Consider the following 41,364-nt stretch of genomic DNA (forward strand, 5'->3'; position numbering starts at 1 on the left):
AAGGACGCCGCCGACCCCGCCCGGTGACCCGGCCCGCGGCACAGGGCGCCCGGAGACGCGGAAACGCCCGCCCCCGGAAAGGGGCGGGCCGGTGAAGGGTGCTGACGGTGCGCGGGCGGGGCCCGGGCGGCCTCTCGGAGCTTGTGGCACGCCGCAGGGCCGCGACCGCGCCGAGCTCAGACCTTGCCGATGACCTCGGCGGCGCCGGGCACCTCGTTGATGGAGCGCTGCTTCGGGCCCACGTAGTTGGCGCTGGGGCGGACCAGCCTGCCCGTGCGCTTCTGCTCCAGGATGTGGGCGGCCCAGCCGGCGGTCCGGGCGCAGGTGAACATCGAGGTGAACATGTTCGACGGCACCTCGGCGAAGTCGAGGACCACCGCGGCCCAGTACTCCACGTTGGTCGCGAGGACCCGGTCCGGCTTGCGGGCGTGCAGCTCCTCGAGCGCGGCGGTCTCCAGCGCGGCGGCGACCTCGTAGCGCGGCGCGCCCAGCTCCTTGGCCGTACGGCGCAGCACGCGGGCGCGCGGGTCCTCGGCCCGGTAGACCCGGTGGCCGAAGCCCATGAGCCGCTGGCCCTTGTCCAGCTCGCTCTGGACGTACTTGCGGGCGTCACCCATCTTCTCGACGCCCTCGATCATGTGCAGCACCCGCGCGGGCGCGCCGCCGTGCAGCGGGCCGGACATCGCGCCGACCGCGCCCGACAGGGCGGCCGCCACGTCGGCGCCGGTGGAGGCGATCACGCGGGCGGTGAACGTCGAGGCGTTCATGCCGTGCTCCGCGGCCGACGTCCAGTAGGCGTCGATGGCCTTCACGTGCTTGGGGTCGGGCTCACCGCGCCAGCGGACCATGAAGCGCTCGACGATGCTCTCGGCCTCGTCGACGCGCTTCTGCGGGACCATGGGCAGGCCCAGGCCGCGGGCCGACTGCGCGACGAACGACAGAGCCGTCACCGAGGCGCGTGCGAGATCGTCGCGGGCCTGGTCGTCGTCGATGTCGAGCAGCGGGCGGAAGCCGTACGACGGCGCCAGCATGGCCAGCGCGCTCTGTACGTCTACTCGGATGTCGCCGGAATGGACGGGAAGTGGGTACGGCTCCGCCGGGGGCAGGCCCGGCTGGAACGTGTTGTCGACGAGCAGGCCCCAGACGTGTCCATAGGAGACGTTGCCCACGAGCTCTTCGATGTCGACGCCCCGGTATCGCAGGGCGCCCCCTTCTTTGTCCGGTTCCGCGATCTCGGTCTCGAACGCCACCACGCCTTCGAGCCCGGGTTTGAAGTCGGACATTCTCGGCCGCCTCCCTCTCTTGTGAAGTCCAGAGCCTTGATGTCGAGATACCGGCGGGTCAATTTAACCCGCAGCGCCCGACTGTCGCGCCCCCGGCCCTACCCAACGGGGTTCTCCCAGGTAGGGGCCACCGAGCGAGACGTACGCCGAGCACGCGAGAATACCTTTCCGTGGACAGCGCTTCGCACCTCCCCGGGCTCCGGCACAGTTACGAAGGTGAGCCCCTCCTCGAATCCGGCATGGCCGCCGACCCGGTGACACAGTTCGCGCTGTGGTTCGCGGACGCCGTCGCCGCGGGCCTGCCCGAACCGAACGCCATGGTCGTCGCCACCAGCTCCGCCGGAGGCCGTCCCTCCGCCCGCACCGTCCTCCTCAAGGGCTTCGACGAGCGCGGGTTCGTCTTCTTCACCAACTACGAGTCTCGCAAGGGCCGCGACCTCGGTGAGAACCCGCGGGCCTGCCTGCTGTTCCCCTGGCATCCCATCAGGCGGCAGGTCCGTGTGGAGGGCTCGGTCGTACGGCTCCCGCGCGAGGACAGCGCCGCCTACTTCCACTCTCGTCCGTACGGCTCCCGCATCGGCGCGTGGGCCTCCCGTCAGTCGGCCGTCGTGGAGTCGAGGGAGCAGCTCGACGCCAGGTTCCGGGAGCTGGCCGCGCGCTGGCCGGAGGACCCGCCGCTGCCGGACTTCTGGGGCGGCTTCCGGGTGGTGCCCGCGGAGGTCGAGTTCTGGCAGGGCCAGACCGACCGCATGCACGACCGGCTCCGCTACCGGCGCAGCGGCGGCTCCTGGACGCTGGAGCGCCTCGCCCCCTGAGGTCCCGCCCCCGACGCCGATCAGAGCAGCCCGGCCGCTCAGGGCAGCCCGGCCGCTCAGAGCAGCCCGGACGCTCAGGGCAGCCCGGACGCTCAGGGCAGCCCGGCCGCGACCTTGAGGTCGGCGAGGAAGCCGGCGTACGCCTCGTCCCGGTCGGGCGCGCGCAGGATCGCCGAGGGGTGGATCGTCGCGACGTAGTACGCCCCTCGCGCCGGGGGACCGGCTCCCCCCGATGCCTGGTGACGCGGAAGTCCGGGCCCAGCAGGGCCCGGGCGGCGGTGGCCCCCAGCACCACGGTCACCTCCGGGTCCACCAGGTGCATCTCGGCCTCGAGCCAGGGCCGGCAGGCGTTGATCTCTCCCACGGTGGGCTTCTGGTGGATTCTGCGCTTGCCGCGGGGCTCGTACTTGAAGTGCTTGACCGCGTTGGTCACGTACACCGCCTCGCGCTCGATGCCCGCCTCTTCGAGCGCCTTGTCGAGCATGTGCCCGGCGGGCCCGACGAACGGCGCGCCCTCGCGGTCCTCCTGGTCGCCCGGCTGCTCGCCGACCAGCATGAACCGTGCGTCGGGAACGCCCTCGCCGAAGACCGTCTGCGTGGCGGCGCGGTAGAGGTCGCAGCCCTCGCAGTGCCGTGCGGCCTCCCTGAGCGCGGGCAGGCTGATCTCCGCCGGAAGGAATCGCTGGGCTCCGATGTTTCCCATCCTGGGTCGCTTCCCCAATAAGGTCGGCTGCGAACACGGGGGAGGTCGTAGCATCGATTTACAAGGACTGGAGGAGCCTTGACCGCACACGGCCTGATCGACACGACGGAGATGTACCTCCGGACGATCTTCGAACTCGAAGAGGAGGGCATCGTCCCGCTCCGCGCCCGGATCGCCGAGCGACTGCAGCAGAGCGGTCCGACCGTCAGCCAGACGGTGGCGCGCATGGAGCGCGACGGCCTGGTCAAGGTCGAGGGGGACAGGCACCTCAGCATGACCGCGCTGGGCCGCACGCTGGCCATCCGCGTCATGCGCAAGCACCGCCTCGCGGAATGCCTGTTGACGCAGGTGATCGGCATGCCGTGGGAAGAGGTCCACATCGAGGCGTGCCGCTGGGAGCACGTGATGTCGGAGTCGGTGGAGACCCGGCTCGTGAACCTTCTCAAGAACCCCCGGGTGTGCCCGCACGGCAACCCGATCCCGGGTCTGGACGAGCTGGGGGTGCCGCAGTCCGGTTCGGCCGGAGATGAGATGGTGTCTCCCATGGTGACCCTCGCGGGACATGCCCCCGTGCCCGTTGTAGTGCGCCGAATCAGCGAACAAGTGCAAAGCGATCCCGCCGTGATGCTTAAACTCAAGCAAGTTGGGATACAACCGGGACGCGAGGTGACGCTCGCGGCGAGTGACAACGGTGTAACGGTGACTGGTGATGGTGAGGTGGGAACCACGACCGCGGACCTTCCGAGGGACGTCGCCTCACACGTTTTTGTCACCAGACGATGACGGAATGAGTTGTGCCTGGTTGAATCCCCTAGGGAGTCCTTTCATTTCTCGCGACCCAGCCTTCGCAGGAGCGCCCGTGCCCGGCATAGCGAACCCACCTCGTCAAGGGACGGTCGTGGCATGAGGCGATGGGGAGATCTGTCACAGGACGCCGACGACCACCTTTCCGCCGGTTCGGTTCTCGACCACGCGGAGATGGCCGTGGTCGTGACCGACCGCTTCAGCAACGTCCTGTACTGGAACCCCTTCGCCGAGCAGTTGTTCGGCCGCGTGGGCGCGTCTCCGGGCAAGGAGTCGCTGCACACCCTGGGGATTTCGGAGAAGGACCATCCGCTCACGGCCGAACTGGCCAAGCACGTGCTGCGCGGCGGCGTGTGGGAGGGCACGTTCGACGTGGCCCGAGGCGACGGCACGACGATCTACGTGCGCGCGCAGGCCGTGCCGCTGCGGCACCCCTCCGGCTCCGTGAGCGGCATCGTGATCACCGCGCGCGAGGCGATGCGCAGCAACGAGCGTGAGAAGGACCGCTTCGGCCTGCTCGAGCGGATCGGCGAGCGGCTCGCCGGCTCCCTGTACGTCGAGGAGACGCTCAACCGGGTCGCGGAGATGCTCGTCCCGCAGTTCGCCGACCACTGCTTCATCGAACTGGTCGAGGGCGACCGCCTGGTGCGCAAGGTCTCCACGCACGTGAACGGCTGGACGCCGCCGCCGGACACCTGGCGGCCGGTCGGCGCGGAGATCAGATACCCCCTCGGGCACTACGCCGAGACCGCCCTGCGCCGCCAGGAGACGATCCTCGTCGAGGACTTCTCCCAGGTCAGCTACCCGGCGACGAGCGAGGGTGCGGCCCGGCTGTGCGGCGAGATCGGAGTGACCTCGGCCATCGCCGCCCCGCTGTGCGTGCGCGGCGAGACGTTGGGCCTGATGTACCTGGGCCTGTCCAACCTCTCGAACCGCCGTTCGCCCCACTACGACACCTTCGACCGCGACTTCGTGGGCGCCATCGCCACCCGCGTCGCGCTCGCCGTCGACAACGCGCTGCTGTTCGAGGAGGAGCGGCACACCGCCGAGTCGTTCCAGAAGCACCTGCTCCCGCGTCAGCCGCTGCCCTCGCTCGACGGCCTGGAGATCGCGGTCCGCTACTACCCGGCCGCCCCGCTCGCCTCGCACGGCCAGGGCATCCAGACCCAGGTGGGCGGCGACTGGTACGACGTGATCCCGCTGTCGGCCGGCCGCGTCGGCATCGTGATCGGCGACGTCGAGGGCCGGGGGGCCAAGGCGGCGGCCGTCATGGGCCAGCTCAGGGCCGCGTTGCGGGCCTTCGCCCAGGACGACAAACCGCCCGCCGACATCCTCGCCCGCCTCGACGAGTGGACCAGGATCGTCGCCGCGCCCGAACACGACGACTTCGGCGCCGACATCACCAACCCGCCGATCGTCACCTGCCAGTACATGGTGTACGACGCGTGGTCGAGGCAGCTGTCGTTCGCCAACGCCGGGCACGCCCCGCCGCTGCTGATCGTGGACGGCGAGGTCAGGGACCTGGACATCACCGAGGTCGGCCAGCCGCTGGGGGTGCGGGCCAAGGGCATGCACGCCGACCTGGTCTACAAGGAGGAGACGAGGGAGCTGCCGCCCGGCGCGACCCTGCTCCTCTACACCGACGGCCTGGTCGACCGCAGGCCGCCGCGCGACTCCGCCACGGGCGTCCCCGATGACGACGAGGCGCTCGACGTCCTGCGTGAGAAGCTGGCCAAGGCGTCGGGGGAGTCCGTCGAGCGCATCGCCGACCTGGCCACGGTGGCCGTCCCCGGCGAGATCGACGACGACATGGCCATCCTCGTCGTCCGCTCGGCGGGCACGGAGCTGCAGTCCCAGGAGCGTACGTTCCCGGCCCAGCCGATCATGGTGAGCGAGGCGCGGCGGATGGCGTCCGAGGCGTTCGCCGGATGGCAGGTGCCCGAGGAACGCGCGGAGCTGGCCTGCCTGCTCGTCTCCGAGGTCGTGACCAACGTGGTCCTGCACGCCGCCAGCGCCAGCGTGCCGCGCCGCGAGCTCGTGCTCGACGGTCCGCCGCTGCCGTTCGACGAGTCGTGGGACGTGCCGGGCTTCGAAGAGGAGATCGCGGGCGACAAGGAGTTCACCCTGCGGCTGCGCAGGGGCGCGGAGTCCGTCTGGGTCGAGGTCTTCGACCAGGACCTCCGCCTGCCCCGCATCCGCAGCGCGGGGGAGAACGACGAGGGCGGCCGTGGCCTCTACCTCGTCGACCAGCTCGCGCGACGCTGGGGCTCCCGCCCGACCCGCGAGGGCAAGGCGGTCTGGTTCGAGATCCCCATCGGCGGTCGTTAGGTCGTGACGCGCCCCCGGCGCGGGGGCGCGTCACGGTCAGTTCTTCTGCTTCAAACAGCTGTAGCCGCTCGGCCGGTCGGGTTCGAGCGTCACCTGCCGCAGCACGGTCGCTTCCATGGAGATGCGGAAGGTCTCCTGGTGCGCGCAGTCGTACAACGCGTACGCGCCCTCGCGTTCGCCGAGCAGCAGCACCTGCACGCCGCCGCGCAGCACCTTGCCGCTTTCGCGGTCGTTGAGCACCACCCACTGGTCCTGGAAGCCCACCATCGACAGGAGCATGCTGGCGGGCCTGCCCTTCTCGGCGACGGCGAGCGCGTCGCTCTCCATCTGCCCCATCAGCGCGAAGCCCAGCCCGATGCCGGTGAACGCGGCCACCACGATCTTCATGCCGGCGCGGCCGGTCGGCCGCCGCCGCAGCAGCCGGAACGGCACGAGGAAGGCCAGGGCGCCGATCACCACCGCGGTGATCACGATGCCGGCCAGCGACGCGCCCTCGCCCAGCCCGAGGTAGCCGAGGAAGCCCCAGTAGCTCGCCCCGCACCACAGCGCACCGGCGGTCGCGGCGGCCCACGGGCGCACACGTACGGCCTGGGCCAGGCGGAACAGATGGCCGAGGGTGGCCTTGTCGAGCAGCCAGACGGCCGCCACGACGATGCCCGCGACCAGCGCGCCGCCGATGATGAGCAGGATCAGCGTTCCCACCAGGCGGCCGAACATGGTGGCCTGGTCGATGCCCGCCTGCTCCGGACTGATGTTGAAGATGCCGTACACCTGCTGGATGCCGAGATAGAGCAGCGCGTACAGGGCTATGCCGATGGGCACCACGACTGATCCGCTGCGTTCCAGCAGGTCGACGACGCCGGCTTTCATGTCCGGCTCCGGCGGGTCGGCGAGGCCGGTGTGCTCCTCCGGCTTGGTGATGGTCATTTATCGGTTCATTTCGTCTTCGGTCGTTGCGACGGAACATGATTGCAGCCCGCGCGGACGAGCACGCACCGGATCCGCCTCGACGGTCGGGGAGCGGACACCACGCGCTGCGCGCTTCTTTCCGGCCGTCCCGGGTGCTTGACTCGGACGCATGGAGCTCGCCCACGACCGCCGCGGCAGCGGCCCGCCGCTGGTCCTCCTCCACGGCATCGGTCACCACCGGCACGGCTGGCTGCCGGTCCTCGACCTGCTCGCCGAGCGGCACGACGTCATCGCGGTGGACCTGCCCGGCTTCGGCGAGTCCCCGCCGCTGCCGTACGGCACGCCGTACAACGTGGAGACGCTGGGGCGGGCGGTGCGGGAGTTCTGGACCGGGCTCGGCCTGAGCCGGCCGCACGTCGCGGGCAACTCGCTGGGCGGCTACATCGCGCTCGACCTGGCGTCCTCCGCCGACGTCCGCACGGCCGTCGCGCTGTCTCCCGCCGGGTTCTGGTCCCGGCTCGAGTACGCGTACGCGCGGGCCGTGCTGCGCCTGCTGCGGCTGGCGGTGCGGGCGGACGGGCTGCCCACGCTCGCGGCCGGAACGGACGAGGGGAAGGCGCTGGCCTTGGGGCTGTTCGTGGCCCGTCCGGAGCGGCTGTCCCGCGAGGCCGTGCTGGCGGCGGCCGTGGCGATGCGCGAGTGCGTGGGGTTCGAGGAGACGCTGGACTCGCTGGCGTGGGTCGCGCCGCCCGCGCCGCCCCAGGTGCCGGTCACCATCGCCTGGGGCGACCGCGACCGGCTGCTGCCGCGCCGGCAGGCCGTACGGGCGGCGCGGTGGGCGGGGCAGCGGGCGCTGCTGCTGCGGGGCTGCGGCCACGTGCCGATGAGCGACGACCCGGAACTGGTCGCGCGGGTGATTCTCGAAGGCAGCGTCCGCGAAGGCGGCGAAGACCCGCGCTGAGTCTCTCTGTGCCGCTTGTGCCGACGGGCGCGCGGGGGCGGGGAAACCCACGCATACTGATCCGTGTGGACACCGGACTCATCCTTCTGGTCTTCCTGGCGTTCCTGTTCGCGTGGCTGCTGAACAAGGTGCGCCGGTTCTTCCGGCTGAGCCCGGTGGCCTACGGAGGCGTGATGGTCGTGTTCGTGGTGGCCATGCTGCTGATCTGGGGGCAGCAGCACAGCTGATTTGTTGCTTCAGAAGCCGAAGGACCGGCCGATGATCTCCTTCATGATCTCGGTCGTGCCGCCGTAGATCGTCTGTACACGGCTGTCCAGCCAGGCCTTGGCCACCGGATACTCCAGCATGTAGCCGTAGCCGCCGTGAAGCTGGACGCACCGGTCGATGACCTTGTTCTGCAGCTCGGTGGTCCACCACTTGGCCTTGGCCGCGTCCACCGCCGTGAGCTCCTTGGCGTTGAGCGCTCGCACGCACTTGTCCACGTAGTGGCGGGCGATCTCCACCTCCGTGGCCAGTTCGGCCAGCAGGAACCGGGTGTTCTGGAACTTGCCGATGCTGCGGCCGAAGGCCGTACGGTTGCGGCAGTACTCGATCGTCTCCTCCAGCACCGTCTCCGCCGCGGCCACGGCCGCCACCGCGATCGACAGCCGCTCCTGCGGCAGGTTGTTCATGAGCTGGAAGAAGCCCTGGCCCTCCTCGCCGCCCAGCAGGTTGGCCACCGGCACCCGGACGTTCTCGAAGAACAGCTCGGCGGTGTCCTGCGCGTGCATGCCGACCTTCTCCAGGTTCCGGCCGCGGGTGAAGCCCTCCATACCGCGCTCCACCACCAGCAGCGAGGTGCCGCGCGCGCCCGCCGAGGGGTCGGTCTTGGTCACGACCACGACGAGGTCGGAGTTGATGCCGTTGGTGATGAAGGTCTTCTGGCCGTTCACCACGTAGTGGTCGCCCTCGCGGACGGCGGTGGTGCGGATGCCCTGCAGGTCGCTGCCGGCCCCCGGCTCGGTCATCCCGATGGCCGTGATCAACTCACCGGACGCGAAGCTGGGCAGCCAGCGCTGCTTCTGCTCGTCGTTGGTCAGATCGACCATGTACGGCGCCATGATGTCGTTGTGCAGGCCGAATCCCAGGCCGGTGGCGCCGACGCGGATGATCTCCTCGACGATCACCATGTTGTAACGGAAGTCGGTGATCCCCGAGCCGCCGTACTCCTCCGGCACGGAGAAGCCGAACATGCCCAGCTCGCCCGCCTTCTTCCACACGTCGCGGGGGACGATGCCGTCCTTCTCCCACTGCGCGTGGTGGGGGACGACCTCACGGGCCATGAACTCACGGACGGTCTCGCGGAAGAGGTCGTGCTCCTCGTCGAAGAGGTCTCGCCGCATCGGGTACGCCTTCCGGCTCAGGGTCTGTTGGCCGCACCAGAATACGATTCTGGTCGTTCCCTGGTCGATCGGCTTCAAGTCGTACGGAGGGTCACAACTCCGAAACCATCGCGATAACGGCCCCTTTGACCGCTTCGGTTACCCCTAAGATCTACCTTCGGTTTGCTATAGGCCCGCCAGGGCGGACCTGTGATCGGAGTATGCGGTGATTCGGTGGAAAGCTGGTCTTCCTAGGACCATGGCCGCCTTGGCCCTCGGCCTGGCCGGTACGGCAATCGTCGTCGTGCCCTCGATGACGGCACAGGCCAATACCGCCGACCTCGTCGTCGATTACGCCTGCCAACAGGGCATCGCCACCTCGGGTTCGGGCACCGTCTATCTTCGGACGAAGCTCACCGTTCCCACCACGCTGAACGTCGGCGATCCGCTCAACGTGGCGTGGAAGCTGAACTACAAGGACGCGACGCGCTTCGGAGCGCCCGCGCGGCTGCCCAACGGTGGCCGGATCGAGGTGACCGGGCGGGTCAACCTCACCGGCAGCTGGATCGGGCAGCTTCAGCCCAAGGGGTCCGTGGACCAGCCGGGCGCGATGATCAAGGGCACGCCGCTCAATCTTCCCGACGGCATCGCCGACTTCGCGTACACCGATCGAGAGGGAACCCTCACGGTCAAGCCCGGCAAGCTGTTCGTCGACTTCCGTCCCCCCGCCTCCGAGGTCATGGTCAACGACGACGACCCGGCGATCACCTACAGCGGCGGCTGGGAGAACCTCGAAGGGCAGCCGAGCGGGGACAACGACTACCACCTGGACCTGCACCGGACGACGGTGGCCGGCGCCTGGGCGTCCTTGACCTTCACCGGCACCGGAGTGGACTACGTCGCGCAGCGAGACCGGCGTGCGGGACCGATCGACATCGCCATCGACGGTCAGCCCGGTACTCCGCCGCGGATCGATCCCTCGACGAACGACGACGGCACCCCGGTGAACGACGCCAACAAGGGCGGGCAGACCCTGTGGAAGTTCCGCGGTCTTAAGTACGGCGAGCACACGATCACGATCAAGAACGTCGAGGACGCCAAGTGGGGCCAGCTCGACGCGTTCCGCGTGGTCACTCGGGAGCTGGTCAACCCGCCGCAGGAGTACCGCGCCGAGTGCACGCTCATCAGCGCACCGGTCGGTATTGAGGTGACGATCGGCGGTGGCGACAACCCGGCCAGCCCGTCGCCGGACAGCTCGCCGGACAACTCGCCTTCTCCGGACAGTTCGGCCAGCCCTTCGGGAAGCGTCTCGCCGAGCGTGTCCCCCACTCCCACCCCCACGCCTTCCCAGTCGCCGAGCGGCGGTCAGTCGCCCTCGCCGTCGCCGTCGCCTTCGGCGAGCAGGAGCCCGAACCTGGCGCCGACGCAGAACTACGTGGTGGCGGTGGTCACGCAGGGCAGTCCTTCGCCGACGGCGACGAAGACGGTGACGCTGACCGCGACGCCGACCGTGGCGCAGGTGGCGATCACGCCACAGGGCGGCGCGCAGACCGGTGAGGCTCCGGAGCGTGTGTCGTCCTCGGGCATGCTGCTGATCGGCTCGGGTGGCGCGCTGTTGATGATCGGAATGCTCAGCGGTGTGGCAATGCTCCGGCGCAGGGCGGCGCACTCGGGCGAGCGGAGCTGAGAAGGATGACGATGAACGACACTCCTGACGGTGGCGCTCCCGAGCAGGGCGGCGCGGGCACCGACGCCAAGAAGACGCGTAAGCCGCTGCCCCAGCCGGTCCTCGCGACCCTGCTCGTGGCCGGGTCGTTCGGCGGCATCGCGGCCGTGATGGCCGGGATGCTCGCCGTGCTGAGCCCCTCGGACCCGCAGGAGAGCGGGCCGGTCCCGGGCGCGGTGAACGTCCAGGACGCGGGCAACGTGGCCTTCCTGCCGCCCACCGTGGGGCCGGGCGGGCCGGGTGTGCCGCTCACGGCGGCGGACCCGACCGCGCCGCCGCCGCTTCCCGCGATCAAGCCGATCGCCCCGCTGACCCTCACGAGCGCGGCATCGTCATCCCAGACGCCGCTTTCGTCGTCCTCGTCCTCGTCGTCGACCGCCAAGAAGACGACGACCAAGAAGGTCACCGGCAGGCCGCTCAAGATCAGCATTCCGGCGATCGGGGTGAAGGCCACGGTGGGCTCGGTGGGCGTGGACAAGACCGGCGCCATTCAGACGCCCCCGCTGAGCAAGCCGAACCTCACCGGCTGGTACCGCTTCGGACCGGCCCCCGGCGACCAGGGGCCGGCGATCATTCTCGGGCACGTGAACACCCGCAAGGGCGCCGCCGTCTTCAGCCGCCTGCGCGAGCTGAAGCGCGGCAACAAGATCGCCGTTCTCCGCGCGGACGGCAAGATGGCGATCTTCACGGTGGACGGGATCGAGCAGGTCAGCAAGTCGACGTTCCCGACGAAGCGGGTCTACAGCAACACGATCACGTCCTCGCTGCGGCTGATCACCTGTGGTGGGGTCTACAACGCCAAGCAGCACCACTACACCGACAACATCATCGTCTACGCGACGCTGACGGAGACCAAGGGCAAGTGATCGCGAGGTGATCAGCCCCTGCTGATCACCTCTTCGCCCTCCCGCGCCTCACGCTCGGGCGGATCGTGCGGCCTGCGCCGTACGGCCGTCCGGGCCGCGCGCTGGACCAGGAGTGTGCCCGCCACCGCCGCTACCGCGACGGCCACCAGCGCGTACGGCTGACGCCACGGCGAGGAGTCACCGCCGGCCGCAGAGACCTTGGCCGGTTGGGTGGCGCGGTCCGGCTTGGTGGTCCGGGCCGGCTGCGCGGACGCGGCGGGCGTCGCGGTCGGAAGGCGGTTGGGGATGACGGCCGCAGCCTTCCAGGGGAACCCCGGCGGCTTCACCGGACCCCAGTAATCCATCACCTCGGTGCCGGCGGGCACCGGGAACTGCGGCGGAGCCGCCTTCAGCCCGCCCGGCACCGTGAGCGTGCCGATCTCGTACGGCGCGAACATGCCCTGCAATCCCTGCACCCGCCACCGTCCGGCCGGCACCTTGATCGACGTGGCATAGTGGGCGGGTTCCGGCAACGGCGTCCCGTCGAACGTCAGGGCCGTGCCGTCCTCCCCGGTCAGGCGCAGGCCGACCGGTTCGAGCCCGCCGGGGCCCTCGTACGGATGGGTGCCGTGCTGGAGCACCCAGAAACCCACCGTGTAGGAGACATCGGGTCGCACCTCGGCAGGGAGCGGGTCGAGTTCGGTCACGGCCCAGAATCCGGCCCGCGCGTGAGCGGGCAGGGCCGGTGCGAGAATCGCCGCCATCGCCGCGAGCGCCACGAGCAGTCGTCTCATGTCAACACCTCCACCCTCCCTACCCGGGGAGGGCGATGAAGGTTCCCTGAGAATTTCCTGACATAGGGCACCCGCCGGTTATGTCGATGGTCAACTCCTGGGAGACTGTTCGCTACGTGTACGTGACTGTGGTGGCAGGAGAGACGTCGTGCCCGACCCCAGTGCCCGGCGCAGGAGTGCCCGGCGTCGCATCGCGGCCCGATCGGCGGCGGGAGCGACGGCCGCACTGGCCCTGATGACGTGGCCGGTGCTCGCGGCGACCGAAACCAGGACCGTGTCGTATTCCTGCACCCCGGCGGGCGGCGCCGCCGCGACCTACCCCGTGAACGTGACCCTGGTCGCGCCCGACAACCCGGTGGTGAGCAGCGCGGCGACCGTGACCTGGCGGATCGCTCCCGCCACCCCGTCGGACGGCCAGAGCGCGATGGTGGCACCGGCGACGGGCATCGCGGCGAACGACCTGGTGATCGCCGAGGGCCTGATGGAGGTGACCGGCGCTCCCGTCGTGAGCGAGTCCGCCACTCCCAGCGCCTCGCCGACCCCCACGCCGTCACCGTCGGCGTCGCCTTCCGCGTCCGCCACCCCGTCCCCGTCGGCCTCCCCGTCTCCGGAAGACGCGGGTGACGCCCGCGACACGGAGTCTCAGGTGGCGGCGGACACCTCCGCGACGCCGTCCCCGAGTGCGACGCCCTCTCCCAGTGCGACGCCGTCCGGCGACGAGTCGGGCTCGGCCACGGACGACACGACGACCGGCACGCAGGAGGAGACTCCTTCGGCCGTCACGCTGAGCCCGTCCGCGTCCACGGCGGTTCCGGTCTCCCTCTCGCCGTCGGCCACGCTGACGCCGATCCCCGAACTGCTCGTCACGCTGACCCCGACGGCGGAGGGCACGGTCGGAGTCGCGGCCGGGAACTTCACGCTGAAGCTGCGGCCGGCCGGGGATACGACCGGCACGGGGCAGGCGCTCTACACGTGCACGCTGCCGGACTCCGCGACCCGGGCGTCGCTCGCGCTCACCGTGGCCGCCTCCTCGTCCGCCTCGCCGTCCCCCTCAGCGTCCGCGTCGCCCTCTCCCTCGCCGAGCCCGACCGGCAGCGACGACGACGACGCGAGCAGCTCGCCCACTCCCAGCGCCACGGCGTCGACGAGCCCGACCCCGACCAGGACCAGGACGGTCACGGCGACCGCCACCGCGGCGGTCCCCCGTACGGCGACCAAGCAGATCAAGACGACGCCGGTCGGCGGTGCGCAGACCGGGGCCGGGGGCGACGCGGGCCCCGACGCCCGGCTCGTCGTGCTCACCGGCCTGGCGCTGATGGCCGCGGCAGCGGCCGGAGGGCTGCTGCTGCGCCGCTTCGGCCCGAACGCCGGTTCGTACGGCAGGCGCTAGCGTCCGGCTGACGCGGACATGCCGAGAACGCGAGAAAGTTTGAGCAACCGGAGGCGGTCTTGGGGTTTTTGTCCGTAAGATCTCTACCTGACTGTGACCGTATGCTGGAATGCTGGTACGCCTGTTGACTGCGAGCATCGAAGTGGAGAGAAGTCAGTGCTGAAGTCAAAGGCGCGGGGCCGTGTCGCAGGAAGGGCCGCCGCGGCCGGAGTGGTCAGCGCGGGCCTTCTCCTGGGCCTGGGCGCGCTCGGTGCGCATGCCGACACGAAAACCGTGACATACACCTGCACGCCGGGCGCGGGCGGCACCGCCGTCACGCACGATTTCACGGTGACGCTCACCGCGAGCACCTCGACGGTGACCGGCACCCAGTACACCGCGTCCCTGAGCATCCAGCCGCTCACGACCTCGGAGTTCCCCGCGCCGGTGCAGATCGCGAGTGGCGCGGCGATCGAGTTGCAGCCCAGCGTGTCGGCGTCGGCGCTGCCGGCCGGTATGACCGCGGGCGTGTCCACGCCGTCGCCGACCGGCGCGGCGTTGACCTCGGCGGTCGCGGCCCAGGCGTCGATGCCGCCGCTCCCCGTGGCGACGCTGACCGTCACGCCGTCGGCCGGGGCCACCTCCGTCGTGCTGACGGCGAAGGACTTCAAGATCAGCATGGTCGCGCCCGCCGGCACGGGCACGACCACGACGCCCACCCTGCTCTACAACTGCGTGGTCGCCACGACGGGTGCCAACACGGCCCCCGCGGTGGCGACGATTCCGGTCACGAACGCCTCGGCGTCCCCGAGCGCGAGCGCGAGCGCGAGTGCGAGCCCCAGCGCCAGTGCCTCCGCGAGCACCTCGCCCACGCCGCGTAACACCCGGACGGTGTACGAGACGGTCTTCGCGTCGCCCACGCCGAAGAAGACGAAGACCAAGTCCGCCCAGGTCGAGAACACGCCCGGGGGCGGCGCGGCCACCGGTGGTGGAGGCGACGCGGGCCCGGACGCCCGCCTCTTCGTCCTCACCGGCACGGCGCTCATGCTGGCGGCGGGGGCCGGCGGACTCGTGCTCCGGACCCGGCGCCGCCCGGTGAGGCAGTAGGACGAAGCCATGACCACCCCGCCACCTGGACAGTACCCGCCGGGCCAGCCGTACGGCATGCCTCTCGGGCCGGGCGGGCAGGGCTACCCGCAGCCGGTTTACGGCCAGCCGGTCTTCCAGCCGGTCATGCTGCCCCAGATGCAGCCCGTGCAGCCGGTGCCCCCGCCGCAGCCGCCGGAGGAGAAACCTCCCGGTGACAGCGCGGCGGCCATCCGGCGGGTGCTGATCACGGCGGCCATCCTGGGCCTGGTCATCGTGGTCGTGGGCGTAGTGATCATGGTGAACAACCCTGACGAGTACGCCACGCCGACCCGTCAGACGCTCAAGCTCGCGGCGCCGCAGAACGGGCTCGCCCCCTCCGTGGGCCCGGGCGGCGCCGGGCAGCCGCTGACGCAGGCGGTCGCCGACGCGCCTCCGCCGGTTCCGAACATTCCGGCGGCTCCGGCGATGCAGCCGTCCACGCCCAAGCGCCTGGTCATTCCCAAGATCGGCGTGAACGCCCCGATCAAGTCGGTCGGTCTCGACCGCTCCGGCGCGATCCAGACGCCCCCGATCAGCAACCCGAACCTGGTCGGCTGGTATCGCGGGGGCCCGACGGCGGGTGAGGCGGGCCCGGCGGTCATGCTCGGCCACAAGGACACAACCAACCGCAGCGCCGTCTTCACCCGCCTGCACGAACTGGCGTACGGAGACAAGATCGAGGTGTACCGCCTCGACGGGACCGTAGCCATCTTCACCGTGGGCGGTATCGAGCAGGCGAACAAGCAGACGTTCCCCACCAACCGGGTGTACGGGCACGCCGACAACGCCGAGCTCAGGCTGATCACCTGCGGCGGCAAATACAACTATTCGACCGGTCACTACTTCGACAATGTCATCGTCTACGCCACGATGACTGGAACGCGTCTGGCGAAAACGAAGTCCTGAGCCCGGGGCACCTCGCCGGAAGGGCTCGTGATCGGAGGCCGTCGGGGTTATGGTCTCTTCGACCGATCATGAGGAGGGCCTGTGGGCTGGTTCTCGAAACTCCTGCTTCCCGGTCGGCTGCGCACGGGGCCCACGGCGCTGCTGCCCGCCCGGCCGGATCCGAAGACACTGCTGGCGGTCGCGCAACTCGCCGATCCCGAGGCGAGGGCCGACGGCGACGACATCCTCGCGGGCGGGTCGCGCATCCAGTCGCCCGTCGAACTGACCGGAGACGTCCTCGCCAAGCTCGGCGTGCCCGACGAGGACAGGCTCTGGGCGTGCCGGATCGCCGCCGAGGGCCCGCTGCCGGTGGACTTCTTCGACAAGAGCCTGGCCGAGGGAATCGCGTACCGCCTGGGCGGCTGGTCGCTCTGCCAGGGCGAGCCGCTCGATCCGGCGGAGGACGGCGGAGACCCGCTGGTCTACCTGCCGGCCGTGCCGGAGCCCGAGGAGATCCTGCCGATCCTGCGCGGGCTACTGGGCCCGGTCGAGGCCGTGGACACCGAACAGTGGCCCGAAGGGGAACTCGTCGACGGCGTCGTCCACGTCCCCGTACGCCGTGGCCGGGTCGCCGACGTCTACGCGGGCGCCGACCTGCTGGTCACGGTCGAAGAGGGGCATCGCATGCCGCCCGCCGCCCAGACCCGCTGGCCGTACCTCACGGAGATCGCGATCGCCCGGGTCTCCCCCGATCGCGCGTACGGAGGAGGCGCGGGAGGACGCGGGGCTTCCCGGCGCGGCCCCCGGAGAAGCGGCCGACGGCCGGCGGAAGACGTGACGAGCGCGGACGCGACCGCGAGCGCGCCGGACACCGACTCCCACACGGAGGGCGCCCCCGAGGACCCCCTCATCGCCGCCGGCATCGTGGATGGGGACATGGTGCGTGAGGACGACAAGCGGGCGGAACTGGTGGGGCGAGCGGCCATCGCGGTGACGCTCGCGAACGGGCTGCGGGGAATCGCTGCAGACAGCCGGGGTTTCCAGCTGGTCGAGCCCGCCGACGCGCTTCCCGGAGGTTATGCCTGAGCTCTGCCCGTCACCCATGCCCATACCGTCGCCTCCCCCGACGAAAGTTCTGATGTAACCTCTCACTAACCGAACATTGCTCGGTTTCCTATGGAGGCACTGTGGCAGAGGCGTACATCGTCGGGGCGGTCCGCACGCCGGTCGGCAAGAAGAAGGGCGGGCTCTCCACGGTCCACCCGGTCGACCTGGCCGCCCACACTCTCTCCGCGCTCGTCGAGCGCACCGGCGTCGACCCCGCCGCCGTGGACGACGTGATCATGGGCTGCGTCATGCAGTTCGGCCCGCAGTCCATGGACATCGCGCGCAACGCGTGGCTCAGCGCGGGCCTCCCGGAGACCGTGGCCGGAGTCACGATCGACCGGCAGTGCGGCTCGTCGCAGCAGGCCATCCACTTCGCCGCGCAGGGAGTGCTGTCGGGCACGCAGGACCTGGTCGTGGCGGCCGGCGTCGAGTCGATGTCGATCGTCCCGATGGGGTCGAGCATCTCGGCGGCCCTGGAGAAGGGCATGCCGTTCCCGTTCGGCGACAAGTGGGTCGAGCGGTACGGCAAGCAGGAGATCTCCCAGTTCCGCGGCGCGGAGCTGATGTGCGAGAAGTGGGGCCTGGAGCGTGACGAGCTGGAGCGCTACGCCTACGAGAGCCACCAGCGGGCCGCGAAGGCGATCGCGAACGGCCACTTCAAGGACCAGATCGCCCCGGTCAACGGCGTGACCGACGACGAGGGTCCCCGGCCGGACACCACGCTGGAGAAGATGGCCGAGCTGAAGACCCTGCGCGAGGGCGGCCGGATCACCGCGGCCACCTCCTCGCAGATCTCCGACGGCTCCGGCGCGCTGCTCATCGCCTCGGAGCAGGCGGTGCGCGACCACGGCCTGGTCCCGCGCGCCCGCATCGTCACGCTCGCGCTGACCGGCGACGACCCGGTCTACATGCTCACGGCGCCGATCCCGGCCACCCGGAAGGCGCTGGCCAAGGCGGGGCTCTCGATCGGGGACATCGACGTCATCGAGATCAACGAGGCGTTCGCCCCGGTGCCGCTGGCCTGGCTCAAGGAGATCGGGGCCGACCCGGCGCGGACCAACCCCAACGGCGGCGCGATCGCGCTGGGGCACCCGCTGGGCGGCACCGGCGCGATCCTCATGACCAAGCTCCTGCACGAGCTTGAGCGCACCGGCGGGCGGTACGGCCTGCAGACGATGTGCGAGGGCGGCGGCCAGGCCAACGTCACGATCATCGAGCGTCTCTGACCGTTCCACCCGGAAAGGGCACCCCGGATCACTCCGGGGTGCCCTTTTCGTCGCGAAGCGGCTTACTTGGCTCTCGGCAGCCGCCGCGGCTGCCGTACCGGCCGCATGGACGGGGCCGGGATCTGGCGTGGTGGCGGGGGGAAGGAACGCTGGGGCTGCGGCGTGCGCGGGTTCTGCTGCTTGCCGCCCTTGCTGGACGCGCGAGTACGCATACGGGATCTCCTTGTACGTCGGGAACGCGGCACCGAGGTGCCGTCACTCAGCTGCCGCGTCGGATGGACAGGGCCGGAAAGCTGAGCGGATCAGCGGCTCAGAGGGCTGATCAGCGGTCGCCGTACAGAATCCACATGCCGGTCATCCTAACAAGGCGCCGCGTCCCCGGACAAAGGGTTTTTCTCCTGCCGAAGCGTGCCGAAGCATGCTGAAGCGTGTGAATCGTTCAACTGAGGTGCAAGTCGGCCCCCAGATCTTCACAAGCGGCGGGATGTCTACTCGAACCCGCAAGAGAGACATTCGTTGCACAGGAGATTCCAGTGAAGTCCATCAAGCGCGCCGCCGCCGTCCTCGCCACCACGGCTGTCGCCGTCACCACCTTCGGCGTCCTGTCCGGACCGGCGCACGCGATGCAGCCCGGTGACGGCTGGTACCGCTGCTACATCTCGGGCCACGGCTGGATGTGGTGCTACGACCTGTGAGCCTGACGGCCTTACAGCAGGGCCCCGCCCGGGAACGAGGGCGGGGCCGTGGCGTTCAGCCGATGCGCCGGTGGACGTCCTCGAACATGGACGGCCCGGTGCGCTGGGGGGCGATCCACGGGCCCTCCAGCGAAGGATCGACGATGCCCTCCTCCAGGAACGTGTAGCGCCCGTCGAGCACCCGCCGGGCCAGCCGTACGTCCCTGGCGTCGGTGTTGTCCCACAGCCGGTCGAACAGCGCCTCGGCCCGCTGCCGGGCCTGGTGGCAGAAGGTGTCCGCCAGCTCGTACGGCTTGCGCCCGAACTCGGCCGAGTCCTCCTGGGCGCGCACGCAGACCGCGGTGATGGCGAACAGTTCGGCGCCGATGTCCACGATGCGCGACAGGAAGCCCTGCTTGTGCTCCAGTCGCGCCTGCCAGCGGGACATGCCGTAGAACGTCGACCTGGCGAGCTTGCGGCTCGTCCGCTCGACGTAGCGCAGGTGCTGGGCCAGCGGGCCGAACTCGGCGTACGACGTGGGCACCTGGCCGGGCCCGGTCACCAGGCTCGGCAGCCATCTGGCGTAGAAGGCGCCGGCGCGGGTGGCCGCCCGCCCCTTGGCCCGCAGGCCGGCCTTCGGATCGACGAGCTCGCCCGCGACCGACAGGTGCGCGTCCACCGCCTCGCGGGCGATGAGCAGGTGCATGATCTCGGTCGAGCCCTCGAAGATCCGGTTGATCCGCAGGTCGCGCAGCATCTGCTCGACGGGCACGCCTCGCTCGCCGCGGGCGTGCAGCGACTCGGCGGTCTCGTAGCCGCGTCCGCCCCTCATCTGCACCAGCTCGTCCATCAGCCGCCAGGCCATCTCCGTGCCGTACAGCTTGGCGAGCGCGGCCTCGATGCGGATGTCGTTGCGTTCGTCGTCGGCCATCCGGCTGGCGAGGTCCACAACGGACTCCAGCGCGTACGCGGTGGCGGCGATGAAGGCGACCTTGCGGGCGATGGCCTCGTGCTGGCCGACCGGCCGGCCCCACTGGACCCGTTCGCGTCCCCATTCGCGGGCGATCTTCGTCGCCCACTTCGCCGCGCCGACGCAGGTGGCCGGCAGGGAGAGACGCCCGGTGTTCAGCGTGGTCAAAGCGATCTTCAGGCCCTGGCCCTCGCGGCCGATCAGGTTCTCCACCGGCACGCGCACCTGGTGGAAGCGGGTGACGCCGTTCTCGATGCCGCGCAGGCCCATGAACTGGTTGCGGTGCTCGACGGTGATGCCGGGGGAGTCGGCCTCGACCACGAAGGCCGAGATCTTGGCGCCGGTCCTGGCCATCACGACCAGCAGGTCGGCCACCACGCCGTTGGTCGTCCACAGCTTGACGCCGTTGATCACGTACGCGTCGCCGTCGCGGACGGCGGTCGTGGACAGCCGGGCGGGGTCGGAGCCGACGTCCGGCTCGGTCAGCAGGAAGGCGGAGATCTCGCCCCGGGCGCAGCGGGGCAGGAAGCGGCGCTTCTGCTCGGGGGTGCCGAACAGCCGCAGCGGCTGCGGAACCCCGATGGACTGATGGGCCGACAGCAGCGCGCTGAGCGCGGGAGAGCACGACGTGACGAGTTCCAGCGCCCGGCAGTAGTACAGGTGGCTCAGCCCCAGCCCGCCGTACTCCTCCTCGGTGGTCATGCCGAACGCCCCGATCGCCGCCAGGCCCTTGATCACCTCGTCCGGAATCACGGCGGTGCGCTCGATGAGCGCGGGATCGACCTTTTCCTGCAGGAACGCCCGCAGGGCGCGCAGGAAGTCGTCGCCCTTCTTGATCTCCTCCTCGGTGAGGCGGGGGGCGGGGTGCACGAGGTCCAGCCGGAAGTCCCCGAGGAAGAGCTGCTTGCCGAAGCTCGGGCGGGTCCACTCCGTCTCGCGCGCCTGCTCGGCCACCTCCCTGGCCTTGGCGTAATCGGTCGTCATCGTCGACCTCCTCGGCGGTGAAACGAGCTGTGCTCGTTAACTACCCGCCAGTAGCCTCTTGCATCGCAGGGAGCGCGATGTGTACGGCCGTCCCTTCGCCGGGGGAGGAGACGATCCGGCACCGGCCGCCGTGCGCCTCCACGATGGCCTTCACGATCGACAGGCCGAGCCCCGCCCCGCCGGACAGGTGGTCCTCTCCGCGCTGGAAGCGGTCGAAGGCGCGTTCGGCCTGCTCCGGGCTCATCCCCGGCCCGGTGTCGCGCACCTCGATCGTCACCGACTGCGGGGCGCGCAGCAGCCGTACGGTGGCCCGGGTTCCCTCGGGCGTGTGCTCCCGCACGTTGCCGAGCAGGTTGACGAGCACCTGGCGGACCCTGGCCTCGTCCACGGTCGCGACCAGGGACGCCGGCGCCTCCACCGTCACGGGATGGGCGGGGTCGAGAGCGGCCGAGTCGGCGGCCACCTCACGGGCCATCTCGGCCAGGTCGGTCTCGTCGAGCGCGAGGGTGGCGCCCCGGTCGAGCCGGGCGAGTTCCAGCATCTCGCCCACCAGGCGGCCCATGCGGTTGGCCTCGGCCTCGATCCGTCCCATGATCTTGGGCATGTCCTCGGACGGGATCGCCCCGGCCCGGTACAGCTCCGCGTACCCGGAGATGGTCGACAGCGGGGTGCGCAACTCGTGGGAGGCGTCGGCGGCGAAGCGCCGCACGCGGTCCTCCGACGCCTGGCGGTCGCGGAAGGCGTCGGCGATCCGGTCGAGCATGAGGTTGATCGCGGCGCCGAGCCTGCCGACCTCCGACGGCCCCTCGGGCATCCGGGCCGACAGGTCGCCGCCCTCGGCCACGAGGTGCGCGGTCCGCGCCATCTTGCCGAGCGGCGCCAGGCCGCCGGCGATCAGCAGCCGGCCGCCCGCGGCCAGCAGCAGAATCAACACCCCGCCGGTCGCCAGTTCGCTGATCAGGAGGTGGCGCACCGGATCGTCGACCGCGTCCAGGGGCACCGCGATGACCGTCAGCCGCAGGCCGCTCGGCGACAGGGCCGCGGCCGCGAGCAGGTCGTGCCCGCCGCTCGGGTCGAGGTCGAAGGTGCGGCCCTGCGCGGCGTACGCCAGCAGCCTGTCCTTGCCCAGCGCCTCGGCCAGGCTGGGGACGGCCCCGGCCTCGTCTGCGTCGCCGCCGACCAGACGCGCGTGTCCGGCCGACAGGTTGTAGACGGCGACGGCGTAGGTGGAGCCCGTCAGGGCCTGGTCGAGCGGGTCCCCCTCGACCACCCGGCGCGCCGCCGTGACGGTCGCCGCCACCACCTGCCCCTCCAGCCGCGTACGCAGGTGCCCACGCAGGACGACGACGCTGACGAGGGAGAACACGACGAGCAGGACCGCGCTCACCCCGAGCAGCCCGGCGAGCAGGCGCGTCCTGAGCGACATCACGGGTCCGTCACATGTCCTGGGGCGGGCGCAACGAGTATCCGATGCCGCGCTGGGTGTGGATCAGCGGCGGGCCGAGCGGGTCGAGCTTGCGGCGCAGGTAGGAGATGTAGGTCTCCAGCACCTGCGAACTCCCGCCGTAGCCCCAGACCTCCTCGAGCAGGCGCCGCTTGGTGAGCACCAGACCGGCGTTGGCCATGAGGAAGGCCAGGAGGCGGAACTCGGTCGGCGACAGGTCCACGGGGACGCCGCCGCGCCGCACCTCCCAGCGCGCCTCGTCGAGCTCCAGGTCGGCGACTCGGAGGATCGGCCCGTGCGCCCGATCGGCCGCCTCCGGCACCGTCGTACGGCGCAGCACGGCGCGGATCCGCGCGACCAGCGCCTCGACGGAGAAGGGTTTGGTGACGTAGTCGTCCCCGCCGAGGGTCAGCCCGCGCACGGTGTCGGCGACCGCGTCGCGGGCGGTGAGGAAGATCACGGGAGGGTGCACGCCGTCGGCCCGGATCCGCCGGCACACCTCGAAGCCGTCGATGTCGGGCAGCATGACGTCGAGGACGACCAGGTCGGGCTGGTTCCTCAGCACCTCGCCGAGCGCCGCGGCTCCCGTGCCCACGGCCGTCACCCGGAAGCCGTGGAACCTGAGGGCGACTTCCACGATGTCCCGGATGTTTGGCTCGTCCTCGACGACGAGGATCCTGGTTTCACTCATGGGGGACCCATTGTGCAGGTAGGAGGCATTTGTCGCACAATTCGGGTCTCCGGGCCGCTCCGGCGGCCCTCGCGCGTCAGCGCGGGACGCGGGCCACGCAGAACACGGTCTGGCCGAACGGCGGGCGGACGAACCGCTCGATGAGCCGGGTCATCGGCACGACGGTGCGGTCGTAGATCTTGACGAGCCGGGGGTCGGGGTAGCCCACGCCGCCCCGCCGCACCGCCGCCCACCAGGCGATGCCGCCGAGGAAGTTGATCGGCTTGAGCACCTGGACGTCGAGGCCGGCGTCGGTGACCGTCTTACGCAGCGTGGCGGGGGTGTAGCGGGTGACGTGCCCCACCTTGCGGTCGAAGTCCCCGTAGAGCTGCATGTAGCCGGGCACCCAGATGACGATCCGGCCGCCGGGGACGGTCACCCTGGCCAGCGATCGCAGCGCCTCGGCGTCCTCCTCGATGTGCTCGAGGACGTTCATCATCACGACGGTGTCGACCGGGTCGGCCAGGGGGATCTCGGTCGGCAGGCCGAACTGGAGCACCGACACGTCGTCGCGGTCGGCGAACCTCCTGCGCAGTTGCTCCACGCAGTAGGGATCGAAGTCGCTCACCACGAGCCTGTCCAGGCGCGGCAGGAACTGCTCGGCGAAGTGCCCGAGCCCCGAGCCGATCTCCAGGAGCGACCGACCGACGTGCGGCGCGACCATGTCGAACTCGTACTGCCGGTAGTTCTTGGCCTCGTCGCCGCCGAGGTGGTTCTCCAGAGCCTCGTCCCCGGCCGCCGGCTGGACTACTCGGTCATACCCAGACATAGGATCCTCGATCTGCACGCTGACGGTCGTGGAAAGTGTAGTGCCCGCCTCATCGGCGGGTGTCCGCTTCGCCGGAGGGGCCGCCAATGAGGGCTTCGGGCGGCACCGTTCTTTCGGCGGCACTGTCTCTTCAGGCGGCACTGTTCTTCGGACAGCACTGTGGACGGGATGCCCGCCTGATCGTAGGCTTCACCTCCGTCCCGATGCCCCCCGATTGCCCCTGATGGACGACGACGAGGCAGTGACCCGCGCCCTGGCCGGTGACCTTGACGCCTACGAGGTGCTGGTCACCCGATACAGCGCGCTCGCCCACCGTACGGCGAGTCTGCTCGGCGCGGCCGACGAGGCGGAGGACGTCGTCCAGGAGGCGTTCGTCAAGGCGTTCCGCCACCTCGGAAGCTTCCGCCGGGGCTCGGCCTTCCGCCCCTGGCTGCTGCGCATCGTGGCCAACGAGACCCACGACCTCACCCGGTCGCGCGGCCGCCGCTCCGACCTCGCCGTACGGCTGGGCCGCGAGCGGGAGCCGTACGGACCGGAGGACCCGGAGGGCGTGGCCGTGGACGCCGACGGCAGGAGTCGCCTGCTGGAGGCCGTACGCGCGCTGCCCGAACGGGAACGCGAAGCCGTGGTCTGCCGGTATTTCCTGCAGTTGTCCGAGGCGGAGACGGCCGAGGTGCTCGGCGTGCGGCTCGGCACGGTGAAGTCGCGGACCTTCCGGGCCCTGCGGCGCCTGCGGGAGGAGGTGGGCCGTGAGCACCTCGGATGACGACGCGATCGCACCGGAGGACCTTGAGTCGCGGCTGCGGGCCCTCGGCGCCGACCTGGCCGTGCCCCCCGCGCCGCCTCCCGCCGACGTGGCGCGTGCCGTACGCGCCCGCCTCGGGGACGGCCGAACTCGGGAACGTCGGGAACACCGGACATGGCGGCCGTCGCCGCGCGTGGCGGCAGCGGCGGTGGCGGTGCTGATGGCCGTGCTGCTCGGGGCCACCCCGCAGGGCCGGGCCGCGGTCGTGTCGGTGCTGCGCTTCGCCGGCGTCGAGATCCACGTCGGCGGGGCCGGGCCGCTGCCCACGGGAGTGCCGAGCCCGTTGCCCGGCGAGCGCCGGGTGACGCTGGAGGAGGCGCGGCGGACCGCCCGCTTCCCCATCGCCGTGCCGTCCGCGCTCGGCGAGCCGGCCGACGTCCGCCTCGCCGACGGTGGGCCGGGTGGTGACACTCCTGTGGCCGGGCGTCCGGCTCGACGAGTTCGACGGGCACGCTGGGCGTCGTCTGGCGCAAGGAACTCGGAGAACCGTTCCCGGAGCAGGTGGGCGCCGTCGGCGGCTGGTGGATACAGCAGCCCCACGGGGTGTCGTACGTCCCGTCGGGCGGCGGCGCGCCGCGCGAGGAACGCGTGGCCGGGCCGACGCTCATCTGGCAGCACAGGCTGGTCGGGCTGCGGCTGGAGGGACCGGACCGCGCCGAGGCGGTGCGGATCGCCTCCTCGGTCCGATGAACCGCAGACTCACTCGGGGGAGGCGAGCCAGGCGTCGATCTCGCTCAGCAACTCCTTCTTGACCGCGTCGGGCGCCGTCGACGACCGGATCGACTGCCGGGCGAGTTCGGCGATCTCCGCGTCGGAGAAGCCGTAGACGTCCCTCGCGAGCTCGTACTGCGGCAGCAGCCGGGCGCCGAACAACAGTGGGTCGTCGGCGCCGAGGGCGATCGGCACCCCGGCCTCGAACAGCCGGCGCAGCGGCACGTCCTCGGGGCGTTCCGCCACCCCGAGACCCACGTTGGACAGCGGGCACACCTCGCAGGTGATCTGCCGGTCGGCCAGCCGCTCCATCAGGCGGGGCGACTCGGCCGCGCGCACCCCGTGACCGATCCGGTCGGCGCCCAGGTCGTCGAGGCACTCGGCCACGCTCGCCGCGCCCAGCAGCTCGCCGCCGTGCGGCACCGCGAGCAGCCCCGCGCGCCTGGCGATGCGGAAGGCGTGCTCGAAGTCCCTGGCCCTGCCGCGCCGCTCGTCGTTCGACAGGCCGAAACCCACCACACCCTTACCCTCGTAGTGCGCCGCCAGGCGGGCCAGCGTCCTGGCGTCGAGCGTGTGCCGGGTGCGGTTGGCGGCCACGATCACCGCCATGCCGATCCCGGCCTCCCTGGCCGCCTTCTCCGTCGCGTCGAGGACGAGTTCGAGGGTCTCGGTCAGCCCGCCGAAACGCTGGGCGTACCCGGACGGGTCGACCTGGATCTCCAGCCAGCGCGACCCCTCCCGGGCCTCGTCCTCGGCGGCCTCGCGCACCAGCCGGTAGACGTCCTCGGGCCGGCGCAGCACCGACCGCGCGATGTCGTACAGCCGCTGGAACCTGAACCAGCCGCGCTCGTCGGTCGCCCGCAGTTTCGGCGGCCAGTCCTCCACCAGCGCGTCGGGAAGGTGGACGCCCTGCTCCCGGGCGAGCTCGATCAGCGTCGAATGCCGCATCGAGCCGGTGAAGTGCAGGTGCAGATGTGCTTTGGGGAGCGTGTCTAGTGGACGTGCCATCTCCATATGTTGCCGCATGCCGCTCTCAACCCGTCGCCGGGTTGGCGCGTTGGGGAGGGACGAAAGGGGAGCTCATGACCGAAGAAGACGAGGCGGCCTTCGACGAGTTCCTGGCCGCGCGCAGCACCGCCCTCCTGCGCACCGCGATCCTGGTCTGCGGGGCCTCGGCGTCCGACGCCGAGGACATGGTCCAGAACGCGCTGGAGAAGGTCTACCGGCACTGGCCGCGCATCCGGCACGACAACCCCGAGGCGTACGCGCGCCGGGTCGTGGTGAACGGCGCGATCAGCAAGGCCAGGCGGCGCAAGGTGCTTCAGGAGATCACCTTCGCCCAGCCGCCGGAGACGCCCGTGGAGTCGCCCGACCTCGGCCTGCGGGACGTGCTCGTCACCGAACTCAGGAAGCTGCCGGCCCGGATGCGGGCCGTACTGGTCCTGCGCTACTGGGAGGACCTGTCGGAGGCCGAGACCGCGGCGCTGCTCGGCTGCTCGGTCGGCACCGTCAAGAGCCAGGCCGCCCGAGGCCTGGCACGCGTGCGCGCACGCATGGAGAACCTGGAAGGAGCGTCCGCATGAACGTCGAAGAGGCGCTGAGGGAAGCCATGGCCGCTCAGGTCGCCGGCGTGCACGCATCGCCGTCGCTGGGCCAGGCCGTCCGGCGGCGCAACCGCCGCCACGTCGTCAGGTTTCGTACGGCGGGCGCGGCCGTGCTCACCGCGGCGGTCGCCGTGGGCGTGCCCGTGGCGCTGACCGCCCGGCCCGACACCGTCCCGGCCGTCGGCAGCCTCGCCGGGACCGGCGCCACCGGTTCGGGGGCCCCGGCCGCGTCCGCGTCCGCGCCCGGCTCCGGCGACACGGTCGCCGTGCCGGGAGGGGTCGTCCCCGATGTGGTCGGCAAGAGCGCCGCGGAGGTCAACGCCCTCCTGAAGGAGGCCGGCTACACGGTGAGAGCCACGAAGGTCGTCACCGACGAGGCCCCGGCGGGGACGGTCTTCGCCCAGATGCCGCAGCCCGGGACGGCCGCTCCCGCAGGGGCGGCGGTCACGATCACGATCGCCACGACGGCCGACCCGGCCCCCACCACCTCGGCGGGCCCCGAGGACCCGCGGATGCCCCAGGACCTCGGCGACCTGGGGGACGGCCGAACGCTCGGCGGCGTGCACGTCGGCTACCTGCCCGAGGGGCTCGAATGGGGCAAGTGGTCCGGCAAGGACGGATTCGGCAAGCGGAGCTACACCACGAGCTGGGTGGAGCCCGGGCTGGAACCCGGCATGTACAGCGTCCAGATGATCGTCTATCGGAAGGATGCCGCGAGCGTGCTGACCAAGCGCATGCAGGGCTACGCCGCGCAGGGCGCCAAGCCGATCGAGGCCGGCGGCAGGAAGGCGTACCTGGTGAGCCTGTCGGAGGGCGGCGACCAGATCAACGACGGGGGCACCCGGACGATCGTGTGGACGCTCGCCCCCGGCGTCGGGGTCGAGGTCATGATCAGCCCTGACTACGCGGCCAAGCTCGGCGAGGCCGCGGCCGACAAGGAGCTCGAGAAGATCGCCGCCGGAGTCGCCCTGGACAAGTGACACCGGTCCGTCCCACGCCTCCGCGCCCGCTTCCGGGCCCGGAGGCCCCGGCCGTACCGGCTCCCCGCAGTGGGTCATCCTTGGGCGCGGCGTTTTTGTCATCAGCGACCGCACGTAGTTGGCAGCAGGTGCGTGCATTTATTGGCAGTAGCTGCGTTGCAAAGTTGGCAATACATGGGGGCGATACGGGATGGAGCAGGTCGGCAGACGGCTCAGAGCATTCCGCGTTGTGATCGTCACGGGCCCGCGCCAGTGCGGGAAGACCACGTTGGTACGCCAGATCCTGACAGACAATCCCGGCACCTTCCGCAGCCTGGACGACGACAGCAGGACCCTGGCCGCCGCCCTCGTCGATCCTGTGGGGTTCGCCCAATACGGAACACCACCCAGGGCCATCGATGAGATCCAGTTCGGCGGCGACGCCCTCGTACGGGCGATCAAGTTGCACGTGGACCGCGACTCCGAGCCGGGGCAGTACCTACTGACTGGTTCTGCCGACTTCCTCACGGTCCCGGGCCTTTCGGAGTCTCTCGCGGGGCGGGCCGTGCTCCTCGGCCTTTGGCCCTTCTCGCAAGGAGAACTGCACGGAACGCCGGATGGCTTTGTCGACATCGCCTTCAAGGATCCCGGGAGTCTGCGCGAAGGGACGGTGTCCAGGTTCGGGCCGCGCGATTATTTGGGGCTCCTTTGCGCCGGCGGGTACCCCGAAGCGGTCAATCTGGATGCGGAGGATCGCGGGCTGTGGTTCGACAGCCTCATTCAAACGATCATGCAGCGAGACGTGGCCGACCTCACGGGGGCCAGGCGCGCGTCAGAGCTACCCCGTCTTCTGGCGATCCTGGCCGCGCGAACCGCCAACGAGCTCGTCGTCTCCCAGATCAACGCCGATTTCGGGCTCGCCAGGCACACGACGGAGGACTACATCGGGTTCCTCCGGATGACCAATCTCATCAGGGAAGTGCCGGCATGGGCGGGCAGCCACGCCACCCGCGCGAAGCGCCGCTCGAAGGTCCACCTGACCGATACCGGCCTGGCGAGCCATCTGCTCGGCGCGGACGCCGAGGCCCTGCTGAAGCCGGAGGACCGCCGCAGGGGCCCGCTGACGGAGACCTTCGTGGTCAACGAGCTGCGCAAACAGCTGAGCTGGTCGAAGACACGGGCGGAGCTGCTGCATTTCCGCGACCACAGCAAGGAGATCGACGTCATCCTCGAGACACCCGACGGGCGCGTCGTGGCTCTGGAGGTCAAGTCGGGCCTGACCGTGGACGCGGGGAGTTTCCGCCATCTCGCCGCGATGCGCGACCGGCTCGGCGACGCGTTCGTGCACGGTTACGTGGTGAGCTTCGCGGACACGCCGCTGCCCTTCGGGGATCGGCTCACATCCGTACCGATCTCTTACCTCTGGGAAGCGGGATGAACAAAGGGCAACCTTCCGCGGTGGCCGAGCGTACGTGTGGGCATGAGACTGGATGAAAGCGCGTGAGACCCCCGGACGGGTTCGCTGAGTTCGTCGCGGCCCGTGGCACGAGCCTGCTCCGCACAGCCCATCTCACCTGTGGCGCTTCCGACGACGCCGAGGACGTGCTGCAGGCGGCGCTGGAGCGAGCCTGCCGTAACTGGCACAGGTTACGCAGGGACGCCGACCCGGAGCCGTACGTGCGGCGGATCATCGTCAACCTCGCGATCAGCCGGGCGAGGCGCCGTGCCCTTCTGCGGATCATCCCGACCCATTCGCCGCCGGAGACGCCTGCGCCGCGCGCCGACGTCGAGTTGCGTCAGGTGCTCATGGACGGCCTGCGGGCCCTGCCCCCGCGTCAGCGGGCCGCGGTCGTCCTCCGGTTCTGGGAGGACATGACGGAGGCGCAGACCGCGAAGGTGCTCGGGTGCTCGGTGGGCACCGTCAAGAGCCAGACCGCCAAAGCCCTCGTACGGCTGCGCCGGCTGCTGGGCGCGGAGGTGATCGACGATGTCAGAGCTTGAGAGCGCGCTGCGCCGGGCCATGGCGGACGAGACGGTCGGTATGGCGATCGCGCCGGACCTGGTCGATCGGGTCGTGTGGCGCTCGGACCGCGTGCGCCGCACGCGCCTGCGACTGGTCGCCGTCGTCGCCGCGGTCTTGGTCGCGGCCGGAGCGGTGCCCGCCTACGTCGCGCTCGTCCCCCGGCATCAGATCTCCACGGGCAAGGCGCTCGCCGAGGTCGGAGGCGTCGAGGTCGGCTACCTCCCGCAGGGGTTCGGCGGCCGTCCGGAGCACATCGAGGTGAAGGCCGGTCCGCTGTCCGGCGAGGCGTTGCGGTGGCGTGGCGACGATGGGTTCGTCCAGGTTGGCGTCTACCGGACCGGCCGGCGCTTGGAGGATGCCCTCGACCTCCTCGCCCTGAACTTGGGGCCGGTGGCGAGCGAGCCGGCGAAGGGAAGCGACCCCGTCGCGTTCTCCGACACCGACGAGATGTGGGTGCCGGAGCCGGGCGTGGCGCTCCGGGTCACGATGTCTGCCTCCCTGAAGGGCGAGCTCGGCAAGATCGCCGAGGGGCTGAGCGTGGCCTGGAACGGCGACACGGGCGGCATGCGGGTGACGTACCTGCCATCCGGGCTGCGTGCCACCGGGCGGGCGGGCCTGCAGCTCGGCGGTATCGGCCGCTCCTGGTCCGACGGCACGCGGAACGTGACGGTGGAGGTCGTGCACGGCCGCGAGGCGCTCGACCTGGACAGGCTTCGCCACGTTCCCTGGCCGACGAACGAGACCCTGTTCGACGTGCAGCGCGTCTCCGTCGGTTCGGCCGCGGCCCTGAAGGGCTCCGTCAGCTCGCCCGACCGCCGCATGGACAAGGGCTGCATGGTGCTGTGGGTCGTACGGCCCGGCGTAGGTGTGCGCATCTGGGCGACGACCTCGCTGGCCGGCGAGCTGCTGAGGATCGCGGAAGGTGTCGAGGAGGTGGCCGCGGGCACCGCCGCCTCAGTGGACGGGATCGGCGTCCTCGCGAACCTTGGGAAGTCGTCGGGCGGCGACAGCATGATGGGCCACGAATGGTCGGGGACCACCAGGTTCTGGGGCGGCAGGCCGGGCGAGGGCCCGTACGTCGCCGTGTCCGTCTACCGCGGGTTGGAGGTGGAGACCCGCGGATGGCTCCGGCAGATCTCCTCGGCGAAGTTCCGGGGCGCGTCCGTGGGCGGTGTCGACGGCACTTTGCTCACCTGGGAGGACCCGCCGCGAAGCGGAGCGGGGCCGCTGTCCGGCCGGACCTTCCTGTGGCATCCCGAGGTCGGCCTCGCCCTCGCGGCGACCGTCGTCGCCGACCCGGCCGACTCGGCGCGGGCCGTGGACGACCTGGCACACCTGGTCCGGAGCCTGCGGGTGCCCTGAACGACGGTCGAAAGAGTCCGGGCATGCATGCGAGGGGCCCGGGCGCACTCCTGCGCCCGGGCCCCTCGACGACACTCAGCGCGTTTCGCGCCTTGGTTTCAGTGCGCCTCGGCCAGGAGCTTGGCCACCCGGCTGACGCCCTCGACCAGGTCGTCGTCGCCGAGCGCGTACGACAGGCGGAAGTAGCCCGGGGTGCCGAACGCTTCGCCGGGCACCAGCGCGACCTCGGCCTCCTCCAGGATGAGCTCGGCCAGCTCGGCCGAGGTCTGCGGGCGCTTGCCGCGGATCTCCTTGCCCAGCAGCGCCTTGACCGACGGGTACGCGTAGAACGCGCCGAACGGCTCGGGGCAGACCACGCCGGGGATCTCGTTGAGCATCCGGACCATGGTCTGGCGGCGCCGGTCGAACGCCGCGCGCATCTGGGCGACGGCGGACAGGTCGCCGGAGACGGCGGCGAGCGCGGCGGCCTGGGCGACGTTGGAGACGTTGGAGGTGGCGTGGGACTGCAGGTTCGTCGCCGCCTTGACCACGTCGGACGGGCCGATCAGCCAGCCCACCCGCCAGCCGGTCATCGCGTACGTCTTGGCCACGCCGTTCAGCACGACGACCCGGTCGCGCAGCTCGGGCACGGCGGTGGCGATGCTGGAGAACTTCGCCTCGCCGTAGACCAGGTGCTCGTAGATCTCGTCGGTCACGACCCACAGGCCCTTGTCCAGCGCCCAGCGGCCGATCTCCTCGACCTGGGCGGGGGAGTAGACGGCCCCCGTCGGGTTGGACGGCGAGACGAACAGCAGCACCTTGGTGCGGTCGGTCAGCTTCTCCTCGAGCTGCTCGACCGAGGCCAGGTAGCCGGTCGTCTCGTCGGTGACCACGTCGACCTGGACGCCGCCCGCGAGCTTGATCGCCTCCGGGTACGTCGTCCAGTAGGGCGCCACGACCAGGACCTCGTCACCGGGGTCGAGCAGCGTGGCGAACGCCTCGTAGACCGCCTGCTTGCCGCCGTTGGTCACCAGAACCTGGGCGGCCTCGACCTGGAACCCGCTGTCGCGCAGCGTCTTTTCGGCGATCGCCTGCTTGAGCTCGGGCAGGCCCCCGGCCGGCGTGTACTTGTGGAACCTGGGGTTCCGGCACGCCTCGACGGCCGCCTCGACAATGTAGTCGGGCGTGGGGAAGTCAGGCTCGCCGGCGCCGAAGCCGATGACCGGGCGACCGGCCGCCTTCATCGCCTTGGCCTTGGCGTCCACGGCCAGAGTCGCGGACTCGGAGATCGCGGATATACGTGCGGAGATGCGAGGTCGGGTCATGCCTCCATCGTTCCAGACGCGCCACGCGGTTTCGTCTCCATATCCAGGATGCGGACGGGTTCGCACGGTAGCTTTAGACCACACACGAACGGCACCCGGGCCGCCTCCGGGCGGTGCGGCGACCATGTGGTTCGACGGAGTGGTGAATCCCGCGTACACTTCACCGACTAGTGGGCCACGTGAACGGCGCGACGGACGCTTCAGTGCGTTTCTCGGGTATGGTGGTGCACGGCTTAGGGCACTAGCGCAATTGGTAGCGCACCGGTCTCCAAAACCGGCGGTTGGGGGTTCGAGTCCCTCGTGCCCTGCGGAGTGCGGTCCGCGCAACAATGGCGTGAAAGCGCGCCGCAACTGCGACGGACACGACGGATCAGGTGAGGACTGTGGCGATCGACACCCGCGGTGAGACCGCTGGCAAGCCAGGCAAGCCGACCAGTGAGAAGAAGGCAAAGCGCACCTCGCCCGCTCTGTTCTACCGGCAGGTCGTCGCCGAGCTGCGCAAGGTCATCTGGCCCCGGCGCAATGACCTGATCTCGTACACCATAGTTGTCCTGGTCTTCGTTGTGATCATGGTTGGGCTCGTGTTCGGGATCGATACGCTGCTGGGTAAGGCAGTGCTCTGGCTCTTCGGCGGATCCTGATCCCGCCCGAGACGTCACAGCACGTCAAGACACCAAGCGAAGAAGGAAGAGTCCCGTGTCCGAGTCCCCGATGCCGGCCGACCGCTCCCATGACGAGCATGACGAGTGGGGCACCGAGCAGGACGAGGCCGTAGCAGAGGTCGAGGAGACCGAGGAGACCACGGTCGCCGATTCAGACGGCGGTGACGGCGGCGAAGACTCGGCCGAGGCCGCCGCGCAGGTCGACGAGGACGGTGACGTCCTCCCGGATGTCGACCCGGTCGAGGAGTTCAAGCGTCAGCTTCGCGGCCAGTTCGGCGAGTGGTACGTCATCCACTCGTACGCCGGTTACGAGAACCGCGTGAAGCAGAACATCGAGAGCCGTATCGGGTCCCTCAACATGGAGGACTACATCTTCCAGGTCGAGGTGCCGACCCACACGATCACGGAGTTCAAGGGCGGCAAGAAGACTCCGATCAAGGAGCGCGTGCTTCCCGGTTACGTCCTGGTCCGGATGGACCTGACCGACGAGTCCTGGGCCGCGGTGCGCAACACGCCCGGTGTGACCGGCTTCGTCGGCCTGTCCAACAAGCCGAGTCCGCTGAACCTCGACGAGGTCGCCAAGCTGCTCGCCCCGGAGCCTTCCGAGGAAGTCAAGAAGGCCACGACCAAGACGACCACCGCGACCGTCGACTTCGAGGTCGGCGAGTCCGTCACGGTCATGGACGGGCCGTTCGCCACGCTGCCGGCCACGGTCAGCGAGATCAGCGCCGAGTCGCAGAAGCTCAAGGTCCTCGTCTCGATCTTCGGCCGAGAGACCCCGGTCGAGCTGTCGTTCAACCAGGTCTCGAAGATCTGACCGCCTCGCGTAGACTCGATAGCCGTCCTCACGCACGCCCTGCTTCGGCGTGCCTGAGGCTTTTGTAGGACAAAGGACCCGGAGAAGGACAAATGCCTCCAAAGAAGAAAGTCGCGGCACTGGTGAAGGTCCAGCTTCCCGCTGGACAGGCCACCCCCGCGCCGCCGGTCGGTACCGCGCTCGGTCCGCACGGCGTCAACATCATGGACTTCGTCAAGCAGTACAACGCGGCGACGGAGGCCCAGCGGGGCAACATCATCCCCGTTGAGATCACCATCTTCGAAGACCGCACCTTCACCTTCATCACGAAGACGCCGCCGGCGCCCGAGCTGATCAAGAAGGCCGCCGGTCTGCAGAAGGGCAGCGCGAACCCGCACAAGGACAAGGTGGGCAAGCTGACCCGCGAGCAGCTTCGCCAGATCGCCGAGACCAAGATGCAGGACCTCAACGCGAACGACGTCGAGGCCGCCGAGAAGATCATCGCCGGCACCGCCCGTTCCATGGGCATCACCATCGCCGACTGACTTTCAGCCGCCTCGCCTGAGGCGAGGCAGTCAAACGCAGTGGGAGGGCCGAAGCGCGGGCCCGGACCACGATCTCCACGAGGAGTACGAAGTGAAGCGCAGCAAGAACTGGAAGAACGCGGCGGCCGAGGTCGACCGTACGGCCCTGTACGCCCCGCTCGACGGTGTGCGGCTGGCCAAGAAGACCGCCACCACGAAGTTCGACGCGACCGTCGAGGTCGCCCTGCGGCTGGGCGTCGACCCGCGCAAGGCCGACCAGATGGTCCGCGGCACCGTCAACCTCCCGCACGGCACCGGCAAGACCGCCCGGGTCCTGGTCTTCGCGACCGGTGACCGTGCCGAGGAGGCCCGCGCGGCGGGCGCCGACATCGTCGGCTCCGACGAGCTGATCGACGAGGTGTCCAAGGGCCGTCTCGACTTCGACGCGGTCGTCGCCACCCCGGACATGATGGGCAAGGTCGGCCGTCTGGGCCGCGTGCTCGGCCCCCGCGGCCTCATGCCGAACCCGAAGACCGGCACCGTCACGCCCGACGTGGCCAAGGCCGTCAGCGACATCAAGGGCGGAAAGATCGAGTTCCGGGTCGACCGGCACGCGAACCTGCACTTCATCATCGGCAAGGCGTCCTTCGACGACCGTCAGCTCGTGGAGAACTACGCCGCGGCGCTGGACGAGGTGCTGCGTCTCAAGCCGTCGGCGGCCAAGGGCCGTTACCTCAAGAAGGTCACCTTCACCACGTCCATGGGCCCGGGCATCCCGGTCGACCCGAACGTGACGCGGGCGATGACCGCCGAGATCGACGCCTGAGCCGTCGCCCCGGCCGATACGACGACGGAAGCCCCCGCCCTCTCCGGGCGGGGGCTTCCGCGCGTCTTGGACGGATCGCGAGGCTTCCGTGCGTCTTCCGCTGATCAGACGGCGAATACACTCGGCGCGTGACCGAAGAGCGCAGGGATTCCGTCGATCACATCCTCGGCCAGTGGCGGCGCGAGCGGCCCGACCTGGACCTGTCGGCCATGGGGATCTTCGGTCGTGTCGCCCAGGTGACCCGGGTGGTCGAGGGAAGGGTCGAGGAGGTCCTCGACCGGCACGGCCTGCGCCCTGGGGACTTCGACGTGCTGGCCGCGCTGCGCCGTTCCGGCCCGCCGTACACGCTGATTCCGTCCGAGCTGTCGGACATGGTGATGATGTCGCGCGCCGGCATGACCAGCCGGCTCGACCGGCTGGAGGCCGCCGGGCTGGTCGAGCGCAGTCTCGATCCGGCCGACCGGCGCAGCTTCAAGATCGCCCTGTCGGAGAAGGGGCGCGAGGTCATCGACGCGACGATGACCGACCACGCGGCGAACCTCGCCCGGCTCTCTTCGGGACTGGCCCCGCAGGACGCCGCCACGCTCGACCGGTTGCTGCGCGACCTCCTGACCGCCCTCGCGTAGGCCGTACTCAGCCCCGGCTCTGCCGGACGCCGCGGCGCCAGACACCCGCGATCGCACGGGTGGCGGTGATGTCGCGGGTCGGGTCGCCGTCCACCAGCAGCAGGTCGGCGCGCATGCCCGGTGCGATCCGCCCTCGGTCGTGGAGCCCGAAGTGCCGTGCGGGGACGCTGGTGGCCGCCGCCAGCGCCTCCTCGGGCGTGAGACCGGCCTCGGTGAGGAGCGGCAGTTCGCGATGCATGCTCGCGCCGTGCAGCGGGGTGAAGAAGTTCGCGTCCGTGCCCGCCAGCAGGGGCACGCCCGCGCGGTGCAGGGCCAGGGCCGCGTGCGCGGCGTTCACCACGCCCTGGGGGTGCACGGGCACGGCGCCGGGGTCGTCGCGGACGGCCGGCCGCGCGTGGTCGGGCAGCCTTGAGGCGACCCGCTCGTCCCGGACGAGTTCCGCCCCGCCCGTCCCGCCGGTGATCGCCTCGATGTAGCTCAGCGTGCTGATCACGAACACCCCGTTGGCGGCGGCCTGCGCCGCCAGCTTCTCGACGGCGGGATCGCCGGGTCGGGCGTCGTGGACGACGTGCGCCAGGCCGTCGACTCCCGCCTCGATGGCGACGGCGGCGTCTCGCACGGTCGCCACGTGGGCGATGGCCGCCAGGCCCGCCGCGTGCCCGGCCTCGACGAGCGCGGCGACGACATCCGGGCCGAGGGCCGGCAGGTCGAGCCCCGCCGCCGAGCCGTCGTCCACGACGATTTTCAGGTAGTCGATGCCCTCCGCCAGCCGGGCCTCGACGAACGCCTTCGCCTGCCCGGCGTCGGCGATCGTGTCGAAGGGGCCCACGGCGTCGCCGAGGTGGGCGACGGCCGCGGCCTCGGCGGTCATGATCTGGCTGGGGTGGCCGTTCGGTGCGGTCGCCAGGACGCCGGCGCTGCGCAGGTCGGCCACGTCGTCCCGTTCGGCGGCGAGCCTCCGCTGCCTGGCGAGGTTGGACGGCAGGCAGAACATGTCGAGCTCCGTTGTCACCCCGAAGGCCAGCGCCTGGGCGAGCATGCCGTCGGAGACGTGGGTGTGCGCGTCGATCAGGCCGGGGAGGAGCGTCCTGCCCGTTCCGTCGACCTCGACGTCCACGCGTCGTCCGTCGTACTCGGCGACGTGGTCGTCCTCGACGAGCACGTTCGCCCGGGGGATCGTCCGTTCGCCGTCGAAGACGCGCACGTCCCGAATCAGGGTCCGCATGTCTGCTCTCTCTTCTCGTTCGATGCCAGATAGTACGAAGACTAACTATCCGCGATCAAACTACCGTGATTGTGCAGGGATTGTGTAGGGCTGATGGCGGTTTGCCCGGCTCGAACGCGCTCGTGGCGTTAGGCGCATAGGGTCAAGGGCAGGTAAAGGGGGACACGAAGGGATGGACACAATGCGACGACTACTGGTGGCCGCGGGGGCGGTGGCCGCGATCACGGTCGCGGGATGCGGGACGACCGCGACTCCGTCTCTCCAGAACGCGCAGCTCTCGGCGGCCGAGGTCATCCAGCAGACCGCGAAGAAGGCCGACGACGTCAACACCTATGCCGCGGACCTCGTGCTGAACGTGACCGACGCCAAGGGCGGTCAGGGTGGGGTCGTGCAGGGCACGATGCTCTACCAGAAGACCCCGCAGATCGCCTCCGACATCAACCTCAGCCGGGTGGCGTTCAACGGGCAGAACGTGCCCGGCGGCGTGCGGGTGATCGTCCAGGGCGACGTGGCGTACGTGAAGCTCGACATGCTCAAGACCCTGGTGGGCGCCACCAAGCCGTGGATCAGGCTCGACCTGAAGCAGCTCGGCTCGCAGGCCGGCGTGAACGTCGACCAGTACCTCGCCCAGGCCCAGCAGTTCGACCTGAAGACGAGCGTCGCCCTGCTCACGGCGTCCAAGGACGTCAAGTCGGTCGGCAGCGAGCAGGTCGGCGGGGTGGACACGACCCACTACTCGGGCTCGTTCCCGGTGGACGAGGCGGTCAAGCAGCTGCCCGAGGACCAGCGTGGCCGTCTGCAGGGCGAGATCGCGAACGCCAAGGACGTCAAGTTCGACGCCTGGATCGACGCCCAGGGACTGCCGCGCAAGGTCGAGCTGAACGGCGGCAAGCCGGACGCCGGCACGTTCAAGGCCACGGCGATGTTCAAGTCGTTCAACGAGCCGGTCTCGATCAAGGCGCCGGCCGCCGACCAGGTCGGCGAGCTGCCGCAGACGCTGCACCAGCCGTCCGGCACCGGAAGCTGATTTGGCGTCCTGCCGGTTGACAACGTAGTCTGTCTCCTGCCGAAGACCGCCGGTCGTCGCCGGGCGTACAGCCCGGTGACCGAAGGATCCACGTGAGTGGACGGCCCGCGTAGGTGTGGAGAAGCTTGAGGACGTTCGACGTCCGTCCAAGCCCCGTGCGCCTGCGCCGGGGCTTGTCTGTTTTCTGAGGGCCTTCGCCGGCGGCACATCTGGAAGGAGGCCCATGGCGAAGGCGGAGAAGAGCGTCGCGATCGCCGAGCTCAAGAGTGAGTTCGAGGGATCCAGCGCCGCCGTTCTGACCGAATACCGCGGTCTCACCGTCGCTCAGCTCAAGCAGCTGCGCGTCTCTCTCGGTGGGAATGCGAAGTTCGCCGTGGCGAAGAACACGCTTACCAAGATCGCGGCCAACAACGCCGGGATCACCGCCCTGGACGACCTGTTCCAGGGCCCGACCGCCATCGCGTTCGTCAAGGGCGACGTCGTGGAGGCGGCCAAGGGTCTGCGTGACTTCGCCAAGGCCAACCCCCTCCTGGTGATCAAGGGCGGCGTCGTCGACGGCAAGTCGATGACCCCCGACGAGATCACGAAGCTTGCCGACCTTGAGTCCCGCGAGGTGCTCCTCGCGAAGCTGGCCGGCGCACTGAAGGCCAAGCAGTCCCAGGCTGCCGCCACCTTCGCCGCGCTGCCCACCACGATGGCTCGACTGGCCGAGGCTCTGCGCGCCAAGCGCGAAGAGGCCGGCGAGTAGGTCCGCGCAGCGGACGGGGGAAGCGCGCACCGCGGTCCCTTTACACGTTTTTTGCTAGATCCACTGGAGGAACACATCATGGCGAAGCTCAGCACCGACGAGCTGCTCGAGACCTTCAAGGAGATGACCCTCCTTGAGCTGTCCGAGTTCGTGAAGGTCTTCGAGGAGACCTTCGACGTCAAGGCCGCCGCTCCGGTCGCCGTCGCCGCCGCCCCGGCCGCCGGTGGCGCCGGTGCCGCCGCCGAGGAGGCCGAGGAGCAGGACGAGTTCGACGTCATCCTCGAGGCCGCCGGCGACAAGAAGATCCAGGTCATCAAGGAGATCCGGGCCCTGACGAGCCTGGGCCTCAAGGAGGCCAAGGACCTCGTGGACGGCGCTCCGAAGCCGGTCTTCGACGGCAAGGTCAACAAGGAGCAGGCCGAGAAGGCGAAGGCCGCCCTCGAGGGTGCCGGCGCCACCGTCACCGTCAAGTAAGACGGTCTCGTAACACGCTTCACCGAAGGGGCGGGTCCATCCAGGTGCCGGATGGGACCGCCCCTTTCGCATGCCCGGAAGCCGTACGGAATCCAGACCCTATGGGCAGGGCGGGCCCGTTGATCTATCGTGCGGAATAGGATCCGCGCGACGTGAACGGGCCGAGACGACGACCGGGTGCTCAGGAGGTGCGGGGATGCGGCGCGCGCTGACCGTCGGGCTCGTCCTCCTCGTGGCCGTGCTGGCCCTTGCGGTTCAGCACTCGCCCGGGCCCGTACGGAGGCCCTCGCGGCCGTGGAGGACCGTGAGATGGCCGTACGGGCCGCGGCGGCGCACGCCGTGAGCCTCATGTCGATCGACCACCGCCGCATCGACGACGACATCAAACGCGCGCTGGCGACCTCCACGGGCCCGGAGCGGGCGCAGTACGCCGCCGGGCAGGCGGCCCTGAAGGCCGCCACGCTGAAGAACAAGGCCGTCCAGACGGGGGTCCTGCGGGCCTCCGCCCTCACCTCCCTCGACGGCGACCGGCGTGCGGCACAGGTGCTGATCGTCGGCGACGCGGTGATCCACTGGGAGGACGGCAGGAAGGCCCCTCCGGAGGAGCGCTTCTTCCGGTGGCGCATGGACGTCACGAAGGCCTCGGGCCTGTGGCTGGTCTCGCGGGCGGAGCTGGTGCAGTGAGGCGCCTGCTGCGGGCGCTGACGGTCCTCGTGGCGGCCGGGCTGGCCGTCGCCGCCGTGTGGCTGCTGCTCGACCTGCGCCGCCTCCAGGCCGCCGAGAGGGCGTCAGGGGAGGCCCTCTCGGCCGCCCGGTCCTACGCGCCGGACATGTTGTCGTACGACTACCGTACGATCGAGCGGGACATGCTGAGGGCGGGCGCGCACGCCACCGGGCAGCTGGCGGAGCACTACCGGACGCTCGCGGCGACGCTCGGCCCGCAGGCGCGCGAGCGGCGGACGGTCCAGCACGCGGTCGTGGCCGCCGCCGGCGTGGAGTCGGCGACGCCGGAAGAGGTCCGGGTGCTGCTGTTCGTGAACATGGTCACGACGCGGTCGGGCCCGGGTCAGGAGGAGCCGAAGCAGCAGGTCAGCCAGGGAAGGGCGCGCCTGGTCATGGTGACGCAGGGCGACGGCTGGCGGGCCTCCCGGCTGTCCACGCTCCTGGGTGACACGCCCGTCCCCTGAGGCCGTGGCTAAATTGTTAGTAAAGAAGACGTTTAGGCCGTGCCTGCGGCTGGGTATTCAGGGCACGGCGGCGTCGACCAACGGTCAGCGTTGGGCCGTTCGCGTGACTGAGCGTTACCCGTCTCCGGTCCCGGGTAGGGACTGGATCCCCGGCGCTCGCTCGGTCCCGAGAGCGGAAAAACCCAGCGTGACCCCTGTCGGTTAGGCGAAATGTCGGCTCTCGGGCTTGACGTTTCGGCGCTGACGGGTGATGCTGCCACCAACGTGGAGCGCAGAGCGATAGCGGAGTGGACAGGTGTATGCCGATCGGCTACACTGCCCCTTTGCGCTGCCCTTTGACGACCGTCTCTCTGAGTAACTCTTAGTCCTGGTCGTCTGGCGTGCGTGTAGTCAGTCCGCGAGCCCTCGGAAGGACATCTGTTGGCAGCCTCGCGCAACGCCTCCGCCGTACCCGCCGGTCCCCGAACCGTGTCGTTCGCACGCATCGAGGAGCCGCTCGAAGTACCCGACCTTCTCGCCCTGCAGACCGAGTCCTTCGACTGGCTGCTCGGGAACGAGAAATGGAAGGGCCGGGTTGAGGCGGCTCGCCAGGCCGGGCGCAAGGACGTCCCGGCCCAATCGGGTCTCGAAGAGATCTTCGAGGAGATCAGTCCCATCGAGGACTTCTCCGGAACCATGTCCCTGTC

The 41,364-nt window shown here is 70.3% G+C and carries 43 protein-coding genes, 1 tRNA gene and 1 pseudogene; 32 read left to right on the forward strand and 13 right to left on the reverse strand.

Annotated features, from left to right (window positions below; all coding sequences use genetic code 11):
• Positions 1-176: 176 nt before the first annotated feature.
• Positions 177-1,283: a citrate synthase 2 gene (locus tag B1L11_RS32050; protein WP_079319121.1), complete on the reverse strand. Its 1,107-nt coding sequence runs from the start codon at positions 1,281-1,283 to the stop codon at positions 177-179.
• A gap of 170 nt (positions 1,284-1,453) precedes the next feature.
• On the opposite strand from B1L11_RS32050, the gene pdxH reads away from it, so the two are divergent.
• Positions 1,454-2,098 carry a pyridoxamine 5'-phosphate oxidase gene (pdxH, locus tag B1L11_RS32055; protein WP_079319122.1) on the forward strand — a complete coding sequence of 215 codons (645 nt, stop codon included), beginning with the start codon at positions 1,454-1,456 and terminating at the stop codon, positions 2,096-2,098.
• Positions 2,099-2,354: 256 nt separating this feature from the next.
• On the opposite strand, the pseudogene B1L11_RS32060 reads toward pdxH, so the two are convergent.
• Positions 2,355-2,855: pseudogene (locus B1L11_RS32060) on the reverse strand (UdgX family uracil-DNA binding protein); the annotation flags it as partial.
• Positions 2,856-2,879: 24 nt separating this feature from the next.
• On the opposite strand from B1L11_RS32060, the gene B1L11_RS32065 reads away from it, so the two are divergent.
• A complete protein-coding gene (locus B1L11_RS32065) occupies positions 2,880-3,584 on the forward strand; it encodes a metal-dependent transcriptional regulator (RefSeq protein WP_079319123.1) in 705 nt (234 codons plus the stop codon).
• A 120-nt stretch (positions 3,585-3,704) separates the two neighbouring features.
• Entirely contained in the window at positions 3,705-5,933 is a 2,229-nt protein-coding gene (locus tag B1L11_RS32070) for a SpoIIE family protein phosphatase (protein WP_079319124.1), read from the forward strand.
• 36 nt (positions 5,934-5,969) lie between these two features.
• On the opposite strand, the gene B1L11_RS32075 is transcribed toward B1L11_RS32070, so the two are convergent.
• Complete coding sequence (locus B1L11_RS32075; RefSeq protein ID WP_079319125.1) at positions 5,970-6,860, reverse strand: hypothetical protein; 891 nt, start codon at positions 6,858-6,860, stop codon at positions 5,970-5,972.
• A 151-nt stretch (positions 6,861-7,011) separates the two neighbouring features.
• Here B1L11_RS32075 and B1L11_RS32080 point away from each other — a divergent pair, with 151 nt between their 5' ends.
• On the forward strand, positions 7,012-7,803 hold the full coding sequence (locus B1L11_RS32080) for an alpha/beta fold hydrolase (protein ID WP_079319126.1): 792 nt from the start codon (positions 7,012-7,014) through the stop codon (positions 7,801-7,803).
• Between the two features lie 65 nt (positions 7,804-7,868).
• Positions 7,869-8,030, forward strand: a complete 162-nt coding sequence (locus tag B1L11_RS47300; RefSeq protein WP_179155420.1) for a hypothetical protein — start codon at positions 7,869-7,871, stop codon at positions 8,028-8,030.
• A 9-nt stretch (positions 8,031-8,039) separates the two neighbouring features.
• Here B1L11_RS47300 and B1L11_RS32085 read toward each other — a convergent pair whose 3' ends face one another.
• A complete protein-coding gene (locus B1L11_RS32085; protein ID WP_079319127.1) occupies positions 8,040-9,185 on the reverse strand; it encodes an acyl-CoA dehydrogenase family protein in 1,146 nt (381 codons plus the stop codon).
• A gap of 238 nt (positions 9,186-9,423) precedes the next feature.
• Between B1L11_RS32085 and B1L11_RS32090 the strand changes: the two genes are divergently transcribed.
• Both B1L11_RS32090 and B1L11_RS32095 read left to right on the forward strand, forming a co-directional pair.
• Positions 9,424-10,851, forward strand: coding sequence for a hypothetical protein (locus B1L11_RS32090; protein ID WP_079319128.1), 1,428 nt, complete (start codon positions 9,424-9,426; stop codon positions 10,849-10,851).
• Between the two features lie 11 nt (positions 10,852-10,862).
• The gene (locus B1L11_RS32095; RefSeq protein ID WP_179155421.1) at positions 10,863-11,756 is read left to right on the forward strand and encodes a class F sortase; all 894 of its coding nucleotides are present in this window, start codon (positions 10,863-10,865) and stop codon (positions 11,754-11,756) included.
• Positions 11,757-11,767: 11 nt separating this feature from the next.
• Here the strand turns inward: B1L11_RS32095 and B1L11_RS32100 are convergent, their stop codons facing one another.
• Positions 11,768-12,529 carry a hypothetical protein gene (locus B1L11_RS32100; RefSeq protein ID WP_143737695.1) on the reverse strand — a complete coding sequence of 254 codons (762 nt, stop codon included), beginning with the start codon at positions 12,527-12,529 and terminating at the stop codon, positions 11,768-11,770.
• Positions 12,530-12,677: 148 nt separating this feature from the next.
• Between B1L11_RS32100 and B1L11_RS47305 the strand changes: the two genes are divergently transcribed.
• From B1L11_RS47305 to B1L11_RS32135, 5 genes are all read left to right on the forward strand, one after another.
• Entirely contained in the window at positions 12,678-13,919 is a 1,242-nt protein-coding gene (locus B1L11_RS47305; RefSeq protein WP_179155422.1) for a hypothetical protein, read from the forward strand.
• 273 nt (positions 13,920-14,192) lie between these two features.
• Entirely contained in the window at positions 14,193-15,005 is an 813-nt protein-coding gene (locus tag B1L11_RS32120; protein WP_143737696.1) for a hypothetical protein, read from the forward strand.
• A 9-nt stretch (positions 15,006-15,014) separates the two neighbouring features.
• Positions 15,015-15,932, forward strand: coding sequence for a class F sortase (locus tag B1L11_RS32125; protein WP_079319135.1), 918 nt, complete (start codon positions 15,015-15,017; stop codon positions 15,930-15,932).
• 81 nt (positions 15,933-16,013) lie between these two features.
• The gene (locus B1L11_RS32130) at positions 16,014-16,997 is read left to right on the forward strand and encodes a hypothetical protein (RefSeq protein ID WP_079319136.1); all 984 of its coding nucleotides are present in this window, start codon (positions 16,014-16,016) and stop codon (positions 16,995-16,997) included.
• Positions 16,998-17,098: 101 nt separating this feature from the next.
• Positions 17,099-18,244, forward strand: a complete 1,146-nt coding sequence (locus tag B1L11_RS32135) for an acetyl-CoA C-acetyltransferase (RefSeq protein ID WP_079319137.1) — start codon at positions 17,099-17,101, stop codon at positions 18,242-18,244.
• A gap of 62 nt (positions 18,245-18,306) precedes the next feature.
• Here B1L11_RS32135 and B1L11_RS47310 read toward each other — a convergent pair whose 3' ends face one another.
• Positions 18,307-18,456, reverse strand: coding sequence for a hypothetical protein (locus tag B1L11_RS47310; protein WP_179155423.1), 150 nt, complete (start codon positions 18,454-18,456; stop codon positions 18,307-18,309).
• Positions 18,457-18,777: 321 nt separating this feature from the next.
• Between B1L11_RS47310 and B1L11_RS47315 the strand changes: the two genes are divergently transcribed.
• The gene (locus tag B1L11_RS47315) at positions 18,778-18,939 is read left to right on the forward strand and encodes a hypothetical protein (RefSeq protein ID WP_179155424.1); all 162 of its coding nucleotides are present in this window, start codon (positions 18,778-18,780) and stop codon (positions 18,937-18,939) included.
• Positions 18,940-18,994: 55 nt separating this feature from the next.
• Here the strand turns inward: B1L11_RS47315 and B1L11_RS32140 are convergent, their stop codons facing one another.
• The 4 genes from B1L11_RS32140 to B1L11_RS32155 form a co-directional block, all read right to left on the reverse strand.
• Positions 18,995-20,872 (reverse strand): acyl-CoA dehydrogenase family protein, encoded by a 1,878-nt coding sequence (locus tag B1L11_RS32140; RefSeq protein ID WP_079319138.1) that lies wholly within the window; start codon positions 20,870-20,872, stop codon positions 18,995-18,997.
• Positions 20,873-20,912: 40 nt separating this feature from the next.
• Positions 20,913-22,298 carry a cell wall metabolism sensor histidine kinase WalK gene (locus B1L11_RS32145; protein ID WP_079319139.1) on the reverse strand — a complete coding sequence of 462 codons (1,386 nt, stop codon included), beginning with the start codon at positions 22,296-22,298 and terminating at the stop codon, positions 20,913-20,915.
• 10 nt (positions 22,299-22,308) lie between these two features.
• Complete coding sequence (locus B1L11_RS32150) at positions 22,309-23,007, reverse strand: response regulator transcription factor (RefSeq protein WP_079319140.1); 699 nt, start codon at positions 23,005-23,007, stop codon at positions 22,309-22,311.
• Between the two features lie 76 nt (positions 23,008-23,083).
• Positions 23,084-23,815 carry a methyltransferase gene (locus B1L11_RS32155; protein ID WP_079319141.1) on the reverse strand — a complete coding sequence of 244 codons (732 nt, stop codon included), beginning with the start codon at positions 23,813-23,815 and terminating at the stop codon, positions 23,084-23,086.
• Between the two features lie 223 nt (positions 23,816-24,038).
• Between B1L11_RS32155 and B1L11_RS32160 the strand changes: the two genes are divergently transcribed.
• Positions 24,039-24,581, forward strand: coding sequence for an RNA polymerase sigma factor (locus B1L11_RS32160; RefSeq protein WP_079319142.1), 543 nt, complete (start codon positions 24,039-24,041; stop codon positions 24,579-24,581).
• A 540-nt stretch (positions 24,582-25,121) separates the two neighbouring features.
• Positions 25,122-25,310 (forward strand): hypothetical protein, encoded by a 189-nt coding sequence (locus tag B1L11_RS32165; RefSeq protein ID WP_079319143.1) that lies wholly within the window; start codon positions 25,122-25,124, stop codon positions 25,308-25,310.
• Between the two features lie 9 nt (positions 25,311-25,319).
• Here B1L11_RS32165 and B1L11_RS32170 read toward each other — a convergent pair whose 3' ends face one another.
• A complete protein-coding gene (locus B1L11_RS32170; protein WP_079319159.1) occupies positions 25,320-26,339 on the reverse strand; it encodes an adenosine deaminase in 1,020 nt (339 codons plus the stop codon).
• A gap of 74 nt (positions 26,340-26,413) precedes the next feature.
• Between B1L11_RS32170 and B1L11_RS32175 the strand changes: the two genes are divergently transcribed.
• The 5 genes from B1L11_RS32175 to B1L11_RS32195 all read left to right on the forward strand — a co-directional run bounded on the left by B1L11_RS32175 (position 26,414) and on the right by B1L11_RS32195 (position 31,279).
• On the forward strand, positions 26,414-26,914 hold the full coding sequence (locus B1L11_RS32175; RefSeq protein WP_079319144.1) for a SigE family RNA polymerase sigma factor: 501 nt from the start codon (positions 26,414-26,416) through the stop codon (positions 26,912-26,914).
• A complete protein-coding gene (locus B1L11_RS32180) occupies positions 26,911-27,915 on the forward strand; it encodes a PASTA domain-containing protein (protein WP_079319145.1) in 1,005 nt (334 codons plus the stop codon). The genes B1L11_RS32175 and B1L11_RS32180 overlap by 4 nt, the downstream gene beginning before the upstream one ends.
• Positions 27,916-28,144: 229 nt before the next feature.
• The gene (locus B1L11_RS32185) at positions 28,145-29,332 is read left to right on the forward strand and encodes an ATP-binding protein (protein WP_218671455.1); all 1,188 of its coding nucleotides are present in this window, start codon (positions 28,145-28,147) and stop codon (positions 29,330-29,332) included.
• 62 nt (positions 29,333-29,394) lie between these two features.
• Positions 29,395-29,895 carry a SigE family RNA polymerase sigma factor gene (locus B1L11_RS32190; protein ID WP_079319147.1) on the forward strand — a complete coding sequence of 167 codons (501 nt, stop codon included), beginning with the start codon at positions 29,395-29,397 and terminating at the stop codon, positions 29,893-29,895.
• Positions 29,882-31,279 (forward strand): hypothetical protein, encoded by a 1,398-nt coding sequence (locus B1L11_RS32195; RefSeq protein WP_143737697.1) that lies wholly within the window; start codon positions 29,882-29,884, stop codon positions 31,277-31,279. Before B1L11_RS32190 ends, B1L11_RS32195 begins: the two co-directional genes overlap by 14 nt.
• A gap of 98 nt (positions 31,280-31,377) precedes the next feature.
• On the opposite strand, the gene B1L11_RS32200 is transcribed toward B1L11_RS32195, so the two are convergent.
• On the reverse strand, positions 31,378-32,583 hold the full coding sequence (locus tag B1L11_RS32200; RefSeq protein WP_079319149.1) for a pyridoxal phosphate-dependent aminotransferase: 1,206 nt from the start codon (positions 32,581-32,583) through the stop codon (positions 31,378-31,380).
• 235 nt (positions 32,584-32,818) lie between these two features.
• Between B1L11_RS32200 and B1L11_RS32205 the strand changes: the two genes are divergently transcribed.
• The 6 genes from B1L11_RS32205 (at position 32,819) to B1L11_RS32230 (ending at position 36,017) form a co-directional block, all read left to right on the forward strand.
• Positions 32,819-32,891: transfer RNA gene (locus B1L11_RS32205), tRNA-Trp, on the forward strand.
• Positions 32,892-32,966: 75 nt separating this feature from the next.
• Positions 32,967-33,224, forward strand: a complete 258-nt coding sequence (gene secE, locus B1L11_RS32210) for a preprotein translocase subunit SecE (RefSeq protein ID WP_079319160.1) — start codon at positions 32,967-32,969, stop codon at positions 33,222-33,224.
• A gap of 55 nt (positions 33,225-33,279) precedes the next feature.
• On the forward strand, positions 33,280-34,062 hold the full coding sequence (gene nusG / locus B1L11_RS32215) for a transcription termination/antitermination protein NusG (protein WP_079319150.1): 783 nt from the start codon (positions 33,280-33,282) through the stop codon (positions 34,060-34,062).
• Positions 34,063-34,154: 92 nt separating this feature from the next.
• On the forward strand, positions 34,155-34,586 hold the full coding sequence (gene rplK, locus B1L11_RS32220) for a 50S ribosomal protein L11 (protein ID WP_030510282.1): 432 nt from the start codon (positions 34,155-34,157) through the stop codon (positions 34,584-34,586).
• A 91-nt stretch (positions 34,587-34,677) separates the two neighbouring features.
• On the forward strand, positions 34,678-35,391 hold the full coding sequence (gene rplA, locus B1L11_RS32225) for a 50S ribosomal protein L1 (protein WP_079319151.1): 714 nt from the start codon (positions 34,678-34,680) through the stop codon (positions 35,389-35,391).
• Between the two features lie 128 nt (positions 35,392-35,519).
• Positions 35,520-36,017 (forward strand): MarR family winged helix-turn-helix transcriptional regulator, encoded by a 498-nt coding sequence (locus B1L11_RS32230; RefSeq protein ID WP_079319152.1) that lies wholly within the window; start codon positions 35,520-35,522, stop codon positions 36,015-36,017.
• Positions 36,018-36,024: 7 nt separating this feature from the next.
• On the opposite strand, the gene B1L11_RS32235 is transcribed toward B1L11_RS32230, so the two are convergent.
• Positions 36,025-37,242: an amidohydrolase family protein gene (locus B1L11_RS32235; RefSeq protein WP_079319153.1), complete on the reverse strand. Its 1,218-nt coding sequence runs from the start codon at positions 37,240-37,242 to the stop codon at positions 36,025-36,027.
• Positions 37,243-37,423: 181 nt separating this feature from the next.
• Here B1L11_RS32235 and B1L11_RS32240 point away from each other — a divergent pair, with 181 nt between their 5' ends.
• From B1L11_RS32240 to B1L11_RS32265, 6 genes are all read left to right on the forward strand, one after another.
• Positions 37,424-38,269 (forward strand): DUF1396 domain-containing protein, encoded by an 846-nt coding sequence (locus tag B1L11_RS32240; protein WP_079319154.1) that lies wholly within the window; start codon positions 37,424-37,426, stop codon positions 38,267-38,269.
• Positions 38,270-38,492: 223 nt separating this feature from the next.
• Complete coding sequence (gene rplJ / locus B1L11_RS32245) at positions 38,493-39,017, forward strand: 50S ribosomal protein L10 (protein ID WP_079319155.1); 525 nt, start codon at positions 38,493-38,495, stop codon at positions 39,015-39,017.
• A 78-nt stretch (positions 39,018-39,095) separates the two neighbouring features.
• Positions 39,096-39,491 carry a 50S ribosomal protein L7/L12 gene (rplL, locus tag B1L11_RS32250; RefSeq protein ID WP_079319156.1) on the forward strand — a complete coding sequence of 132 codons (396 nt, stop codon included), beginning with the start codon at positions 39,096-39,098 and terminating at the stop codon, positions 39,489-39,491.
• Between the two features lie 294 nt (positions 39,492-39,785).
• Entirely contained in the window at positions 39,786-40,175 is a 390-nt protein-coding gene (locus B1L11_RS32255) for a hypothetical protein (protein ID WP_079319157.1), read from the forward strand.
• On the forward strand, positions 40,172-40,678 hold the full coding sequence (locus B1L11_RS32260) for a hypothetical protein (protein ID WP_079319158.1): 507 nt from the start codon (positions 40,172-40,174) through the stop codon (positions 40,676-40,678). Before B1L11_RS32255 ends, B1L11_RS32260 begins: the two co-directional genes overlap by 4 nt.
• A 420-nt stretch (positions 40,679-41,098) precedes the next feature.
• Positions 41,099-41,364, forward strand: a 266-nt coding sequence (locus tag B1L11_RS32265; protein ID WP_139580521.1) for a hypothetical protein, incomplete at its 3' end; no start/stop codon positions are given.

It is taken from the genome of Microbispora sp. GKU 823, assembly GCF_002027145.1.
GTDB classification, from domain to species: Bacteria; Actinomycetota; Actinomycetes; order Streptosporangiales; family Streptosporangiaceae; genus Microbispora; species Microbispora siamensis.

Bases quoted from the DNA above. Each gene is read 5' to 3' on its own strand.
- B1L11_RS32050 (WP_079319121.1), bottom strand. From the start codon at position 1,283: ATGTCCGACTTCAAACCCGGGCTCGAAGGCGTGGTGGCGTTCGAGACC.
- B1L11_RS32070 (WP_079319124.1), top strand. From the start codon at position 3,705: ATGAGGCGATGGGGAGATCTGTCACAGGACGCCGACGACCACCTTTCC.
- B1L11_RS32075 (WP_079319125.1), bottom strand. From the start codon at position 6,860: ATGACCATCACCAAGCCGGAGGAGCACACCGGCCTCGCCGACCCGCCG.
- B1L11_RS32080 (WP_079319126.1), top strand. From the start codon at position 7,012: ATGGAGCTCGCCCACGACCGCCGCGGCAGCGGCCCGCCGCTGGTCCTC.
- B1L11_RS32085 (WP_079319127.1), bottom strand. From the start codon at position 9,185: ATGCGGCGAGACCTCTTCGACGAGGAGCACGACCTCTTCCGCGAGACC.
- B1L11_RS32090 (WP_079319128.1), top strand. From the start codon at position 9,424: ATGGCCGCCTTGGCCCTCGGCCTGGCCGGTACGGCAATCGTCGTCGTG.
- B1L11_RS32095 (WP_179155421.1), top strand. From the start codon at position 10,863: ATGAACGACACTCCTGACGGTGGCGCTCCCGAGCAGGGCGGCGCGGGC.
- B1L11_RS32100 (WP_143737695.1), bottom strand. From the start codon at position 12,529: ATGAGACGACTGCTCGTGGCGCTCGCGGCGATGGCGGCGATTCTCGCA.
- B1L11_RS32125 (WP_079319135.1), top strand. From the start codon at position 15,015: ATGACCACCCCGCCACCTGGACAGTACCCGCCGGGCCAGCCGTACGGC.
- B1L11_RS47310 (WP_179155423.1), bottom strand. From the start codon at position 18,456: ATGCGTACTCGCGCGTCCAGCAAGGGCGGCAAGCAGCAGAACCCGCGC.
- B1L11_RS32140 (WP_079319138.1), bottom strand. From the start codon at position 20,872: ATGACGACCGATTACGCCAAGGCCAGGGAGGTGGCCGAGCAGGCGCGC.
- B1L11_RS32145 (WP_079319139.1), bottom strand. From the start codon at position 22,298: ATGTCGCTCAGGACGCGCCTGCTCGCCGGGCTGCTCGGGGTGAGCGCG.
- B1L11_RS32150 (WP_079319140.1), bottom strand. From the start codon at position 23,007: ATGAGTGAAACCAGGATCCTCGTCGTCGAGGACGAGCCAAACATCCGG.
- B1L11_RS32155 (WP_079319141.1), bottom strand. From the start codon at position 23,815: ATGTCTGGGTATGACCGAGTAGTCCAGCCGGCGGCCGGGGACGAGGCT.
- B1L11_RS32160 (WP_079319142.1), top strand. From the start codon at position 24,039: ATGGACGACGACGAGGCAGTGACCCGCGCCCTGGCCGGTGACCTTGAC.
- B1L11_RS32170 (WP_079319159.1), bottom strand. From the start codon at position 26,339: ATGGCACGTCCACTAGACACGCTCCCCAAAGCACATCTGCACCTGCAC.
- B1L11_RS32175 (WP_079319144.1), top strand. From the start codon at position 26,414: ATGACCGAAGAAGACGAGGCGGCCTTCGACGAGTTCCTGGCCGCGCGC.
- B1L11_RS32180 (WP_079319145.1), top strand. From the start codon at position 26,911: ATGAACGTCGAAGAGGCGCTGAGGGAAGCCATGGCCGCTCAGGTCGCC.
- B1L11_RS32195 (WP_143737697.1), top strand. From the start codon at position 29,882: ATGTCAGAGCTTGAGAGCGCGCTGCGCCGGGCCATGGCGGACGAGACG.
- B1L11_RS32200 (WP_079319149.1), bottom strand. From the start codon at position 32,583: ATGACCCGACCTCGCATCTCCGCACGTATATCCGCGATCTCCGAGTCC.
- rplK (WP_030510282.1), top strand. From the start codon at position 34,155: ATGCCTCCAAAGAAGAAAGTCGCGGCACTGGTGAAGGTCCAGCTTCCC.
- B1L11_RS32235 (WP_079319153.1), bottom strand. From the start codon at position 37,242: ATGCGGACCCTGATTCGGGACGTGCGCGTCTTCGACGGCGAACGGACG.
- B1L11_RS32240 (WP_079319154.1), top strand. From the start codon at position 37,424: ATGCGACGACTACTGGTGGCCGCGGGGGCGGTGGCCGCGATCACGGTC.
- rplJ (WP_079319155.1), top strand. From the start codon at position 38,493: ATGGCGAAGGCGGAGAAGAGCGTCGCGATCGCCGAGCTCAAGAGTGAG.
- rplL (WP_079319156.1), top strand. From the start codon at position 39,096: ATGGCGAAGCTCAGCACCGACGAGCTGCTCGAGACCTTCAAGGAGATG.